This is a genomic window from Nocardioides sp. Kera G14 (assembly GCF_020715565.1).
Taxonomy (GTDB): domain Bacteria; phylum Actinomycetota; class Actinomycetes; order Propionibacteriales; family Nocardioidaceae; genus Nocardioides.
This window is the reverse complement of the sequence record NZ_CP085839.1, coordinates 2,437,452-2,492,221: the sequence shown is the minus strand read 5'-3', so window position 1 is coordinate 2,492,221 and position 54,770 is coordinate 2,437,452. Positions and strand designations below refer to the sequence as shown.

The following is a 54,770-nucleotide window of genomic DNA, read 5'->3' as shown; positions in this document are numbered from 1 at the left end:
CGCCGCCGGGCAGGACGACGTAGCCCTGCGAGTACTTCACGAACATCGTCTTGCGCACGAAGAAGTAGCGGAAGTTGAGGCCGACGTCGACGTACTCGTTCAGCCGGGCCTCCCACGGCAGCTCGATGCCGAGGCCGATCGACTGCCCGCCCGCCTCCCGCGCGCCCCGGTTCGCCGCCTCCATCGCGCCGGGTCCGCCGCCGGTGATGACGGTGAAGCCCGCCTCGGTCAGCGCCTCGCCGACACGGATGCCCAGCTCGTAGTGCGGGTGGTCGGCCGGAGTGCGCGCCGAGCCGAAGACGGAGATGGCCGGACCGAGCTCGGCGAGCTCGTCGAAGGCCTCGATGAACTCCGCCTGGATCTTCATCACCCGCCAGGCATCGGTGTGGTGCCAGCCGGCCGGCCCACGGCTCTCGAGCAGGCGCTCGTCGGCGGTCGTGCCCGGCCGGCGCTCGCTGATCCGCGGTCCGTTGAAGCTGCTCCTCATGAGCTCTCTCCCAACCACGCCACGAGGGCGCGCTCACAGTGCTCGATCTGGGCGACCGGCACCGACTCGTCAGCCTTGTGGGCGAGCATCGGGTCACCCGGCCCGAAGTTCACCGCAGGGATCCCGAGAGTCGTGAAACGGGCGACGTCGGTCCAGCCGAACTTCGGCGCGACGGTCCCGCCCACCGCCTCGATGAACGCCCTGGCGGCCGGCCGGTCGAGCCCGGGAAGGGCTCCCGGTGCCGAGTCGGTCACCACGACGTCGTACGGCGCGAAGAACTGCTCGACGAAGGCCAGGGCCTCGGCCTCGGAGCGGTCGGGGGCGAAGCGATGGTTGACCGTGACGACGCACTCGTCCGGGATGACGTTGCCCGCGACCCCGCCGCTGATGAAGACCGCGTTGAGGCCCTCGTGATAGGTCAGCCCGTCGATGACGGGCTGTCGTGCCTCGTAGCCCTCGAGCCGCGTCAGGATGTCGGCGGCGGCGTGGATCGCGTTGCTTCCCGCCCAGCTGCGGGCACTGTGGGCACGCTCACCGGTCGTGCGCACCTCGACCCGGAGCGTGCCCTGGCAACCGGCCTCGACACCGGCGTTGGACGGCTCCATCAGGATGGCGAAGTCGGCGGCCAGCAGGTCGGGATGTGACTGGGTCAGCCGGTTGAGACCGTTGAGCTCGGCCTCGATCTCCTCGCACTCGTAGAGCACGAAGGTGAGGTCACGGTTGGGCTCCGGCAGAGTCGCGGCGAGTCGGAGGATGACCGCGTCGCCACCCTTCATGTCGCAGCTGCCGAGCCCGTGCAGCACGCCGTCCTCGAGGCGGGACGGCAGGTTGTCGTTGACCGGCACGGTGTCGAGGTGGCCGGCGATGAGGACCCGCTCGTCACGGCCGAGCCCGGTCCGCGCGACGAGTGTGTTGCCCACCCGCGTGACGGTCAGGTGGGGCAGAGCCTGCAGGGCGGACTCGACCGCGTCGGTGATCGCCGCCTCGTCACGACTGACGGACTCGATGTCGACGAGCGACCGGGTGAGCGTGACGACGTCACTGGTCAGGTCGAGCGTGGGCATGGCCCTAGTCTGCCGTCCACTCCTTCTTGCCCAGCAGGAGCCCGTCGCCGATGGGGAGCAGGAGTGGGACGAGGCCCTCGTGCGCCGCGATCGTGCGGCCGAGCTCACGCACGGCGGCCGTCTCGCTGTCGCGCTGTGACGGGTCCGGGACCCGACCACCCCAGAGCGCGTTGTCGAAGGCCACCACCCCACCGGGGCGGAGGAGTCGGAGCGCCTCGGTGAGGCAGGCGTCGGCCTCCTCGATGTCGGCGTCGACGAACATCAGGTCGTAGTGGCCGTCGGTCAGTCGGGTGAGCACGTCGAGGGCGGCGCCGCTGATCGTGCGGGCGCGCTGCGCCGGGATGCCGGCGTCGGTGAACGTCTGCCGGGCCAGGCGCTGGCTCTCGGCCTCGATGTCGATCGACGTGAGTACGCCGTCGGCCCGCATGCCACGCAGCAGCCAGAGCCCGGAGACGCCGGTCCCCGTGCCGACCTCGACGACCGCGCGGGCATCGAGGACAGAGGCGAGGAAGCGCAGTGCGCCACCCACGCCGGGGCTCACCGGCGTGATGCCGACCGCCGCAGCCCGCTCGCGCGCGGCCGCGAGGACCTCGTCCTCGGGGACGAACTCGTCGGCGTAGATCCAGCTCGCAGCACTGATCGGGTCACTCACGCGGCCCAACCTAATGGTTGGGGAACGATGGGGTGAGGATCTGCGTTGGTGTCTCGTGAATGACTCTTGGGGTCTGTTCAGGAAGGCTGGCTAGCGTGGAAAGCATGGAAGCGACGTCGATCGCCGGGTCTGTCCCGAGCTGGGACGAGATCGTCGAGCTGCACTCGGACCGGGTCTTCCGCCTCGCCTATCGGCTGACCGGCAACCGGCCCGACGCCGAGGACCTCACCCAGGAGGTCTTCGTTCGGGTCTTCCGTTCGCTCGACACCTACACGCCCGGCACCTTCGAGGGCTGGCTGCACCGCATCACCACCAACCTCTTCCTCGACCAGGCCCGGCGGAAGCAGCGCATCCGGTTCGACGCGCTGAGCGACGAGCGGGCCGACAAGCTCGCCTCGACGACGCCGACGCCTGACCTGGCCTTCACGGACCAGCGCTTCGACGACGACATCGAGGCCGCCCTCCAGGCGCTGCCGCCTGACTTCCGGGCCGCCGTCGTGCTGTGTGACGTGGAGGGCCTGTCGTACGACGAGATCGCCCAGATCCTCGGCGCCAAGCTGGGCACGGTCCGGTCCCGGATCCACCGCGGCCGCTCGATGCTCCGCGATGCGCTCGCCCACCGCGCACCGAAGGCGGGACGCCTGCGCTACTCGGGCCCCAAGGTGCTCGGCTGGGGATCCAACTCATGAGCCTGCTCGGCGGCCACCTCGGCGACCGCGTCTCGGCATTGCTCGACGGCCAGCTCTCGGAGGCGGAGACCGAGCGCGCCTGGGCCCATGCCAACGAGTGCCATGCCTGCCGGGAGCTCGTCGAGCGCGAGGGCTGGATCAAGCGGCGGCTGGCGGGTCTGACCTACGACCCGGCAGCGGCCTCCGACGGGCTCAAGGGTTCGCTGATGGGTGCCGCCCACTGCGAGCCGGGCTCCTTCTTCGGTCCCGAACACCAGCGCCGCAACGTCGCCCTCGCCACCATCGGAGGCACTGCCGTCGGCGCCGCAGTGATGGGCGTCCTGGCGCTCGGTGCCGCGCCCGCCTCCGCCCCCACGATCGAGCGCCCCACCACGGCCTCCACGTGGACGAGTCCCTCGGCGACTCCCGTCGTCGACGCGCGTCGTCACTGACGCTGCGCCGAACTGTTGGCGGCCCGCGCCACAATGCTCAGGTGAGCGAGCCGACGACTGACCCGTGGGGTCAGCCCCTCCCGCAGCACCCGCACCACCCTCCACAGATGGCGGTGCCGGCTCCTGAGCCGCGGCCGAAACGGGCGCGGCCGAGCCGCTGGGTGTGGCCGGCCGTCCTGGTGCTGGGTCTTCTCGCCGGCATCGTCGGGGGAGCCGGTGGTGCAGCGCTCTGGGAGCGCTACGCGCCCGACGACTGGCGCGACGACACCTCCAGCTCGGTGACCGGCCTGAGCGGTTCCACCACGGTCAGCCAGGCCCCGATCGATCCCGACGACGCGAGTGTCGCCAACGTCGCCCAGGCGCTGCTGCCCTCCACCGTCCAGATCATCGCCGAGTACGCAGGGGAGGACGACGGGGCCACCGGCTCCGGCTTCGTCTTCGACACCGAGGGCCACATCGTCACGAACAACCACGTCGTGGCGTCGGCTGCGAAGGACAAGGGTCCCGTCTACGTCGTCGACACGGCAGGCCACAAGGAGAAGGCGACCATCGTCGGTCGTTCCTCCGTCTACGACATCGCGGTGCTCGACGTGCCGGGCGCCAAGGACCTCAAGCCCGCCTCGCTGGGCGCCGCCGCGGCGCTGCGCATCGGTGAGCCGGTCGTCGCCTTCGGGTCGCCGCTCGGGCTCTCCGCGACCGTGACGTCGGGCATCGTCTCGGCGCTCAACCGTCCGGTCACGACGGGTGAGTCGGCCGACGACCTCAGCTACATCAACGCCGTGCAGACCGACGCCGCGATCAACCCCGGCAACTCGGGCGGCCCGCTGGTCAACCTGCTCGGCCAGGTGGTGGGCGTGAACAGCGCGATCGCGACCGCGGGCGGCACTACGCAGGGTGAGGCCGGCAACATCGGCGTCGGCTTCGCGATCCCCATCGAGCAGGTGAAGATCACCGCCGAACAGCTCCTGACGACCGGCAAGGCGTCGTACCCGATCATCGGGGCCAAGGTGCAGACGGGGACCGATGATCCGGCAGGTGATGGTGCGGAGGTCATCTCGGTCGACGACGGTACGCCGGCGGCGAAGGCGGGTCTGGCCAAGGGCGACATCGTCACGGCCGTCGATGGTCAGCGGATCACCGACGGCATCGGTCTCATCGTCGCGATCCGGACTCACCAGCCGGGGGAGACGGTCGAGTTCACCGTCAACAGTGCGGGCAGGACGAAGAAGGTCAGCGTGAAACTCGCGGGGGTCTCCGACCCCGCCAGCTAGCTGACCGCGTCCTCCGTGGCGAGTGTCTCCGAGTCGGCGAACGGGTGCGCGGCCACGAACGACTGGGTCTCGTCGTAGAGACCGGCGATGAAGTCCTCGAGCTTCGAGGCCTCCACCCGCCACTGCCCGCGCCCGCCCAGTTTGATCGCAGGCAGCTCTCCGCGGCGCACCAGGGCGTAGACCTGGGCGCTGGAGGTGTTGAGGACCTCCGCAACGTCGGCGAGGGTCAGGAATCGAGGGGCTCCTGGCATGGGAACCATGTAACCATCCCAGCCCAATCCATCCCTGCGCGGACTGGTGCAGCCTGTGGATAACTCACAGGACACTGACATGTCGCCTCGGATGAGGCCATGATGAGCCGCGTGACGAGAAGAACTCTCGGGCTTGTCACGGCGTCCGGTGCTCCGCGGGCGATCCGTGCCTCACGCGCAGGATGGCGTGACCCCCGACTCTGGGTGGGAGTGGCGATCGTGGCCGTCTCGGTCATCGCCGGCGCGAGGCTGATGGCGTCGGCCGACGATACGGTGGGTGTCAGCGTGGCCCGGACGGACATCGCCGCCGGGACACGGATCGACGCCGTCGATCTCGACACCGTCCAGGTGAAGCTCTCCGACGAGGTGCTGCGCACCCTCATCGGGCCGTCGACCGACCTCGGCAAGAACACCGTGTTCACCCGCCCGGTCGGTGCGGGCGAGCTGGTTCCGCTCGCGGCGCTCGGCACGTCGCAGGGACTGGTCGAGGTGCCGCTCTCGGTCGAGCCCGAGCAGGTGCCGCCGGGTGTCCGCGCCGGAGCGGTCGTGGACGTCTACGTCCTCCAGAAGGGGGAGCGCACCTCCATCTCCGCCGAGCCGGCACTCGCCTCGGCCAGTGTCGTCGCCGCTCCGGACCCCGCGGACGCGCTCGTGGCCACCGGGAAGCGTCAGCTCGTCGTCGCCGTGCCGGAGTCGGACGCCCGCGCCTATCTCGCCACCGTGGGTGCGGCCGATCAGGCCGTCGTCACCGTCGTACGGCGGCAGTGATGGCCCGCCACACCGTGCTCGTGGTGGCTGCCGGTGCGATGTGGGAGTCCGACGCGCTGGCGCTCCTCGACAGGTCCCCGGAGCTCGTCCTGCTCAAGCGGTGCGTCGATGTCGACGACCTTCTCGGCACGATCGCCGCCGGACAGGCCGAGATCGCGCTCGTCGGGATCGACACCCCGGGGCTCGACAGCGACGCGGCGGCACGGGCCGCTGACGCGGGCGTCCGGCTCGTCGCCGTACTCCCGCAGGGGCATGAGGCCGCGGCGAGCCGTGCCTCGCAGATCGGCATCGCGCTGACGGTCGAGGACTCCGATCTCGCTCAGCTCCCGCGCCTGCTCGCCGAGCGGCCGGCGCCGATGGCACGGCACGCTCCCGTCGAGCCCGTGCCGGCGGAGGAGGTGGAGGCGGCCACACCGGGTCGAGTGATCACGGTGTGGGGGACCGGTGGGGCGCCGGGGCGTTCGACGGTCGCCGCCGGTCTCGCGGCGCTGCTGGCCCGGCGGGGCACGACCGTGACGTTGGTCGACGCCGACCCGGCAGGCGGGACACTCGGACAGCAGCTGGGGGTCCTCGACGAGGTCTCCGGTCTCCTCGCGGTGTCGCGGCTGGCGACCGCCGGGCGACTCGAGGAGCACTGGCCCTCGGCGGCACGGGCGGTCTCGGACCGGATGGTCGTCGTCACCGGTCTGCCGCGTGCGACCCGCTGGCGGGAGGTGCCCGCCGGCGTGCTGACCGCCCTGGCCTCGAGCGCAGCGCGGGAGGGCTGGGTCGTGATCGACGCGGGCGCGGGCCTCGAGGGTGACGGTGACCGGCTCACGATGGAGGCGTTGGAGGTCGCCGACGACGTGCTCGTCGTCGCCACGGCCGAGCCGATCGGTCTGGGCCGGTTGGCACGTGCCCTGGTCGACCTGGCCGACCAGGTCGCGAAGCCCGCACGGGTCCTGGTCAACCGGCAGCGCAGATCCCTCGGGGCCTCTGATGACGAGGTCGCCGGGCTCGTCCAGCAGACGTCGCATCCGCTTGCGATCCATCTCCTGCCCGAGGACCGTGTCGCCGTCGACAAGGCACTGCTGGCGGCCACGGCGGTGACCGAAGGGGCACCCGACTCCGCTCTGGCGCGGGCACTCGGCCAGGTCCTGGACGCGCTCGCCCCGGAGCTCGTCGGACGCACCCGTCCGCGAAGGGGACGTCGCCGGCTCAGCTCCTGATCACGCGGAGAAGAGCAGGTACAGCCCGCCGGCGGTGAAGCCGACCATGGCGAAGAGCAGCGGCAGCTGACCCGTGACCTGGTGCTGCTTCGGCAGCAGCTTGATCGAGCGGTCGTGGGCCGCCACGACGCCGAGGACGTGACCGATCACGACGGCGCCCACCTTGATGTTCGCGAGCAGTGTCGGGTGATAGGCGAAGTAGTAGTCGACCGACCAGTTCGCGGTGCCGAACCAGTTGGCTCCGGTGGAGAACGGGTCGCTCGCCTTGATCAGGGTGGCCTCGCCCGCCTCCAGCAGGTAGGAGAGGTAGTGGGCGATCACGTAGGCGACGATGATCGGCAGGATCGAGTGGGCGAAGGCCGCCGGCAGCGTACGTCGACGGGTGCCCGGCCCCACGCCCGTGGCCATCGTCGCACCGGTGAAGATGAGTCCGACGAGGAGGCACATCCCCAGCAGGGCAAGGAAGTTCGCCGTCGTCGGTGCCCAGCTGTGCCGGTTGAGGAAGTCGGTCCCCTGGAAGAACTTCACCCACGTGGTGGAGTCCTTGAAGGAGTCGAAGGCCGTCGATCCGAAGAGGACCGCCGCGACGGCGACGAGGCCGGGCCGCGGCACGACGGTGTCCAGGTTGGCGAGGGGGGACCGCATCCACAGCCGCCGCTCGGTCGCGCTGCGCCGGCCCCAGACGGACAGCTTCGCGGCGAGTGAGCTGTAGACCTCGAACGGATCGGCGCGCGCGTAGAAGACGTTGCCCCACAGGGCTCCGCCGACCAGCATGAGGGCGACGTACACCGCACACCAGAGGCGGACGGGTCCCAGCTCGGTGGAGTAGGGGTAGACGAGCTCCATCCACACGAAGGCGAAGAGGCCGATCGCGGCGGGCCAGTGGCCGAGCTTCTCGGGATAGGCGTAGAGGCCCCGCTCCGGGTCGTTGCCGGAGAGACGGGAGAGCAGGCCGTTGATCGTGCGGACCGGACTGATCGCCTTCCACACCGGGCCGAAGAGCACCGACAGCGGGACGAGCGCGACCCACCACCACACGTAGAAGATGCCGAACAGCGGGTTGGTGAGCAGGTCCTTGCCGAAGATCGCGACCATCGCCGTGTACAGGAAGAGCAGCATCCCGACGACCCGCCACACGACGTGCCAGGCACGGGAGTCGACGAGCGCGGCGAGCTCGATCGGGGCCGGGCGGCCGGTGCGGGCCTCGTCGTACCGCGGCGTCCGCCACGCCAGCGCGAGGACGGAGAACGAGAGCACGAGGGCGGCGACGGCTCCGGCGATCGCGAGCTCACGCGGGATCGGGAGGTCGCGTGCGCCACCGATCCCGTGCAGCGGCAGCGCGCCGACGATCTGCGGCAGGGCCGCGGCCAAGGTCACTGGACCTGGAGCTGGACGATCGTCTTGTCCAGGGCGTGCGACTCGACCTCGATGATGCCGGCGTGGTCGAAGGTGCCGACGTCGAGCGTGGTCGTGCCCTTGGTGTACTCCAGCTCCTTCTCCGGGTCGGAGTGGACGTGGATCTCGCCGGCGGAGTCGGCGGTGACGACGAACTGGACCGGCTGACCGATCTTCACGTCGACGCGGTCGCCATTGGGTGTGATGGTGGTGCCCTGCACGCTGATGGCGATCTTCTTCGTCGGCAGCGGGGTCGAGGTGGAGCTGGTGTCGGACGCCGAGCCGCAGGCCGTCAGCCCGAGAAGCGCGACGAGCGCGGTGAGAACGACGACGATCGGGCGCAACACTCTGCCAGAATCGCATGCGAGTCTGAGAGGGGACCAAGAGCCCCGGAAAGCGAGGGGTGTCATGGGGAACCGCCTCACACCTCGGGACCTCGCGTTCCTCTCCGAGGAGCGACCGACCGTGCCGCGACACAACGCGACCGTCGAGGTCTTCGAGCCCGGCCCGAACGGCCTGCAGTACGACGCCTTGCTGGCGCTCGTCGCCGACCGGCTCTCCTTCGTGCCGCGCTACCGGCAGGTCGTGCAGTTCATGCCGGGTCGAGTCGCCAACCCGATGTGGGTCGACGACCCGACGTTCGACCTCGAGTACCACGTGCGGCTCTCCGCCCTGCCGCGACCGGGTTCTGCCGAGCAGCTGCGCGACCTCGTCGGCCGCATCGTCGCGCGACCGCTCGACCGTGCGCGGCCGTTGTGGGAGATGTATGTCATCGAAGGGCTCGAGGGTGGGCGTTTCGCCATCCTCGCCAAGGCGCACCAGGCGCTCGTCGACGGGGTCGAGACGATCGACCTCGGGCAGCTCCTGCTGGACCTCAAGCCCGATGTCGAGATCGTCGACGACGACACGGCGCCGCTGCCGCCGCTGCGGCGGCCGAGCGCGCCCGGGCTGCTCATGGGCGTCGTCAAGGACGCCCTCACCGACGCCGACACGATCGTCGACACGGCCCGCTCGCGGGGCTTCGCGTTGGCTCGCATGGCACGCCGCTCAGCCCGGCGGGCCGGCAAGGTGACCGCGACGGTGACCCGCCGTCGTCCGGAGCGGCCCACGGCGATCAACGGCCGGCTCTCGCAGCAGCGTCGCTTCGTCACGGCCCAGACCAGCCTGGAGGACCTCCGTCGTGTGCGGGCCGTCCACGGCGGGACGATCAACGATGCGGTCCTCGCCATCGTGGCGGGCGGCCTCCGCGCGTGGCTGATGACTCGCGCCGAGTCCTTCTCCGGCCTGCGGCAGGTCCGCGCCGTCGTACCGGTCTCCGTGATCGACGAGAACGAGGAGGCGACCTCGCTCGGCTCCCAGATCGCCGTCCACATGGTCGACCTGCCGGTCGGCGAGCCCAGCCCGGTGGTCCGCCTGCACCAGGTCTCGTGGTCCTTCGAGTCGCACAAGGCGACGGGACGCGGTGTCTCGGCGGCACGACTCGCAGGGATCTCGGGTTTCGCGCCGACCACCTTCCACGCCGTGGGGAGCCGCGCCGCGGCCTCACGGCCCGGTGAGTCCTACAACCTCGTCGTCACCAACGTGCCGGGGCCGCAGTCCCCGCGCTACGCCGCGGGCGCGCGGATGGTGGCCACCTTCCCGGTCCCGCCGTTGACACCGGGCCATGCGTTGGCGATCGGGGTGACGTCGTACGACGGCACCGTCTTCTTCGGGATCAACACCGACCGCGACCTGATCCCGGACGCCGAGATCCTCGGCCAGTGCTTCGCCGACGCGATCGACGAGCTCGTCGACACCGCTTCCGGCACGCGGCAGCGCGCACCGCGCGGTCGCCGACCCAAGCCGACCGATCCGGAGGAGGGATGAGGCTCTATCTGCCTGCCACGCTCGAGCTGCTCCGCGAGTGGTACGCCGCCGGCTCGCTGCCCTCGTCTGCGCTGGACGAGGCCTATCAGGCGCCGGACGACAGCGAGGAGGGGGAGTACGCCGCGCTGATGTCGGCGGCCGATGCCTCGACCGCGCTCTCGGGGCGGGGTGGGCGACGTGTCGTCGTCGTGCTCGACGATGCCGTCGGGGATGTTCCCCTTCAGCGCTGGGCTGCCGTCCACGCAGACACCGAGGACCGCGGGCCCGACGACGACCCGGACGACGACCTCGGCTGGTTCGCGATCCCGGAGATCCCCGAACTACTCTGACCGCGTGTCCGCACTGCTCGTCCCGCTCGTCGCCCTCGTTCCGATGCACCTGGGCGCGCTGCACCCGTACGAGAAGGTGCTGACGTTCGGGCTGGCCTTCGGGCCGTTCCTCGTGCTGATCGTGGTGATCGCGCTGCGGCGTCGACAGGACCTGGCCGAGGCCGAGGCCACGCGGGAGGAGACGCTCAGCGCGCCAGCCACTCCCGACCGACCTGGCTCTCCTTCGTCCACGCCTTGACCAACAGGTCGCGGATCATCGCCTCGACCTTGCCCCCGACGAGAGGGACCTTCGCGACGACCTGGAGGTCGACGCTCTGCCTCGTTCCCTCACCCTCCGGCGTCAGCGTGAGCCGGCCGGCGGCGCTCCCCGGCTTGCCGGGGACGAGGATCTCGACGACCGCCTCGTCGCCCTTCCACCCCTCACGCTGACCGATCGTGATCGTCTCGCCGACCAGCTTCTTGGCGAAGCCGGGCAGCTTCGCGGTCGCCTGGGCGTAGTCGACGCGGATCGAGTCGCCGTTGATGCCGACCGTGCGGGAGACGGCATGCTGTGCGTCGCACACCGCCTCGCGGAAGGCCGGATCGAAGAGCATCGCCCGGACGTCTGCGACGGGCGCGGCGTACGTCCACGAGTGGGACAGGGAGGTCGGCATGGAGTCATCATGCCGGGTGGGTCGTGGTGTTCCGCCGGAGGTCAGCCGGCGGCGGCCTCGCCGCGTTGCGCCTTGGCGGCGGCGACGGACTTCTGCAGCGCCGCGAGCAGGTCGACGACCTCACCACTCGACTCGGCGGCGACCTCGGGCCGCGTGATCTCGCCGCCCTCGATCTTGGTCTCCACGAGTTCGCGTACGGCGGCGGCGTAGTCGTCCTCGAACTCCCCAGGCTCGAAGTCGCCCGACAGGGTCTCGACGAGGACGTGGGCCATCTTCGCCTCGGCCTCCTTCACCTCCACACCCTCGAGAGAGAGGTTGAAGTCGGGGTTGCGGACCTCGTCGGGCCAGATCAGCGTCTGCAGCACGATGACGTCGTCGACCACGCGGAGCAGTGCGATCGAGGTGCGCTGGCGCAGGGCGATCGTGACGACGGCGACCCGATCGGTGTCGCGCAGCGCCTCGCGCAGCAGGCCGTAGGACTTGAGCGCGTTGGCATCGGGCTCGAGGTAGTAGGACTTCTCGAAGAGGAGCGGGTCGACCTGGTCACGGGGCACGAACCGCTGTACGGCGATCTCGCGGCTCGACGTGGAAGGGAGCGAGGCGAGGTCGGACTCGGTGAGGATCACCATCTCGCCGTCCTCGGTCTCGTAGCCCTTCGCGATGTCGGCGTAGGCCACCTCCTCGCCGTCGAGGGCGCAGACGCGCTGGTACTTGATCCGGCCGCCGTCCTTCGCGTGGACCTGCCGGAAGGACACGTCGTGGGACTCGGTCGCCGAGTAGAGCTTCACCGGGACCGTGACCAGACCGAAGGAGACCGCGCCCTTCCAGATCGCTCGCATGCCCCCATCCTGCCCCCTCATCGGGAACGATGGGCGTCATGCGCGTCGACGTAGAGGGCCGCGCCCTCACCCTGAGCAACCTCGACAAGGTCCTCTACCCGCGCACGAGCACGACCAAGGGGGAGGTGCTCGACTACTACGCGAGGGCCGCGCCGGTGCTGCTCCCGCAGCTGCATGGGCGCGCGGTGACGCGGGTGCGGTGGCCCGACGGCGTCGGGTCGTCGAGCTTCTTCGAGAAGAACATCCCGAGCGGGGCGCCGTCGTGGATCCGTCGGGTGCGGGTGCGGAGCAACGTCTTCCCCGTCTGTGAGGACCTCGCGACCCTCACGTGGCTCGCCAACACCGCGGCGCTCGAGCTGCACGTGCACCAGTGGCGTGTGACGCCGGAGGGCGATCCGCTTCCTGCCGACCGGATCGTGATCGACCTCGACCCCGGCGAGCCGGCCGGGTTGCCGGAGGCGTGCCAGGTCGCACTGCTCGTCCGTGAGCTCGTCACCGGGCTCGGCCTCGCGCTGCACCCGGTCGCCAGTGGCAGCAAGGGTCTGCATCTCTACATCCCGCTGCCGGCACCCGTCCCGGATCCGTCGGGGGTCGCCCGGCAGATCGCGGAGCAGTTGCAGTCGGCGTACCCGAATCGGGTGATCTCCTCGATGACGAAGGAGAAGCGCGGCGGCAAGGTCTTCCTGGACTGGTCACAGAACAACCCGGCGAAGACCACTGTGGCGCCGTGGTCGCTCCGCGGCCGTGACCGTCCGACGGTTGCCGCGCCGCTGACCTGGGACGAGGTCGAGGAGGGGGCCGAGGACCCGCTGGCCATCGAGCAACCCACGATCAGCACGGCGTTGTCGCGCCTGGACGACCACCTGTCCGACTTCTGACCTCCCCACCGGACGCGCGGGTCGGGGCGCCGGTTCGCCTACGATTCCGTCCATGGCTCACACGGTCCTCATCGTCGAGGACGAGGAAGACATCGCCTTCCCGCTCGTCCGCACCTTGGAGCGTGAGGGCTATGCCGTCCGCTGGGTCGACACCGGCGGCAGCGCTCTCGAGGAGCTCACCTCGCGCCCGACCGACGTGCTCATCCTCGACCTCGGCCTCCCCGACATGGACGGGCTCGACGTCTGCCGGAGTGCACGCGAGAGCGGGTACGACGGCGCCATCATGATCGTCACCGCCAGGGCCGGTGAGCTCGACCGGGTCGTGGGCCTGGACTACGGCGCGGACGACTACCTCTCCAAGCCGTTCGGCCTCGCCGAGCTGCAGGCACGCGTCCGAGCGCTGCTGCGTCGCACCGCCTCCCATGCCTCCGGCGCCGGCCTCCCCGAGGGCGCACTGCGGATCGACGTGCCCGCGCGCAGGGTCCATGCCGGCGACCTCGAGGTCTCACTGACGGGCAAGGAGTTCGACGTCCTGGCCGTGCTCGCCGGACAGCGCGACAAGGTGGTCTCGCGCGACCGGTTGATGGCCGAGGCCTGGGACAAGAACTGGTACGGCTCGACGAAGACGCTCGACGTGACGATCGGCCGTCTGCGACAGAAGCTCGAGGCAGCCGGTGTGACCGACAAGGTCGTCGCCGTCCGCGGTGTGGGGTTCCGCCTGGAGGGCGGCCCCCAGGATGCGTAATCGCCTCACCGCCACCTTCATCCTGCTGACGGTCCTCCTCTGCGCGGCCGCGTTCGCGATCAGCTCGCTCACGGATCGCCTCTCGACGATCGGGCTCTTCTTCCTCTGCCTGGTCGTCGTGGCAGGCCTCGCCGGCTACGTGCTGTCCCTGGCCCTCGTGTCGCCCTTCCTCCAGCTGGCGCGCGCCGCCCGGGCTCTCGGACGTGGCCGCTTCGACCTCGACCTTCCGACCTCGCACATCCCGGAGGTGCAGGCGATCGGTGACGCCCTGCGGATCTCCGCGTCCCAGCTCCAGGATCGGATCAGCCAGGAGCAGTCGTTCGCGGAGCACGCCTCGCACGTGCTGCGCACGCCGCTGACCTCACTGCGACTGGAGCTCGAGGACCTCGCCCTGAGTGACGGAGTCCCCGACGACGTACGGGCGGCGGTGGATCGCTGCGTGCAGCGGATCGAGTCGCTGGACGTCGTCGCAGGCGAGCTCGTCCAGCTGGCGCGGCACTCCTCGCTCGTCGCCGGTTCCGGCATCCCGTTGCGCGACCTCGCGGGTACCTGCGCACGGCGGTGGGCCAGCGAGCTCGCCCATCACGACCGCCGGCTGCTCTCGGAGGTGGGCGGTGATGAGGAGATCACCTTCACGCCCGGTCCGCTCGAGCACATCCACGAGCTGCTGCTGGTGGACGTCCTCCATCGCTCCCGCGGCGACGTCGAGCTGCGCTACGAGACCACCCGCGAGGGGGCGCTGCGGATCCACGTCACCACGGCCCGCTCCGCCAGCACCGGAGGCCGTCTGCGCGGCCCGGGATCGACCTTCCTGCGCGCACGCGCCGTCGTGGCGGCTCTCGGCGGACGGCTCGAAGGGGACCAGTTCGACACCGGTATCGCCCTGGTCATCCCACGACGCTGAGCCGCCTCTCGGTCCTCGCAGGAGTCGGCTTCCTCCACAGCCCGACGAGAGGGTCTGGTCACCGTCGCACGGCGGGCTTAGCCTTCCCGGCAGGAACTCCACTCGGGAAGGGGTCCGGTCATGGGGACTGACCTCGGAATCGGTCTCGTCGAACGACTCGACGCGTCCGTCCGCGAGCGTGTGCGCCGCGAGGGCGTCGATCCACAGGTCGATCCCGCCTTCGTACGTCGGATCGCCGAGACCGTCGTCCGCGAGCACGATGAGCGCGCACTGACCGGCGCGGTCGAGACGCTGGACGACTCCGCCGGGGTCGTGGGTGAGCTCGTCGCCCGGGTGGCGGGATTCGGGCCGCTGCAGGCGCTGCTGGAGGATCCGCAGATCGAGGAGATCTGGATCAACTCACCGGACCGCGTCTTCATCGCTCGTGCCGGGCGGCACGAGTTGACCAACCTGATGCTCACCCGCGAGCAGGTCGACGAGCTCGTCGAGCGGATGCTCAAGACCTCCGGTCGCCGGATCGACCTCTCCCGTCCCTTCGTCGACGCGATGCTGCCCGGCGGCCATCGACTGCACGTCGTACTCGACGGGATCAGCCGCGGTTTCGCCGCGGTCAACATTCGCAAATTCGTGATGCGCGCTGCTCGGCTGGGCGATCTGGTCGACCTCGGCAGCCTGACCCCGACCGCCGCGGCCTTCCTCGAGGCGAGTGTGCGTGCCGGGCTCAACATCCTGATCGCCGGGGCGACCCAGGCGGGCAAGACCACGATGCTCAACTGCCTCGCAGCCGCGATCCCGGGTGGTGACCGGGTGATCAGTGCCGAGGAGGTGTGGGAGCTGCGCTTCCCCCATCCGGACTGGGTCGCCCTGCAGTGCCGCCAGGCGGGGCTGGAGGGCACGGGTGAGGTGACTCTCCGCGACCTCGTCAAGGAGTCGCTCCGCATGCGTCCCAGCCGGATCATCGTGGGCGAGGTCCGCGCCGAGGAGGCACTCGATCTCCTGCTGGCGTTGAACTCCGGCGTTCCCGGCATGTGCACCGTCCATGCGAACTCCGGTCGTGAGGCCCTCGGCAAGCTCGCTCTCCTGCCGCTGTTGGCCGGCGAGAACATCTCGTCGAAGTTCGTCGTCCCGACGATCGCCGCGTCGGTCGACCTGGTCGTCCACCTGGGCCTCGACCCGAGCGGCGCGCGGCGGGTGAACGAGATCATCGCGGTGCCCGGCCGGGTCGAGGGCGACACGATCGAGACGGCCACCCTCTTCGAGAGGCACGATGGTGAGCTACGACGCGCCGGCGGCATGCCTCCACGGGTCGAGCGCTACGCCCATCTCGGCATCGACATCCACCGCCTGCTCAACGAGGTCGTCTGATGGGCGCCCTGGTCGGACTCGGCGTCGGAGTGGGGCTGATGCTCTGCTGGTCCGCCTTCGCCCTCCCTTCGGTCCCGCGTACGTCGACCCGCCGGCCCTCAGGCCTCGCCCAGCTTCTGGCGCGTGCCGGGCTCGGTCAGGTGTCGGTGAGCGGCTTCGTCCTGCTCTGCAGTGCGTGCGGCCTCATCGCAGGTCTGGTCGTCGAGCTCGTCTCCAGCACGCCACCGGTCGCGCTGGCCTTTGCGATCATGGCGGGCTACCTCCCCGTGGTGATCGTCCGCGGCCGAGCGCTTCGGCGCCAGCGCGAGTTCGCCGAGGTCTGGCCGGAGGCGGTGGACAACCTCGCCTCCGGCGTCCGGGCGGGGCTGTCGCTGCCCGAAGCCCTTGCCGGCCTGGCCGACCGGGGGCCTGAGGCACTGCGTCCGGCGTTCGCCGCCTTCGCCCTCGACTACCAGGTGTCCGGGCGCTTCGGTGACTCACTCGACCGCCTCAAGGAGCGACTCGCGGATCCCGTCGGCGACCGCGTCGTGGAGGGCCTGCGGATCGCACGCGAGGTCGGCGGCGGCGAGCTCGGGCGGATCCTGCGCACCCTCTCCGGCTATCTGCGCGAGGACGCCCGGACCCGGTCCGAGCTCGAGGCGCGACAGGCGTGGACGGTCAACGGGGCACGCCTTGCAGTGGCGGCTCCGTGGATCGTGCTGCTCCTGATGGCGTTCCAGTCCGACGTCATCACCCGCTACGCCACCGCTGGCGGCACGATCGTGCTCATCGTCGGCGGGATCCTCTGCGTCGTCGCCTACCGGGCGATGATGCGGATCGGCCGACTCCCCGTCGAGCGGCGGATCCTGTCGTGACGGCCTGGGGAGCGCTCCTCGGAGCGCTGGCGGGGGCCGGGTTGGTGCTTGTCGGCGTACGGGTGCGGGCGATCGTGCGTCCGCCACTCTCGGACCGCGTGCTGCCGTGGCTCCGTGACCTCCCCGCCCTCAGCAGTACGTCGTCGCCCGAGCCGGTCTCCGCCGCCGCCGGCGTCTTCGGGCCGGTCCTGAGATCGGCCGCGGAGATGGTCGAGCGCACGCTCGGCGGAGCCGCCTCGGTCCGACGCAGACTCGAGCGTGCCGGGATCGATCGCACGGTGCACGAGTTCCGGATCGAGCAGGTGGTGTGGGGGCTCGGAGCGTTCGCGGTCGCCGCGGTGTGGGCTCTGCTGCGGGCCTTCGCAGATCCGAGTTCGATCGTCGCATCCGTGGTGCTGTGCGTGACGGCACTGGTCGTCGGCGTACTCGCTCGGGACAATCGCCTGAGTTCCCAGGTCAAGGCGCGCGAGCGCAGGATGCTCGAGGAGTTCCCGACTCTGGCCGAACTCCTGGCCCTTGCCGTCAGCGCCGGTGAGTCTCCGGTGGTGGCCCTCGAACGCGTCGTTCGTCGCAGTGGCGGCGAGTTCTCCCGTGAACTCGCCCGGGTGCTGGCCGACATCCGCACCGGCACCCCCATCGGCACCGCCTTCGACGCCTTGGCCAGCCGGACCGGACTGCCCATGGTCGCCCGCTTCGCGGCCGGACTGGCGGTGGCGATCGAGCGCGGCACGCCGCTCGCCGACGTGCTCCACGCACAGGCCGCCGACGTCCGCGAAGCCGGCCGCCGCGAGCTCATCGAGGTCGCCGCACGCAAGGAGATCCTGATGATGGTCCCGGTGGTCTTCCTCGTCCTCCCCACGACCGTCCTCTTCGCCTTCTACCCCGGCCTGCTCGGCCTCCACCTGGTCACCTCGTGACCCTCTCGGGAAGGAACCACCTCATGAATCGACTCCGGGCCTACCTGCTCCGCCTGATGCACACCGGCCCGCAGCGAGGCGACGTGCCGGGGTGGGTGCTGGTGACCGTCATGACCGCCGGCCTCGTGGCGGCGCTCTACACGATCGCGGACGACCAGCTCCGTGCCCTGCTGACGAGCGCGCTCAACAAGGTCTCGTGAACCGACGGCGGCGCCAGCGCGGCGCTGCGGTGGTCGACTTCGTCCTCATCCTGCTCCTCCTGGTGCCGCTGTTCCTCGGCATCCTCCAGGTCTCGCTGGTCCTCTTCGTGAGGAACACTCTCGCCAGCGCGGCAGCGGAGGGAGCACGGTTCGCGGCCACCGCTGACCACGCGCTGCCCGACGGCGTCAACCGGACGCGCCAACAGCTGCAGGGCGTCGTGTCGGAACGCTTCGCCGACGACATCCGGGTGACCACTGTCATGATCGACGGTGCACCCGCCGTGGAGGTTACCGTGCACGCCACCGTGCCGGCGCTGGGGATCGGTGGTCCCGGCGTCGCCCTGACGGTGACCGGCCACGCCATCAAGGAGACGCCGTGAGGCGGGGCCAGCGGGGGAGTGCGCTGGTCGAGTTCAGCTGGCTCGCGATCCTTCTCATGATCCCGGCCCTCTGGCTCGTCCTGGCGGTCTTCGACGTCCAACGTGCCTCCTTCGCCCTCGCGACCGCCGCCCGCTCGGCCGGCCGTGCCTATGCCCTCGCGGACACCGACGCCGCAGGCCGCGCACGGGCGACGGAGGCGATCCGGATCGCGCTCCTCGACCAGCACGCCGAGGACGCGGCCATCGACCTGGAGGTCAGCTGCACGCCGTACCCCCACGACTGCCATGCCGGCACCTCGATCGTCACGGTCCGCCTCTCGACGGCGGTGGCGCTGCCCTGGCTGCCCGCCTCGTTCGGCCTTGGGACACCCAGCTTCGCCCTCGACGCCAGCCACACCGTCCCGATCGGGCAGTTCCAGGAGATCGCCGATGCGAGCGAGTGAGCAGCGTGCCCAGCGAGGCTCGACGATTCCGCTCATCGTCGGCTTCACCGTCGTCCTCCTGATCGCCGCTGCGGTCGTCATCGACGCGACGGCGGCCTGGCTCCAGCGCCAGTCGCTCGACAACATCGCCGACGGCGCCGCTCTGCACGCCGCCGACCTCGGGGCACAGGGCACCGAGGTGTACGCCGACGGACTGGACACCCGGCTTCACCTCGATCCGTCGACGGCGCGGTCGGCCGTCGACGAGTTCCTTGACGCCACCGGTGCCCGCGGCCGCTATCCCGGCCTGACCTTCGCGGTCACGGTGGATGCTGACCGTCTCCGGGTGACGGTCCGAGCCCCGCTCGATCTGCCGATCGCCTTCCCCGGAGCACCCACCTCGCCTCCGGTCAGCGGTAGCGGGGGAGCCTTCGTCACGGTGGATGACAGCTGATCCACAGCCGATCGGCAACGGATGGACTTCTCATCCAGGACGGCGTTGACCTTCGACGCGTCTTCAGGATCCGTTCACCGTGGGTTCGGTTCACCTCGCGAGGTTGAGCGGTGCTCGTCCCCGCCCGCGGGGGCCCGACCCGAGGAAGACCGTGACAATTCGAAATCGCTCCATCGCCGCGCTGGCCGCCGGCGCTCTCAGCCTCTCCGGGCTGGCGCTGGGCTTCAGCACCCCCGCCCACGCCGACGACCCGTCGGGTGCCTTGGGGAACGTCGTGATCAACGAGGTGAGCTCCAACGGGTTCACCTACCAGGGCGCCGCCGACACCGACTTCGTCGAGCTCTACAACACGGGCACGAGCGTCGTCGACCTCACGGGCTACAAGCTGATCGACAACGGCGCCATCTCGGGGGCGACCGTCCTCGACGGCACGATCGCCCCCGGTGGCTATGCAGCTTTCGTCCCGCCCGCCTTCGGCCTCGGCAAGAACGACCAGGGGCGCCTCTTCGCGCCCGACGGGACGACGCTCATCGACTCCGTCCTCCCTGACGGCACGGACTGGGCCGCCCACCAGGCCCCCAGCGCGGCCCGCACGCCTGACGGCACCGGCGCGTTCACGGCCACCACGAACCCGACGCCCGGCGGACCGAACTCGCTCGGCGCCAACGCGACGACGGCGGCCTACGCCTCGATCAAGATCAACGAGTTCGACACCGATCCCACCGACTTCATCGAGCTCTACAACGCGGGCTCGACCACGGTGAACCTGAGCGGCTTCGCGATCAGCGACGGCACCGTCCCGAACGCGAGCACGGCCGACAAGCTCACCCTCGGCGACGTCGACCTCGCGCCCGGCGCCTATCTCTCGATCAGCCCCGACACGCCGGCCGCCAACGCCGCCGGCGTCGTCGACAGCTACCTGCCCGCAGGCGGATTCGGTCTCAACAAGACCGACGCCCTCTGGCTCTACGCGCCCGACAACACCGTGCTCGACATCGCCGACGACGGTGACGCCACCAACCACGCCGGCGGCGCCAGTGCCACCGGGTACGGGCGTACGACGCCCGGCTTCGGTCTCTGGAAGAGCGAGCCCGCCCCGACCTCGGGTGTGGTGAACACCTTCGCGGCGACGCCCCCGTCGGGCACGCCGGCCCTGGACCCCAACTGGGACGACGTCGAGATCAACGAGATCTCCTCGCTCAACGCCGACGACCCCGGCAATGCCGGTCTCGGCGACGCGATCGAGCTCTACAACAAGGGCGCCAGTGGCGTCAGCATCGACGGTTGGTACCAGGTCGACAGCGGTGCGGCCTCCGGTGCCGTCGCGCTGACCCTCGCCGACCTCAAGGTCTGGGACGACACGACGTCCTCTCTCAAGCCGGCGACCTCCATGACCATCCCGAGCCACGGTCACGTCGTCTTCACCTCGAAGAAGGGCCTGTCCGGCGAGGGCGACGCGGTCAAGATCTACGGCCCGAGCGCCACGCCGGGTACCGGCCAGCTCGTCGACGAGCAGGCCTACGGCGACGGTGACGCCGGCGTCTCGGACAACTACGACTCCGACTCGCAGGCCTTCGCGGCCCTGCCGAACGGCTCCGACGAGTTCTGGCGTGTCACACAGAGCACGTTCGGTCGGGACAACACGGCCGCCGAAGCGACGAAGTCCCGCCGCCTCGACACCCCGGTCGTCCTCAACGAGGTCTCCAACGTCGCGGGCAAGGCGGAGTTGCTCAACACCGGCACGGCGACTGTCGACATCTCGGGCTGGGAACTGCTCGACAACACCGGCACGGTCGTCCACACCGTCCCGGCCGGTACCAACCTCGCCGCCGGCGCCTTCTACGTCGCCGACAGCGTCACCGGCCTCGACAGCGCGGACTCGCTGAGCATCCGTCGTGCGAGCGACCAGGCGACGATCGTCGCTCACACCTGGTACGACGACGGCATCGCGTCCTACAGCCGCTGCGACCTCTTCGGCTCGACGTCGTACGTCGAGACCCCCACCGCCACGTGGGGTGCGGCCAACGCGTGTCCGTCGATCACGACCGAGACCTGGCCGGGCTCCAGCGCGGTGACGACCGTCGACGACGGCGCGACCATCGGTGACGCCGACGGCAACGGTGACGGCGACGCTTCCGGGGCCGTCTTCGACCCGACCGACCCGAACATCCTCTGGGTGATCCAGAACAAGAGCACCCTGCACAAGACCCAGAAGGTTGACGGCAAGTACGTCGACGCGCCCGGCTGGGAGGAGGGCAAGAAGCTCGTCTTCAAGGACGGCACCGGTGCTCCCGACACCGAGGGCCTGACCTTCGGTCCCGACGGATCGCTCTACGTCACCTCGGAGCGGGACAACGACAACAGCGGTGTCTCCTACAACAAGGTGCTGCGCTTCGACCTCACCGGAGTGACGGGTACCACCACGACGCTCACGCCGGTGGACGAGTGGGACGTCAACTCCCAGGTCACCACAGGAGCCAACCTCGGCCTCGAGGGCATCACCTACGTGCCCGACAGTTTCCTGGCCGGCGCAGGCTGGAAGGTCGGCGGCGCGGCGTACACCGCTGCGGCCTACCCGACCGACGGCCTCTTCGTCACTGCCGTCGAGGCGACCGGTGACCTGCACTTCTTCTCGCTCGTGAACAGTGCGGCACCCGTCGAGGTCAAGGTCGAGAAGTCCGGCCTGCCCTGGTCGATGGACGTCGCCTTCGACGCCGACCGCAAGGCGATCTGGGCGCTGTGCGACGACGGCTGCGGTGGCGTCTACAACCTGCTCACCGTCGACAGCCAAGGCGATCTCGCCGTGGCCCACAGCCTCGCTCGTCCGGCGGGCATGCCCAACCTGAACAACGAGGGCATGGCCATCAAACCGCGCAGCACGGCGGTGGACAACCAGGTGGAGGTCGTCTGGACCGACGACGGAGACACCGACGGTTACTCCCTGCGGGAGGGCCTGCTCCGGTCCTCCTTCCCCGAGCAGGCATCGGAACCGGGTGACGGCACCACGTCCGGCGGTGGCACGACCACACCTCCGGACGGTGGCACCACGACGCCTCCCGACGGCGGCACCACGACGCCTCCGGGCGGTGGCACGACCACGGCTCCGGGTGGTGGCACCACGACCGGTGGTGACACCACGCCGCCGATCGGCCACCCGGGCAACCCGGCTCCGGTCGCGGGCGCCCACATCCCGAGCAGGATCAAGGCGCGGACGAAGAGGATCAGGGTCTCCTTCGCCGCCCTCGGTGCCAGCTCGACGGTGGTCAACGGCCGCGTCACGATCTTCGACGGCAAGCGGCGGATCGGGAGATTCACCGTCAAGAACGGCGTCGTCGTGATCAAGCTCAAGAAGAGGCTCAGGAAGGGCAAGCACCACCTCAGGCTCGTCCTCAGGGCCTCCTCCACGTCGAAGGCCGCGACGATCCGGAAGACCCTCCGGGTGCGCTGATCAGGGATTCAGGGCTACCGGCTCGGGCCGGTAGCCTTGACCCTCGTGGCCATCGACTTCGACGCGGAGCTCAAGCAGCTCGTCGCGACCATGCAGACCATCGAGCAGGTCCTTGACCTGCCGTCGATGAAGCGCGAGATCGCCGAGCTCAGCGAACAGACCGCCAACCCCGAGTTCTGGAACGACCAGGCCAACGCGCAGAAGGTCAACAGCCGCCTCTCGGGCCTCAACGGTGACGTCGAGCGCTTCGAGCAGCTCAACGGTCGTCTCGAGGACCTGGGTGTACTCGTCGAGATGGGCCAGGAGGAGGGCGACGCCGAGACGCTGGCCGAGGCCGAGGCCGAACTCGTCCGGGTCAAGCGGGACGTCGAGGGCCTCGAGGTCCGCACGCTCCTCAACGGCGAGTACGACGCCCGCGAGGCGATCGTGACGATCCGCTCCGGCGCGGGCGGTGTCGACGCCGCCGACTTCGCCGAGCAGCTCATGCGGATGTACACGCGCTGGGCCGAGCGTCACAAGTACCCTGTCGAGGTCTTCGACGTCGCCTACGCCGAAGAGGCCGGCATCAAGTCCGCCGAGTTCGCGATCCATGCGCCCTACGCCTACGGCACGCTCAGTGTCGAGGCCGGGACCCACCGCCTCGTCCGCATCTCGCCGTTCGACAACCAGGGTCGTCGCCAGACCTCCTTCGCCGCGGTCGAGGTCGTACCGCAGCTCGAGCAGACCGACGAGATCGAGATCGACGAGAACGACATCCGCACCGACGTCTTCCGCTCCGGCGGCCCGGGCGGCCAGTCGGTCAACACGACAGACTCCGCGGTCCGCCTCACCCACATCCCGTCCGGCATCGTGGTCTCGTGCCAGAACGAGAAGTCCCAGCTCCAGAACAAGGCGAGCGCGATGGTCGTCCTCAAGGCGAAGCTCCTCGCGAAGAAGAAGGCCGAGGAGGCCGCGCTCAAGAAGGACCTCAAGGGTGACGTGGCGGCCAGCTGGGGTGACCAGATGCGCAACTACGTGCTCAACCCCTACCAGCTGGTGAAGGACCTCCGCACCGGCCAGGAGACGGGCAACCCGGCCGCGGTGCTCGACGGCGAGATCGACGACTTCATCGAGGCCGGCATCCGCTGGCGGCGCAGCGCCATCGCGGAGTAGCCGGCGGTCCTCAGCCGGCAGCCGGAGCCGACGCCGCGCCCAGTACGGCGGCACACCACCGGTCCGCGAGATCGGTCCGTCCGTTCGACATGCCCGTGAGCGTGCATGTGAGCCACGTGTCTCCGAAGAGCCCGGCGTAGACGAAGTCGGACCAACCGCTGCCCTCGGTGCTTCGCACGCACTCGAGGGCCACCGACGGGGCACCGAAGGGCGCCGCGCCAGGAATGGACGTGCATCCGCTCTGCTTCGTTGCCTCCGTCGCGAGCGCGGTCGCACGGGCACCCGTGATCGGGGGTGCGAAGACCCATGCGGCGACGGCATCGTCGCCACCGGCCCACCGGCAGCCGAACTCATGGACGACGTCGGAATCCTTCGTCGACGCGTCGTTGTCCAGGTCCGTCTGATCCCCGTTGCCCCAGGTGTCCGTCGTCAGGAGCGGCTCTTCGAGCGCCGCTTCGACATCCGCCTGCCGAAGCGCGGAGCAGAAGGGCGCCCGGCGTACGGTCACGACGGAGGTGTCGAGGGAGGCGAGGCTGGTCGACAGCGGTGGCGTGGCGGGCTTGTCCGGCCGCTCCTTCCACACGCCGACCGCGACGACCGCGGCCGAGAGCAGGGTCGCCACCGCCAGGGTCCGGCCGACGCCTCTCCACGCTCCCACCAGGCAGACACTAGTGACCCGCCCGCAGTTTCCCGGATCCGGAGGATCGTCCAACCCTCACCTATGCTCGATCAGCGTGATTCGCTTCGAGAAGGTGACCAAGGCCTATCCAGGCTCCGGACGTCCAGCGCTGGAGTCGGTATCCATGGACATCGAGAAGGGCGAATTCGTCTTCCTCGTCGGCCAGTCCGGTTCGGGGAAGTCCACCGCACTGCGACTCATCCTCCGCGAGGCCCGGCCCACGAACGGACGCGTCTACGTCGCCGGCAAGGAGATCAACCGCCTCGCCGGGTGGAAGGTTCCGCGGCTGCGCCGCCAGATCGGCACCGTCTTCCAGGACTTCCGCCTGCTGCAGAACAAGACGGTCAGCGAGAACGTCGCCTTCGCGATGCAGGTCACGGGCCACAGCCGCAGCGAGATCACCAAGCGCGTGCCCGAGACGCTCGAGCTCGTCGGCCTCGACGGCAAGGGCGACCGGCTCCCCGACGAGCTGTCGGGTGGTGAGCAGCAGCGCGTCGCCGTCGCCCGCGCCTTCGTCAACCGGCCCATGATCCTCATCGCCGACGAGCCGACCGGAAACCTCGACCCCGGTACCAGCGTCGGGATCATGAAGCTCCTCGACCGGATCAACCGCACCGGCACCACCGTCGTCATGGCCACCCATGACGCCGGCATCGTCGACCAGATGCGCAAGCGCGTCATCGAGCTGCGGGACGGTCGCGTCGAGCGCGACCAGGCCCAGGGCGGGTACGGGGTCTGATCATGCAGCTTCGCTATGTCTTCACCGAGCTCGGCCAAGGGCTGCGCCGCAACCTGTCGATGCACATCGCCGTCGTCCTCACGCTCTTCGTCTCCCTGACCCTCGTCGGGTTCGGGGCGATGCTCAACCAGCAGGCCACCAAGGCCTCACACCAGTGGGGCAACGCGCTCCAGATCACCGTGTACCTCTGCCGCGTCAAGGACGACAACCCCGCCTGTACGGCGCCCGCCACCGAGGCGCAGAAGGCGGCGATCACCAAGGTCCTCGACGACAACCAGAACATCGAGTCCTACTACCTCGAGTCGCGCGAGACCGCCTTCAACAAGATCAAGGAGCTCTACGGAGCCTCCCGCTTCGAGGGCCCGAACGCCGTCGCGACCGTCGACATGATGGCCGAGTCCTACTGGATCACGCTCAAGGATCCCCATCAGGCCGACCTCGTGAAGGAGGCGGTCGTCGGCCTCGACGGCGTCTCCCACGTGCAGGACCTGCGTGGTGTGGTCGGGCCCATCCTCAACACCATCGACGCGATGAAGTACGCCGCCCTGGCGATCGCCGCATTCCTCGTGATCGCCGCGCTCCTGCTCGTGGCGAACACCATCCGGCTTGCGGCCTTCGCCCGACGGCGGGAGATCGCGATCATGCGCCTCGTCGGTGCCTCGACGCTCTACATCGCGCTGCCGTTCCTCCTCGAGGCGCTGGTCACCGCGGTCATCGGTGTGGTGCTGACCGGCGGTGCGATGGCGGCGTTCATGGAGTTCGGGATCCGGCGCACGCTGTCCCAGAAGCTCGACTTCATCCTCTGGGTCGGTTGGCACGAGTTCGGGGTGGCGCTGCTCATCGTCGCGATCCTCGGCCCGCTGCTCACGCTCATCCCGACGCTGCTGCTCACGCGGAAGTACCTCAAGGTCTGACCTGGAGTCATAGGGATCGCACAGGTCCCGACTTCGCGACACGGCGGGTCAAATACCCCGACAGCGCGAGGCGCCGACTTACGGTCAGGGAGTTCACTTCCCCGAACGAAGGCATCAACAACCGTGCGCTCCTTCCCCCGCGCGGGTCGCCGACGCCTGGCCGCAGCATCCGTAGCCGCGCTCACCGTCAGTGCCCTGGCCGTTCCCATGCTCGACCCTGCGGCGATGCCGTGGGCCTCCGCCGACGACCACAGCAACAAGCTGAAGAAGAAGGGCCAGGCGGTCCGGCAGAAGATCGCGACGGCGGGCGCCGACCTCGACGAGTCGAGCACCGAGCTGGCCGCCGCGTCCGCGAAGCTGGCGAAGGCCAACGCCACGCTCGCCACCGCACAGGGGAAGCTGGCCGTGGCCAAGACCGCGCTGGCGAAGGCGGAGACCGCACTGGCGACCGCTCAGGCCGAGGACGCGAAGATGCAAGCGGCCCTGGCCGCGGCCCAGGCACAGCTCGCCCAGGCCAAGACCGACCTGACGACCGGCCGCGCCGCCGCGACCGAGCAGCGCCGCAAGGTGGAGTCGACGATGATCAGCCAGGCACAGGGCGGCGACCCGCGTGTCCTCGCCCTCGCCGCGCTGCTCAACGCCCACAGTCCCGAGGACATCGCGCGCCAGGAGGAGTTCAACTCGACCGTCGTCTCCTCGCAGGCGGCGGCGTACGACGACCTCAAGGCCTCCGAGGTCGTCCTGACCGTGCGTGAGCAGCAGGTGAAGGAGGCCACCGCGGCCGTGGCGGTGCAGCGCAAGGCCGCAGCCGACCACCTCGTGGTGGTCAAGGGCCTCGAGACGCAGGCCGTGGCCGCCCGCGACGAGGTCGCCTCCTGGGTCACACAGGCCGCAACGGCCCAAGGCGCGGCCAACTCCGCGCGAGCGGTCGCGGCGCGCCAGAAGGCCCACGACGTGAAGGTGCTCAAGGCGCTCAAGGCCGAGCAGGAGCGGATCAAGCTGGCGATCCTCGCGGCGAAGTCCAAGGACCGCAACCGCAACGTCGGCAGCGTCGACGGCCTCTTCCTCACGCCTGTGCGTGACACCTACGTGACGTCGCCGTACGGCTGGCGCAAGCACCCGATCTACGGTTACTGGGGCCTGCACGACGGCGACGACTTCCACGCGCCGTGTGGCGTGCCCGAGATCGCGGTCGACTCCGGCCGGGTGACGGACGAGTACTACTCCGACGTGTGGGGCAACCGGCTCTTCCTGGACCTCGGCAACGTCAACGGTCACAACTACACCGCCATCTACAACCACCTGAGCAAGTACGTCGCCCACAAGGGGCAGGTCGTCGCTCGCGGTGAGACGGTCGGCCTGGCCGGCACCACCGGCTGGTCGACCGCCTGCCACCTGCACTTCACGATCCTCAAGGACGGCGTCGCGATCGATCCGCAGACCGTGCTGTGAGTCTCGCAACCGGGCGGCCATCACCGGGACTGCCCCGTCAGGCGGCGGGTTGGAGTGGTCGGCTGCCTGGTGGGAGCCAGGTGTAGCGGTCTCGGTCGTCGACCTTTGGTGGCGGTTGCCAGGCCGCTCGGCCTCCCGGAACCGACCGCCGCACCCTGCTCCCGCGAGGCGGCGTCGGGAGAGCGGCCGGTCGCGAGGTGCCGAGTGGCACCGCCCATCTGAGAGAATGTCCGAATGGCACGCGAAGAGGGGCAGAAGATGGTTGCCCAGAACAAGAAGGCGCGCCACGACTACCTCATCGAGGACACCTTCGAGGCTGGGCTCGTCCTGACCGGCACCGAGGTGAAATCGCTGCGTCAGGGACGCGCCTCGCTGGTCGACGGCTTCGTCGACATCGACGGGGGAGAGGCGTGGCTGCACGCCGTGCACATCCCGGAGTACTCCCAGGGCACGTGGACGAACCACTCCGCCCGTCGCAAGCGGAAGCTGCTGCTGCACCGTATGGAGATCGCGAAGATCCAGCGCCAGACCTCCGAGAAGGGCATGACGGTCGTCCCGCTCAGCCTCTACTTCAAGGACGGCCGGGCCAAGATCGAGATCGCCCTCGCCAAGGGCAAGAAGTCGTGGGACAAGCGCCAGTCGATCGCCGAGCGCACCGCGAAGCGCGAGGTCGAGGTCGAGGTGGGGCGCCGGCTCAAGGGCATGCGCGACTGAGGCTTCGGCCCGGATGCGCAGGCGCCCCGGTCACACATCCCCCACAGAGATGACCAGGGCGCCATGGCAGGCAGAAGTCTGCCCTGCCGCGGCGACGAAATCGGCCGCCTGACGCCCGTCCGGCCGAACCCGGACAAGCCCGGACGCGTGTCCGGCGTCCGACTGGCATGCTCGGACCATGACCCGCACGCTTCTCGGAGCCCTCCTCGTGGCCCTCATCCTGGCGTTGGTGGCGCCGGCAGGGGCGCAGGCCAAGGATCCGCGCTGGCACTTCTACACCAGTGACCATCACCGCTACCGCTCGCCGTGGTTCGCGGGCGCCCACCGGATCATGATCGGCTTCGGGTGCAATCGCTCTCCGTGGTACGCCCACGACTCGCGCTGCCCCGGCTCGCAGGGCTACCACCACGGCATCGACATCGCGATGGACTGCGGCACGCCGCTCTACGCCGGTCTGTCCGGTCGGGTGTTGTCGCCCTCGGCGCCGGGCAGGCCCGGGTCGGCGTACGGCGTCCACCCGTTCAGACTCCGGGTGAAGGCGTACGGGCGCTCGGTCGACATCCTCATCGGACATGCTCGGACGGTCTTCGTGAAGTCGGGGGAGCGGGTCAAGGCCGGGCAGCGCATCGCCCTGGCCTCGGACTCAGGCGCGCCGGACGGATGCCACCTCCACTTCGAGGTCCGCCCCGTCGACGGCGGTTATCACAGCGCGATCCGGCCGAGGAAGTGGCTTCAGCTTCGCGCCGTGGTGTGAGTCAGCCGCCCGATGGCATCGGCGAGCGGGAAGCGCTGCCGGAACATCCTGGGCAGCGCTGAGACGATGACCAGCGCCACGAGGCTGACCAGCACCTTGTCGCAGGTCGAGGCCCACAGGTTGCCGGAGAAGATCGAGAACAGCTCGCTGTGGCCGTCATGCTGGATGGCGGTGAAGAGAGCGTCCGTCTTGTGCCCGGCCCTGCCATTGATCAGCACGAGGATCGGTGCCGCGACGGCAGTGGCGGTCACGGCGACGAGGAGGCTCAGGACGGCATAGCGGACGACAGAACGTCCCAGTCGGCCGCGCACGCCGTACCCCCAGGCCAGCGCGCAGGCGATCTCCACCAGGCCGAAGGCGAACGAGACGTTCATGTAGCCCATCACGAGGACGGAGAACGTGCTGTAGGCGTAGCCGACCACCGCGCCTCGCCACGGGCCGAGGGCGACCGCGACGACGGCGGTGCCGATGGTGTCGAGGAAGAGGTCGATCGGAATGAGGTCGACGAGCTTGGCGCCCACGACGTTGAGGGCGACACCGACGACCATGAGCAGGAGGGCTGCCTTCCACGAGGGCGGCTCGACCGCCTCTTCGGCCGACTGCTCCGGTCCGTCGGTGGGCTCCGCCTCCCGGTGGCAGGCGCTGACCCAGTCCTCGAACTGCTCGTCGGCTGCGCCGAGCGCCGCCGCGATCTCGCGCAGGAGGGGCAGGTTGACCCGCTTCTGACCGGTCTTGAACGCGTCGAAGACGGTGGTTCGGGCGATGCGTGCGGCATGAGGATCAATGCCACGCTCCTCTCGCGCCGCGGCCACCCGCTCGGCGATCAGGGCGTAGGAGGGGCCGCCCACTCGCTGCCGGTAAGCCTGCAGCGCCTCCTTGAGGGGGTCCCAGCGGCTGGTCCCAGCCTTCGTCGCAGAAGGCTGTGATGCGTCCATGGTCGTGCCCCCCGCGTTCCGGTGCCTCCCCCATGGAGGACTGTGCGGAGCCTAGTAAAAACAGACGACCCGGACCCCAATCAGGGTCCGGGCCGTCCGGTATCTCGGGTGAGATCACACAGGTGGAGCTGCGGGGAATCGAACCCCGGTCCTCGAGCGTCGATCCAGGTCTTCTCCGGGTGCAGTCTGTGGTTGGCGTTCTACTTGGCCCCGGTGCTCGACGCAGACACGTCACCGACAGGCCCAGCTAGCTAGATGTCCCTGGCCGCTCCACTAGCGAGAGCTGGCAGGTGATTCTCCTGAATGACGCCCAGGTCCGAGTCGGAGACGGATACTCGGTTGGACGCTTCGATCACCGCGTCAGGCGGCGAGAGCGAAGGAACTGCGCTTAGCGTTGGCAGTTATTGGTTTCCAGCGATCGTTTACGAGATGACGCTGGCTCCTCGACCCGCTTCCCCTGGAACTAACGTCCCAAGTCGAAACCGATCAGCCCCTATGGATTTTTCAAGCCTACGTAGTCTACCGGCCATGCGGCGGCTCGTCTCCTTCTTAACCTCGCTCGCCTCGGTCGCATTCCTCACCGCCTTCCCCGCGTACGCCGACACCGGCTCGCCCACGACGACGATCACGCTCAGCACGTCGGCCCCGGCCTATGCGGGAGCGACTGCCACGGTCACCGCGACGGTCCTCGATCCGTCGCAGCAGCCGATCGTCGGGGCGACCGTCTCGTTCGAGCGCAACCACGGTGGCCAGTGGGCCGCAATGGGCGAGGCTGCGACGGGTGCAGACGGCACCGCGACGGTCAGCGTCGTCCTGGCGAAGAGCGCCGCCGACAACCAGGTCCGCGCGACCCTCGTCGGTGACGGCACGACGGCGGCGATCCAGGTGCCGCTGCTGAGGCGCCGGAGCACGGTGACCGTCACAGGCCCCGGCAAGGTCGTCGACGAGAAGGCCACCTCGATGCAGATCCGGTGGGTGGCGGCGAACGGGGAGCCCGTGAGTGGACCCGTCACCCTCCTCACCCGCAGCGGAACCGGCGCATGGCGTGGAGCAGCCACACTCGCGACCAACGCCCAGGGCATCGCCACCTTCACAACCACACCGCGCGTAGACACGTATTGGTTCGCGCGCACCGGCACCCTCGACTGGGTCGGAGCGGCCGGCAGCGCGGCGTACGCACTCGACAACCTGCCGCCGGGGCGGCCGGCGAAGCTGCCGAGGAAGGCGCCGCGGCCCAAGCGGAAGCTGCCGACCCAGCCGCGAGCCGCCGGAGCGGGGGCCAATCCGGTGATCCGCACGATCCCCGACGCGGTCTGGTCGGAGATGGTCGGACGCACCTGGCACTCGGGGTGCCCCGTCGGCCGCACGTACCTGCGGCTCGTCGAGGTCAACTACTGGGACTTCACCGGCTATCGGCGGCGTGGTCAGATCGCGGTCAACGTCGACGTCGCCAACCAGGTCGCCGCGGCCTTCGTGGATCTCTACCGCTATCAGATCCCGCTCCGGAGTCTCGTCCGCGAGGACCGCTTCGGCTGGTCGGCCAAGCTGCACGGCGCCAACGACTACAAGTCGATGCAGGCCGGGAACTCCAGCGGCTTCAACTGCCGCGGCGTGGTGGGCAACCCGCGGACCCGCTCGCCGCACGCCTGGGGCCGGGCCATCGATCTGGACACCTGGGAGAACCCGTACCGGTCCGCTCGGGGGACCGTGCCGAACACGTGGTGGCAGCACCACTCCAACAAGCGGTACGCGTGGCGCTCACGTAAGCACCTCGTCGTCCGGCTGATGGCGAAGCACGGCCTGCGCTGGACCTACGGGCTCGGCGACACCCAGCACTTCGACGCCGTGCCCTCGGGCTCCCGTCGCGCCGACCCGGCAAACCCGGCGACACCGGTCATCCGCTGCGGCGTGGCGGTCTGCGACTGATCCCCACGCGCGAGGGAGACTGGGCGCCGTGTCTGCACAGCTCTTCAGCGGTCCCGCTGCCCGCCCCGCCCGAATCGTCCGCCTCGCCACGCCCCTGATCGCGGCGTCGCTGGCGCTCACCGCCTGCGGCGGGGGGTCCTCCGACGACACGTCCGACAAGGGCGCCGGATCCACGTCGGCCAGCGCGCCGGCGAAGCCGGAGTCCTGGCCGCTGACCGGTGTCCAGGCGCCGCTGGGCACCACGACGAAGCTCGACCACCCGGCGATCGTGGTGAAGATGGACAACACCGAGGCGAGTGCCCCGCAGCTGGGCCTCTCCAAGGCCGACCTCGTCACCGAGGAGCTCGTCGAGGGCGGTCTCACCCGACTCGCGGCGTTCTTCTACTCCACGATCCCCGGCACGGTCGGCCCGGTCCGCTCCATGCGCGCCAGCGACATCGGCATCGTCACGCCGGTCAAGGCCGACGTGGTCACCTCGGGTGCCGCGCCGGTGACCATCAGCCGGATCAAGAAGGCGGGCATCACCTTCTACGGCGAGGGCTCGAAGGGGTTCTTCCGCGACAACAGCCGGCACGCGCCGTACAACCTGTTCAGTCAGCTCACGAAGACGATCACGCTGGCCAAGCAGGAGCCCCAGACGGTGCCCGACTACCTCTCCTGGGGCACGGAGAGCGACTTCGTCGGCGTCGAGCCGGTCACCCAGTTGGCCGTCCCGTTCTCCTACTCCCACACGACCCAGTGGAAGTACGACGGCTCGAAGTACGTCAACCTCAACTCGAACGCCAAGAAGGGCGATGAGTTCACGCCCGACACGATCCTCGTGCTCCGTGTGAAGATCGGCGACGCCGGCTACCTCGACCCGGCCGGCAACCCGGTGCCCGAGACGAAGCTCGTCGGCACGGGCAAGGCGCTGGTCTTCCACAAGGGCCAGCTCGAGCGGGCGACGTGGACCAAGAGCGATCTCGGCTCCCCGATCCAGCTCAGCACGGAGGCCGGTGCCCTCAAGATTCCCGCTGGCCACACCTGGATCGAGCTCGTCCCGGACAACGGGGCTGCCCTCACGATGAAGCCCTGAGGGCAGCGACCTAGGAGGACATCAGTCGCCGAGGCTGAGCCCGTCCTGCCCCGCCAGCGACTGCATCGCGGCGAGGATGAGGCCCACGACCGCCTCGACACGTGCGGCGGCGGCCTCGGGGTCGGCCGCCGTGGCGACGGACTCACCGGCCGACTGCAGGCCGCCGAAGAAGATCTGGGCGAAGGTCGTCACCATCTCCGGGTCGTCGGTGAGTCCCACGCTGCTGACGACTCCGGCGACGAGGTCCTCGACGACGGCGTACGACGACCTCTCCTCGTGCTCCCGGTAGCGCTCGTACCCGAGGACCGCCGGGCCCTCCTGGATCACGATGCGCCGATAGGCGGGATCGCGGACGACGTCGAGAAAGGCCGTCAGGCCGGCCGCGGACTTCGCCCACGGGTCCTTCGTGCCCTTCATCGCGTCCTTGATCAGCTTGGTGCCCGCGGCCTCGACCGTGGTGAAGACGGCCTCGAAGAGCGCCTGCTTGCCGCTGAAGTGGTGGTACAGCGCGCCCTTGGTGACCTCCGCGCCGGCGACGATCGCGTCCAGCGAGGTGTTCGCGTAACCCTGCTCGGCGAAGAGCGCTCCGGCCACGTCGAGCAGGGCCTTGCGGGTGGAGGCGGAGAACTGCTGGCGGCGGTTGACCCCGGGAACAGGCGGGAGGCCCGGCACCTTGGGGACGAGTTTGCTCACGGACTTCACCACCCCGCGAGTCTAGGTGTGACGCGCGTCTCGGGTGGTCAGGATCACTTGTGTCACATTGGCGTACCGGGAGTATGGAACGTACTGTCGGTACGTACTCACGGTATGTGAGTACTTCACCACAAGGAGCACGACCATGACCTGGACGTCCTTTCACAGCCGCGGCGAGATCCTCCGCGACGTCATTGACACGGCCGACCGTCGCCTCGACGGCCGCCTGCCGATGGACCTCGACGGCGTCGTCGAGAAGTTCGACGGGGAGCTCGACCTCCTCTGCACACTTCAGCTGAAGTGGCACACCCGACTCGCCGGCCGCATCGAGCGTGTCCTCATGGAACAGCCGATGGATCTCGAGGCGGGCGTCATCGCCGCCTGGCACGAGGTCGCCGACGAGATGCCCGGTGTGCGTGCGATCCTCGACCAGCACCTCGCTGCGCCGCTCGACGACACCATGCGAGCAGCAATGACCAAGGCCGTCAGCAAGGAGCACATCCTGCTGGCCGTCATGGCGGGACACGCGGCCGTCGCCGACGACCTCGCCGCCACGGTGGGCGCTCGCATTGCCGAGCGTGCCCGCGCCACCTATTCACCGCTCACCACGGCCGACCTCGAGCCCGACGTCCGACAGCCCACGCTGTTCGAGCGCCTCAAGTCGGTCCTCGCTGCCTGAGCAGCGACTCAGCGGCGTGAGCCGCGTCAGCACCGTCAGGGGATGCCCATGGCCGTATCATTGCGGCCATGGGCATCCTCGGATTTGGGAGCAAGGGCGGCACTGCGCTCGATGAGCGGGTCAAGGAGCGCGAGCAGACCCTGCCGACCGAGGAGGGCGATCACGACCGCTTCTCGCACTACGTCCCCAAGGACGACCTGACTGAGGCGATGGTGATGGGCTATCCCGTCATCGCGCTGTGCGGGAAGGTGTGGGTCCCGAGCCGCGACGGCACGAAGTTCCCCGTCTGCCCGGAGTGCAAGGAGATCTTCGAAGGTCTCGGCGACGACGACAACGACGAGTGATCCGCAGATCTTGAACGAGCCGCACTCCGCGGCCCTCCCTCCTGCGTGGCCCGAGCGGGCCGCCTGGGGGACGGCCACGTCCCTCCGCGCCTGGCAGCGGGCCGCGATGACCACGTACTTCGACGAGCTCCCTCGCGACTTCCTCGCGGTCGCGACGCCGGGCGCCGGGAAGACGACCTTCGCCCTGACGGTCGCCTCCGAGCTCCTCGGGCGCCGCATGGTGGACCGGATCATCGTGGTCGCCCCCACGGAGCACCTCAAGGTGCAGTGGGCCCAAGCGGCCGAGCGCGCCGGGATCCCGATCGACCCGACCTACTCCGCCGGGCAGGGGAAGACCAGCGGCGACTACCTCGGCATCGCGGTGACGTACGCCGGCGTGGCGGTCAATCCGCTCGCGATGCGGATCCGCACCGAGCGCACGAAGACCCTCGTCATCCTGGACGAGATCCACCACGCCGGCGACGCGCTGAGCTGGGGGGAGGGCGTGCGCGAGGCGTTCGAGCCCGCCGCCCGGCGCCTGGCCCTCACCGGTACGCCGTTCCGCTCGGACATCAACCCGATCCCGTTCGTCACCTATGCCCCCGGGGACGACGGCATCCCGCGGTCGGTCGCCGACTACACCTACGGCTACGCCGAGGCGCTGCGCGACCACGTCGTGCGCCCGGTGCTCTTCATGGCCTACAGCGGCCAGATGTCGTGGCGGACCAGCGCCGGGGACGAGATCGCCGCCCAGCTCGGTGAGCCGCTGACCAAGGACATGACCTCGCAGGCGCTGCGGACCGCACTGGATCCCAAGGGCTCCTGGATGCCGGCGGTGCTGGCCGCTGCCGACAAGCGGCTCGACGAGGTGCGCCGCCACGTCCCCGACGCCGGTGGCCTCGTGATCGCCACCGACCAGGACTCCGCGCGCGCCTACGCCAAGACGCTGAAGCAGATCACCGGCGAGTCGGCCACCGTCGTGCTCTCGGACGAGAAGACCGCATCGAAGAAGATCGGCGCCTTCGCAGCCGACACGTCCAAGTGGATGGTCGCAGTGCGGATGGTCTCCGAGGGTGTCGACGTACCGCGGCTGGCCGTGGGTGTCTACGCCACCACCACCTCGACACCGCTCTTCTTCGCCCAGGCCGTCGGTCGCTTCGTCCGGTCCCGCTCGCGCGGTGAGACCGCCAGCGTCTTCCTCCCCAGCGTGCCCAACCTGCTCACCTTCGCCAATGAGATGGAGGTCGCGCGCGACCACGTCCTGGGAAAGAAGGTCACCGACGACGGCGACATGTTCTCTCCCGAGGATGCCCTGATCGCGCAGGCCAACGCAGCGGAGTCCGCCAGCGACGACGAGGCCCTCGGGCCGTGGGAGGCGCTCGGCTCGGAGGCGCGCTTCGACCGGGTCCTCTTCGACGGCGGCGAGTTCGGCCACGCGGGCGAGGTCCAGGTCGGCTCCGACGAGGAGATGGACTTCCTCGGCATCCCCGGGCTGCTCGACGCCGACCAGGTCAAGGGACTCCTGCAGCAGCGCCAGAGCGACCGCGCGAAGAAGCAGAGGAAAGACACGTCGGACCGCGCCCAGAAGGCCGCCGAGGTTGCCCGGGCCGCCGACGCCCTCACCGACATGGCGACGCACGAGCAGCTCGGCGTACTCCGGAGGGAGCTCAACGGGCTCGTGGCGTCGTGGTACCACCGGACCGGCCAGCCGCACGGCGTCACGCATGCGGCACTGCGCAAGGAGTGCGGCGGGCCGGCAGCAGCGGTCGCCAACGCGGACCAGCTCCGCGCGAGGATCAATGTGTTACGTGACTGGGCTGTGCGAAAGACCTCATAAGCGGCACCGGATCGGGTAACAAGGCGTGGGTACGGCCTGACGCATGCTGTCAGCCCTCCTGCTCGCTGCGATCGTCGGAGCCATCCTCTCCACGATCCTGCTGCTGATCCCGCTGCCGACCCGTTTCGGCGGCGGGGCTTGGCTGTGGACCAAGCGGTTCATGCTCGCCGTGATCGGCACCGTGCTGCTGGCCGCCATCGGGGCCGCGGCGGTCTGGTTGGAGAACTACCGCGTCCGGACCGTGGAGATCACCGCCGTCGTGCTCCTCGGGGCGAGCGCGCTCTGGCTGCCCCTGACCCGGCGGTGGAACGCGCGCGCCCACCTCTGCTGGGCGACCAACGTGGCGCTCTTCGTCGTCTACCTCGCCTTCATGCTCGAGTGGACCATCGAGAGTCCGCTCGGCTGGGCCGGCCGGGTCGGCGCCTTCGTGCTGCTCGGCCTGGAGGCCTTCGCCGCAGTGCTGAGCTGTGCCTATCTCTGGGAGCTGTGCGACGCGCTGGGTCGTGAGCACTGGGCCCGCAGGAGCGGTGAGGGGCTTGCGGACCACGAGGTCGACGGCGACCACGCCCACCCGTTCGTGAGCCTGCACGTGCCGTCGTACGAGGAACCGCCGGAGATGGTGATCGCGACCCTCACCTCGCTCAAGGCACTGGACTACGACAACTACGAGATCGTCGCGATCGACGACAACACCAAGGACGAGGCGCTCTGGCGACCTGTCGAGGCGTGGTGCCGCGAGAACGGCGTGAAGTTCGCCCACCTCCAGGACTGGCCCGGCTACAAGTCCGGCGCACTGAACTACGCGCTCCAGGAGATGACGGACGAGCGCGCCGAGGTGATCGGCATCATCGACTCCGACTACCAGATCGAGCCCGACTTCCTCCGCCGCACGGCGCCGCTGTTCAACGACCCGGCGGTCGGGTTCCTGCAGACGCCGCAGGACTACCGCGAGTGGAAGGACGCGCCGTTCTTCCGGCAGCTCTACTACTCGTACAAGTACTTCTTCACCGTCTCCCAGCCCTCGCGCAACGAGCGTGACGGTGCGATCTTCGCCGGCACGATGGGGCTGATCCGCCGTGAGGCGCTCGAGAGCCTCGGCGGCTGGAACGAGTGGTGCATCACCGAGGACGCCGAGCTCTCACTGCGACTGCTGCGCGCCGGGTGGTCGGGCATGCACGTCGACGCGTCGTACGGCCACGGGCTGATGCCGTTGTCGTTCGAGGCGCTCAAGGGGCAGCGCTTCCGCTGGTGCTTCGGCGGGATCCAGATCCTGCGGATGCACTGGCGCTCGATGCTGCCCGGCGCCCGCACCAGGGCCAATGCGCTCACCAACGCGCAGCGGTGGTCCTATCTCTCGGGCGCGTTGCAGTGGTACGGCGACCTGATCGCCCTGGTCTTCTACTTCTTCCTACTCGGCGGTGCGATCAACATCGCGCTCGGCGGAGGACTGCTCTTCCGCAAGCTCACGCCGTTCCTCCTCGCCGCCATCCCCGTGCTGATGCTGCTCGGCTTCGTCCGTGCAGTCGCGCTCGTACGTCGTGGCACGGGAGCCACGTGGCGTGACGCCATCGGGGCGTTCTTCATCTGGCAGTCGACCTCGCTCGTCGTGGCACGGGCTTCGGTGCAGGCGCTCTTCGCCAAGAAGGCCGAGTTCCTCCGCACGCCCAAGACCAGCGAGGACGCGAGCGTGCTCGACGCCTTCCGTGGCAACCGCATAGAGACCTCGCTCGCGCTGCTCGGGGTCCTGGGCATCGTCGCAGCCCTGTTCCACCCGACCTCGCTGAGCGGACCGCTCCTGGCGGCCCTGCTGCTGCTGCCGACCATCGGATACGCCATGGCGCCGATCAACAGCATCGCGGCCCAACGCCAGCAGCTCTCGCCGGAGCTCGAGGCACGACGCAGCAGCGAGATCCGTCGCGGCCAGGCCGTGCGTCGCAGCGCCGCCGCGGTCGGGGTGGTCCTCGTGGCCGGCGCGGCCGCGGCTGTGGTCATCGGGCTGCTCTCGCCGGCGGGGGACAACGAGATCAACCCGCCGGGGCTGTCTCCGGGTGAGGCCCAGCGCCGCGGTGGGCCGAGCGACAAGCCATCGCCCTCCGACAACCCGAGCGACGTCGGGGCCACCACCGGAGCCACCACGTCCAGCCCGACCGCAAGCGGCTCGGCGGCCCCGAGCAGCTCGGCGTCGCCGAGTGGCGGCGGATCCAGCTCCGCATCCACTCCGTCGGCCTCGACCACGCGCTCCACGAGTCCGACGCCGGCTCGGACGAGCGCGACGCCGACCGCCTCGGCGGCGGCCACCTCGAGTGCGGCCGCGACCACCTCGACGAGCACTGCCCCCACGCCGTCGGCGACGCCGTCGTCCTCCAGCGCGACGCCGTCACCGACCTCGAGCAGCGCGACGCCGTAGCGTCACGCTGCGCGGGTGAGTGCTGTCAGCTCTCGTCAGCGAACTCCAGGACCTCGGCCTCCTGCTCGGAGCCGTGGGCCGGCGCGGCCGAGACCGGGACGAAGCGGCGGAAGCCGAGCAGGACGACGACGCCCAGGAAGGTCGCGCCCGCACCCATCCAGAAGGGCGCGTGGAGGTTGTGCTCGAGCAGCTTGCCTGCGAGGTAGGGGCCGATCGACCCACCGGCGAAGCGCACGAAGGAGTACGCCGCCGAGGCGACCGGCCGCGGCACGGGGGCCGAGCCCATGACGAGTGTCGTGATGACCGTGTTGTTGATGCCCAGGAAGGCGCCGGCCAGGATCACGCAGACGACGATGACGGGCTTGTGCTCGGTCCAGATCGCCATGATCGCGAGCAGGGCGGCGAAGCCGATCAGTGCGAAGACGATCGAGGCGATGGTGCCGATCCTGGACTCCAGCCACGGTGCACCCCAGATGGAGTTGATCGCGAGCAGCAGACCCCAGCCGAAGAAGATCCAGCCGACGTTGGAGGCGCTGGTCTGGAGCGGGAACGGTGCGGCGAGCATGAGCGTGAAGAAGCCGAAGTTGTAGAGCAGCGAGGTCACGGCGACGACGAGCAGGCCGGGGTGGCGCAGCGCCTTGATCGGGTCAGCGATCGACACCTTCTCCGCAGGCGGGGGAGTGGCGGGGGTGAAGATCGACGTGGCGACGAGGGCGATCAGCATGAGGACCGCGACGCCGAAGAACGGCGCGCGCCAGGAGATCTCGCCCAGCTGCCCTCCGACGATGGGGCCGAGGCCGATGCCGATGCCGAGGGCGGACTCGTAGAGCAGGATCGCGCCCTTGAGGCCTCCGGTGGCGAACTGCACGATCGTGGCCAGGGAGGTCGCGATGAAGAGCGCGTTGCCCAAGCCCCAGAAGGCGCGGGCGGCGACGATGCCGCCGACGGAGTCCATCGTGCCTGCGAGGCCCGCGAAGACGACGATGAGGACGAGCCCTACGAGGAGCGTGCGCTTGGCGCCGATCCGGCTCGAGACGAAGCCGGTGATCAGCATCGCCACGCCGGTCACGGCCATGTAGGACGTGAAGAGGAGCGAGACCTGCCCGGGCGTGGCGTCGAGCTCCTTCGCGATGGAGGTCAGGATCGGGTCGACGAGGCCGAGGCCCATGAAGGAGATGACGGCCGCGAAGGCGACCGCAAGGACGGCGCGGGGTTGCTTCAGCAGATTCACGCCTCCAACTTTACATAGGATTACTATGTAAATCAATGTCGGAACGTCAACTGATGAGGAACGGATCGCTACGATGCAGCGCATGACCACCGGTGTCCCGCTCAACCACTCGCTCGCTCTGAGCGCGGACCTGGCGATCTATGCCGCCCGGCTGGTGCGATCGCTCCGCCGGCGCCACGACGCGCCTGCAGGGATGCGGGTGCTCTCGGTCCTGGAGGAGCACGGCCCTCTCGGTGTGACCGAGCTGTCGCGGATCGACGGCTGCTCGCAGCCGACGATGTCGACGGCGGTCGCTCAGCTCGTCGACGGCGGCTTCGTCTCGAAGGAGCCGCATCCCACCGACGCGCGCGGGGCCGTCGTGAGCCTCACCGAGGCGGGACGCACCGAGCTGGAACACTTCCGGAGCGCGTACGCCGGCTCCATCATGAAACGCCTCCGCGCCGCCGGACGCACCGAGGCCGAGCTGGCCACTGCGGTGTCGGTCCTTCGTGACATCCTTGACGAGTGAGCGCGCCGAGTCCTATCGAGCTTGACGAGCCGGTCGCCGACGACCTGACGGTTCCGTCGACGCCGTGGGTGACGATCGTCTGGAACGACCCCGTCAATCTGATGAGCTATGTGAGTTTCGTCTTCCAGAAGCACTTCGGCTACTCGAAGAAGAAGGCGGAGAAGCTGATGCTCGAGGTCCACGAGGACGGTAAGTCCGCGGTGTCGTCGGGCACCCGCGAGGAGATGGAGCGCGACGTGCAGGCGATGCACGAGTACGGGCTGTGGGCGACGCTCGAGAAGCAGGAGTAAGACACCCTCCGGCTGCGACCCTGGACGCCTAGACGAACAGGGTCTCGATCACCGGCTCACCCCGGGCCATCGAGAGGGCCTCGACCGGGAGCTCGGCGCGAGCCGTCGCGTGACGCTCCCGGGCTGCGGCGAGCGGCTCGCGGCCCACGATCTCGCCGTCCCGGACCAGCGGCACCAGCAGTGGGCGGTCGTCGCCGTCGCCGACCGGAGCGGTGCCGATCCCGATCACCTCGGCCTCGGCGACCCCGTCGGCGGAGCGACGCCGGAGCGCGTACTTCCGCCCGCCGATCGAGACCTTGTCCACGGACCGCTTCGCCACGGAGACCATCTCTCCCTCGCTGCCCTCGCGGGCGACGAGCTTGTACACGAAGCCGCTGGTCGGATGGCCGCTGCCGGTCACGAGCTCGGTGCCGACCCCATAGCCGTCGACCGGCGCCGCGGCGAGGGCCGCGATCGCGTACTCGTCGAGGTCGCTGGTCACGATGATCCGCGTCTCCGTCGCCCCGAGCGCATCCAGCTGGGTCCGCACCTGCTCGGCGAGCACGCCGAGATCGCCGGAGTCGAGCCGCACCGAGCCGAGCTCCGGACCCGCCACCTCGACGCCGACCCGGACCGCCTCGGCGATGTCGTAGGTGTCGACCAGGAGGGTGGTGCCCGTTCCGAGGGAGGCGACCTGGGCACGGAAGGCCTGCTCCTCGGTGTCGTGCAGGAGGGTGAAGGAGTGCGCACTGGTGCCGGTCGACGGGATCCCGTACCGCTGTCGAGCGGCCAGGTTGGAGGTGGCGTCGAAGCCGGCGATGTAGGCCGCTCGAGCGGCGGCGACCGCCGCCTCCTCGTGCGTGCGGCGCGATCCCATCTCGACGCAGCTCCTCGCTCCTGCCGCCAGCGTCATCCGGGAGGCCGCCGAGGCGACCGCCGAGTCGTGGTTGTAGATCGAGAGCAGGAGCGTCTCCAGCAGCACGGCCTCCGCGAAGCTCGACTCCACGACGAGGAGAGGGGAGTGCGGGAAGTAGAGCTCGCCCTCCGGGTATCCCCAGGCGCTTCCGGTGAAGCGGTAGTCCGCGAGCCAGCCGAGGGTCGGCTCATCGACGACCCCGTCGAGCGCGGCGAGCACCGCGTCGTCGAACCGGAAGGCCTCGAGGGCGTCCAGCGCTCGTCCGACCCCGGCCACGACGCCGTACCGACGTCCCTCCGGCAGGCGGCGGGGGAAGAGCTCGAAGACCGCGCGCCGCTCCGCAGTCCCGGCGGCCAGGGCGGCCTGGAGCATGGTGAGCTCATAGTGGTCGGTGAGGAGTGCTGTCGAGTCCACGGTGGTCATCGTGGCACCTCGTGGAAGGATGTCGTCAGTGACCGGCTTCTCCCGGCACCGGCGCTCCGGTGCGATCTTCGCGACCTTCAGCGGCTTCGAGGCCGACCTGCTGCGCTCGCTCGCCGGCCAGCTCGTCGAGCTGCTCCGCAACGAGCACGCCGCCCAGATCGAGGTCGACCCCTTCGAGGCCCTGATGGACTTCAGCGGCCCCACCCGCGAGCCGGAGGACCCGGTCCTGGCCCGCCTCTTCCCGACGGCCTACCGGGGGGACGAGGAGGCCGCCTCGGACTTCCGCCGCTTCACCGAGCAGGGCCTGCGCGACGGCAAGGCAGACGCCGCCTCGCTGATCATCGACACTCTCGAGGAGGCCGGCCTGCCTCCGGAGCTCACCGAGGACGGCCTCATGATCGACGTCGAGCTCGACGAGCCCGCGGCGCTCACCTGGATGCGCTCCTTCACCGACATCCGACTCGCTCTCGCGACCAGGCTCGGCGTCGAGGAGGGTGATGACGACTACTGGGCCTCGCTCCCGGACGACGACCCCACCGCGCAGGCGCACGACATCTACGACTGGGTCGGGTATCTCCAGGAGACGCTCGTCCAATCATTGGGCGGCTGAGCTCCGGGCCTCACCCACCCCCTAGGCTTGTCCATATGCTGACCATCGACCGGGCGACGTATGACGCCCTCGTCGCGCATGCGAAGCGGGATCATCCCGACGAGGCGTGCGGCATGGTCGTCGGGCCCGAGGGCTCCGACCGGCCCGAGCGCGTGGTCGAGATGATCAACGCCGCCGGCAGTCCCACCTTCTACGAGTACGACAGCACCGAGCTGCTCGAGCTCTACAAGGAGATGTGGGACCGGGACGAGGAGCCGGTGGTGATCTACCACTCACACACCGCGACCGAGGCCTACCCGAGCGTCACCGACGTGAAGCTGGCCAGCGAGCCCGGCGCGCACTACGTCCTGATCAGCACTCGCGAGCACGGGAATAACGATGGTCCCGTCGAGTTTCGTTCTTATCGGATCGTGGACGGTGTGGTGACCGAAGAAGAGGTCACCATCGTCGCGAACATCAACTAGGAGATTGTCATGGCCATCGAGGTCCGTATCCCCACCATCCTGCGCACCTACACCGGCGGCGAGAAGGCTGTCACCGCCTCCGGAGACACGCTTGCCGCGCTGATCGACGACCTCGAGGCCAACCACGCCGGCATCAAGGACCGCCTGCTCGACGGCGGCGAGCTTCGTCGTTTCGTGAACATCTACATCAACGACGAGGACGTCCGCTTCCTCGGCTCGCTCGAGGCGCCGCTCAAGGACGGCGACAACGTCGTCGTGCTGCCCGCCGTTGCGGGCGGAGCCCGCTGAGCTCATGCGTTACGACAGCCTCATCGCGTCGGTGGGGAACACCCCACTGGTGGGGCTGCGCCGGCTCTCCAGCACGTTCAACGTGCCGGGCCGGCCGGAGGTCCGGCTGTGGGCCAAGCTCGAGGACCGCAACCCGACCGGCTCGATCAAGGACCGCCCGGCGCTCCGGATGATCGAGGAGGCGGAGAAGGACGGCACCCTCCGCGCCGGTTGCACCATCCTCGAGCCGACGTCGGGCAACACCGGCATCTCGATCGCGATGGCGGCCAAGCTCAAGGGCTACCGCACCGTCTTCGTGATGCCGGAGAACACGTCGGAGGAGCGGCGCCAGCTGCTCCGGATGTGGGGCGCCGAGATCGTCTCCTCGCCGGCCGCAGGCGGCTCCAACGAGGCCGTCCGTGTCGCCAAGCGGCTCGCCGCCGAGCACCCCGACTGGGTGATGCTCTACCAGTACGGCAACGCCGCCAACGCCCTCGCGCACGAAGAGGGCACCGGCCCGGAGCTGCTCGCCGACCTTCCGTCGATCACGCACTTCGTCGCCGGACTGGGGACGACGGGAACCCTGATGGGTGTCTCGCGCTTCTTCCGTGCCGCCAAGCCGGACGTGCGCATCGTCGCCGCCGAGCCGCGCTACGGGGAGCTCGTCTACGGCCTGCGCAACCTCGACGAGGGCTTCGTGCCCGAGTTGTACGACGCCAGCCTGATCGACACGCGCTTCTCGGTCGGCCCGCGCGATGCCGTCCGCCGTGTCCGCGAGCTGCTCGAGCTCGAGGGCATCTTCGCCGGCATCTCGACCGGCGCCATCCTGCACGCCGCGCTCGGCCAGGCCGCGAAGGCGTTCGCCGCCGAGCAGGCGGCCGACATCGCCTTCGTCGTCGCCGACGGTGGCTGGAAGTACCTCTCGACCGGCGCCTATGAAGGCACGGTCGACGACGCCGAGGAAGCCTTGGAAGGCCAGCTCTGGGCGTGAGCGCCGGTAGAGTCGAAGCCGTGGTCGACGTGGATGCTCCGATCGGGATCTTCGACTCCGGGTTCGGCGGGCTGACCGTCGCGCGGAGCGTCATCGACCAGTTGCCGCATGAGTCGATCACCTATGTCGGTGACACCGCGCGGGCGCCGTACGGGCCCAAGCCGATCGCGGAGGTGCGGGAGTACGCACTGGAGTGCCTCGACCACCTGGTCGACCTCGGGGTCAAGGCGCTGGTGATCGCGTGCAACTCGGCGAGTGCGGCGATGCTGCGCGACGCCCGAGAGCGCTACACCGTGCCGGTCGTCGAGGTGATCCTGCCGGCGACGCGCCGTGCGGTCCGCGCGACGAAGTCCGGACGGATCGGGGTCATCGGGACACGCGCCACGATCGACTCCCAGGCCTACGACGACGCCTTCGCGGCCGCGCCGCAGGTCGAGCTGACGACGCAGGCGTGCCCGCGCTTCGTGGAGTTCGTCGAGGCCGGTGTGACGGGCGGTGACGAGCTCTTCGCCGCCGCGCACGATTACTTGGATCCGCTCATCGCGGCCAACGTCGACACCGTCGTCCTCGGCTGCACGCACTACCCGCTGCTCACCGGAGTCATCTCCTCCATCATGGGCGACGACGTGACGTTGGTCTCGAGCGCGGAGGAGTGCGCGAAGGACGTCTACAAGATGCTGGCGAACACCGGCCTGATGCGGCAGGGTGGCGAGCCGGCGTACCACTTCCTCACCACCGGTGCGCCGAACGAGTTCGAGACGATCGGGCGGCGGTTCCTCGGACCTGAGATGGCGGCCGCTTCGCAGTTCGCAGGAGGCCTGGCGTGAAGCTCACCATCGTCGGCTGTGCGGGTTCCTACCCCGGGCCCGAGTCGCCTGCCAGCAGCTACCTGCTGGAGGCTGAGGCGCCGGACCCGAAGCTCGGCGGGGTGATGAGGATCTGGCGGATCCTGCTCGACATGGGCAACGGCTCGCTCGGCGCGCTGCACAACTACACCGACCCGCTGGCGATGGACGCCGTCTTCCTGTCGCACCTGCATGCCGACCACTGCCTCGACATGACGTCGTACTACGTCCTGCGGAAGTACCACCCGAGCGGCCAGCAGCCGCGGATCCCCGTCTACGGGCCCAAGGGCACCGGCTGGCGGCTCGCGCGCGCCTATGACCTCCCGCGCACCCCGGGGATGCGCGAGGAGTTCAAGTTCAACCGGCACCACCACGGTGAGCCGGTCAGGATCGGGCCGTTCGCCCTCACCCCCTACGAGGTCGACCACCCGGTCCCGGCGTACGGCTTCCGGATCGAGTGCGAGGGCAAGGTGCTCGCCTACACCGGCGACACCGGCCCCACGGACACGCTGCTCGACGTGGCCGTGGAGGCCGACCTGCTGCTCGCCGAGGCGAGCTTCCGCGAGGTCGACGAGAACCCGCCCGGCCTGCACCTCACCGGTCGCGAGGCCGGTGAGGTCGCCGCGAAGGCCCGCGTCGGGCAGCTCGTGCTCACGCACATCCCGGCGTGGCACGAGCGTGAGGGGATGCTGGCCGAGGCCAGGGCCGTCTTCGACGGGCCGATCGACCTCGCGGACGCCGGCGCGGTGTACACCTTCTGAGCTTCGTTCCCTGACATTCGTCAGGGCCAGATGAGGGTGTTTCCGGATGTGACCTCGAGGCCGCACCTGACAGGGTGGGGTCATGATCGAAGTCCAAGGAGTGACCAGGACGTACGGCGGCTTCACCGCCGTCGACGACGTCACGTTCAGATGCGAGCCAGGCCGGGTGACCGGCTTCCTCGGTCCCAACGGCGCCGGCAAGTCCACCACGATGCGGATCATGGTCGGCCTGACCGCGCCGACGAAGGGCCGCGTGACGATCGACGGCCGTGCCTTCCACGACATCCCCAACCCCGCTCGCCACGTGGGTGTCCTGCTCGACGCCTCGGCTCAGCACGGCGGCCGCACCGGCCGTGAGGTGCTGACCCTCGGCGCGCGGATGATGGGCCTCCCGGACTCGCGTGTCGACGAGATGCTCGCGGCGGTGTCGCTGACACCGTCCGAGGCGAAGCGCCGGATCCGCAACTACTCCCTCGGCATGAAGCAGCGCCTCGGCATCGCGCACGCTCTCCTCGGTGACCCGAAGGTGCTCATCCTCGACGAGCCGGCCAACGGGCTCGACCCCGCCGGCATCCGCTGGATGCGCGGCCTGCTGAAGGAGTACGCCGACCGGGGCGGCACCGTCCTCCTGTCGTCGCACCTGCTCCACGAGGTCGAGCAGATCGCCGACGAGATGATCCTGATCGGGCGCGGTCGCATCGTCGCCCAAGGTGACCGAGCGACCCTGCTCGCCCAGGCCGGCCCGGCGCAGACACTCGTGACCTCGCTCGACAACGCCGCTCTCGCCTCCGCGCTCTCCGCCGCCGGTCACCGGGCCGAGGCCGCGGGTCAGGGGCTGCGGGTCGACACCGCCCCCGAGGCCGTCGGCCGGGTGGCACTCTCCGCCGGGGTCGTGCTCACCGACCTCCGGTCCGGCGGCGCCGGCCTCGAGGACCTCTTCCTCGAACTCACCGCCGACACCCAGCGCGAAGGGAACGCCTCATGAATCAGACGCAGACCCTTGCTCCCCAGCTTCCCGACGCCGACGAGACCCCGGTGCCCTTCAGCCGCCTGCTCGGCGTGGAGTTCCGCAAGGCGTGGGACACCAAGGCCGGCTTCTGGCTGATCGCCGTCATCGGGTTGCTCGTCGCGATCGCCGAGGTGATCGTCCTCATCGTCTCCATCGTCAACAACGACTCGGACGCCAGTTGGGGCAACTTCACCGCCGTCGCGGCATTCATCACCTCGGTGCTGCTGCCGGTCCTCGGCATCATGCTCGTCACGACGGAGTGGACGCAGCGCACGGCGATGGTCACCTTCACGCTCGAGTCACGACGCAGCCGGGTGGTCCTGGCGAAGCTGCTGGTCGGCGTACTGCTCACGGTGGCGACCATCGTGCTGGCGCTCGTCGTCGGTGCGGTCTGCAACCTCATCTTCACCGCCAGCGGCGGCGAGGCGGTCTGGTGGGACCAGGAGTTCACCGACGGGTTGATCGGCTTCGCGATCACGCAGACGCTGGCGATGTTCACCGGCTTCGCACTGGCCGCCCTGCTGCTCAACACGGCGGCGTCGATCGTCGTCTTCTTCGCCTACCGGTACGTCGTCCCCGGGCTGATCGCGCTCGGCGCGGCGAACATCGGGTGGATCGACAAGCTCGCGCCCTGGATCAACTTCCTCGACGCCCAGCAGTACCTCTACGAGCTGTCGGAGATGACCGGCAAGCAGTGGGCGCACTTCGTGGTGTCCGCGCTGATCTGGGTCGGCATCCCGCTCGCGCTCGGGCTGCGCCGGATCCTCAAGGCGGAGGTTAAGTGAGACACGCCCTAGGCTCGGCGCCATGACTGACTCTTCCGTGAGCCTGCGTGCCGACGGCCGTGCCGACGACCAGCTGCGCGACATCAAGATCACCCGCAACTGGCTGGACCACCCGGCCGGATCGGTCCTCGTGGAGTTCGGCAAGACGCGCGTGCTGTGCGTCGCGTCGGCCTCCGAGGGGGTCCCGCGGTGGCGCAAGGGCTCGGGCCTGGGCTGGGTGACGGCGGAGTACTCGATGCTCCCCGGCTCCACGCACGAGCGGTCGGACCGTGAGTCGATGAAGGGCCGCGTCGGCGGTCGCACGCACGAGATCTCGCGCCTGATCGGCCGCTCGCTGCGCGCCGTGATCGACTACGAGAAGCTCGGTGAGAACACGATCAACCTCGACTGCGACGTGCTCCAGGCCGACGGTGGGACCCGCACGGCCTCGATCACCGGTGCCTGGGTCGCACTGATGGATGCGGCGGAGAAGCTCGGTGTCAGCGATGCGATCACGGGCTCCGTGGCCGCGGTCTCGGTCGGCATCATCGACGGCGTTCCGCGGCTCGACCTCCCCTACGAGGAGGACGCCCGTGCCGAGACGGACATGAACATCGTGATGACCGGCGAGGGCAAGTTCATCGAGGTCCAGGGCACCGCCGAGGGCGCCGCCTTCGACATGGACGAGCTGCAGGCACTCCTCGCGCTGGGCACGAAGGGCTGTGCCGATCTCACCGCCCTCCAGCTCGCCTCCCGCCAGTCCTGACCGCCGACCCCGTCACCCCGAAAGGGCAGTTCGTGTCACGCATCTTCGTCGCCTCGCGCAACGCCAAGAAGATCGCCGAGATGGAGCGGATCCTCGCGCCGCTCATCGCGGACGTCGAGGTCCTCGGCCTCGACGACGTCGACTTCTATGAGGAGCCCGTCGAGGACGCGCCGACGTTCGAGGGCAATGCGCTGATCAAGGCCCGCGCCGGCTTCGAGGCCACCGGAATCCCTTCTGTGGCTGATGATTCCGGCCTCTGCGTCGACGCGCTCAACGGTATGCCCGGCGTGCTGTCGGCACGCTGGGGCGGCAAGCCGAAGAGTGATGACCGGAACAACCAGCTGCTGCTCGACCAGCTCGACGACGTACCGGACGAGCGGAGGGGCGCACACTTCACCTGTGCCGTCGCGTTCGTCCACGCCGGTGGCGAGCTCGTGGTCGAGGGGCGGATGACCGGCCGCGTGCTGCGGGCGCCCGCGGGGGAGGGCGGCTTCGGCTACGACCCGCTCTTCGTCGCCGACGACACCGCGGACGGCCGTACCTCGGCCGAGCTGAGCGTCGACGAGAAGGACGCCATCTCCCACCGGGGCAAGGCGATGCGCGAAATCGCGTCGCGCATCGCTGAGGCGCTCTGAGAGGCTGCGCGCCATGAGCACGCGCCCCGACGGACGGTCCGTTCCGTCCCACGTCGACGCCGACGACTACCAGCAGACCCTCGAGGACCGTGAGGCCGGACGCCGCGAGATCGAGCGGGAGGTCAAGGAGGAGGTCGCGTGGGTCGAGGACCTCGACGCCTCCGGAGTGCTCGCCCGGCTGTACGTGCCGGCGGGGATGGACGACCGGACGCCCTATGAACGCGGCCTGATCGTCCACTTCCACGGCGGCGGCTTCGTCTTCAATGACGTCGAGATCCACGACGCGCCCGCGCGCCGGCTCGCCAACCGCACCGGCCGCTCGGTGCTCTCGGTCGACTACCGGCTCGCACCCGAGCATCCGTTCCCCGCCGCAGTGGAGGACACCGATCACGCACTCGCCTGGGCGGCGAGCAGGACCACGCAGGTCTTCGCCCACGGCGACAGCGCCGGCGGCAACCTCGCACTGGTCGGCGCCCTCCGTAATCCCGGTCTCGTCACCGCGGTGGTGCTGGTCTATCCCTTCCTCGACCCAGCGAGCGCCTTCCCGTCGTACGACGCCGCCGACTGGACCTGGGATCGCGACGAGGCGCAGTGGTACTGGTCGCAGTACCTCGCCGATCCGTCGCTGGCCATGCATCCCGACGTCGCGCCGCTGCGGTCCGAGCGGCTCGCCGATCTCCCGCCGACGCTCGTGATCACCGCCGCCGAGGACATCGCCCGCGACGAGGGGGAGCACCTGGTCGGCGTACTCCAGGAGAAGGGGGTCGACGCGGTCGGCACGCGCTACCTGAACGTGCCGCATGGCTTCTGGCGCGGCTCCGACCACGCGCAGGCCAACGACCTGGCGATGCGGCAGACCGGTGCCTTCCTGGACCGCATCGTCCACCTATCATCGAAGGCATGACGACGAGCGCCCTCCCTGCCCTGCCGTCCGCCGAGGGTGCCGAGATCGTCATCCCTGCACCGGGTGAGGGGCCGGGGAACTGGGCGGGCGCCGCCTCGGCAGTGCTCGTCGACGGCGTCTTCTGGCTGACCTGGCGCAACCGCCGACCACTGGCGGAGGGTCGCGGTGTCACAGTCGACGTGGCGCGCTCCACGGACGGGGTGAACTTCGAGACGGTCGCCGAGGTCTCGCGCGACCGGTTCCACTGCGAGTCGCTGGAGCGACCGGTGCTCGTGCCCCTTCCCGCCGACCAGGGTGGCGGCTGGCGGCTCTACCTCTCCTGCGCGACGTGGGGCTCCAAGCACTGGTGGGTCGACAGCCTCACGGCCGCGACGCCCGAGGAGCTACCGCACGGTGACCGCCAGGTCGTCCTGCCCGGTGACGACGAGCTCGCGGTGAAGGACCCGGTCATCACCGTGTCACCCGAGCGGGGCTGGGAGATGTGGCTCTGCTGCCACCCCCTCACCGACCCGGGTCACGAGGACCGCATGACCACGCGCTACCTCACCAGTGCCGATGGGCTCGCCTGGATCGACGGCGGTGAGGTGCTCGCCGGCCGCCCCGGCGAGTGGGACGAGCGCGGTGCGCGCGTCACGACGGTGCTCAGCCACGAGCCCCTCACCGTGCTGTACGACGGTCGGGCCGATGCGGCCTCCAACTGGTATGAGACCACCGGGCTTGCGACGTGGGACGGGACCCGGCTGGCGCCCGACGCGGGCGTCCCGCCGATCGCCTCGCCGGTCAGTGACGGCGCCTTCCGCTACGCCAGCGCCGTGCCGCTGCCCGACGGGCGCATCCGGTTCTACGTCGAGGCCGCCCGCGAGGACGGCGCACACGACCTGGTCACCGTCGTCCGCTGAGCTACTTCCGTCGCTCGGAGAAGGAGCCGCGGGCCTCGGCGGAGAGCCAGGCGGAGTAGTCGTCGCCCGTGAGCTTCGCGAGCAGCTCGATGTCCTCGGCGAAGGCGGGGAGCAACGCTGCCCGCTGCTCCGGGGTGAGCCTCGGCCGTTTGGCATCATCGCTGCTGCGCAGCAGCGGACGCAGCCGCGGCTCTGCGGATCGCCACACCTCCGGAGGGGCGAACTGGCCGAGCCAGGCGCCGGCACGGATCACCGGCCCGAAGACGTTCGGGCGCCAGCCGGGCTCCACGAAGGAGCGCGAGTTGTCAGCCGGCACCTCGCCCAGATGGCCCGTCGCTATGCCGAGGAACTCGCAGGCACGGTCGACGGTGCCGCACGGGTCGTCGATCAACTGGCGATAACGAAGGACGAGGATCTGCTCGGGGTCGATCAACCGCTGGAGGTGCTCGAGCTGTCGGCCGTAGAGGCCGAGGCCCTCGTAACGCCAGAAGGGCGCCCAGCCGCGCGCCGCGCGCTCCTCCTGGAGCTGGAAGGCCGTGACGAAGTCCCCGACGGGCTCGAGGCCGTCACACCAGAGGTGCATCCAGTTGGAGTAGGCCCGGTCGATGGGGTCGCGCACCACCGCGATCAGTTTCACGTCGGGCAGTGCCGTGGCGATCGCCTCGCGTGCCTGCCGGCTCCAGAGGTAGAACGGTGTCGACTCGCCGCGGACCCTGTCCTCGGGCATGCCGGAGAAGAGCGCGTCGTACTCGCGGCGGCGCCAGATCCACTCCTGCTGGGAGTGGGCGTCACCCGGCCCGTTGTACGCCGGCGGGGGAGCGTCGTCGCAGAGCCAGTACTTCGGCTCCTTGGGGACGCTCATCGCGACCTCGGGGTGGCGCGCCAGCGCCGCGTGGAGCGCCGTCGTCCCGGCCTTGGGGGCGCCGATGATCATGAAGTCCGGGCGAGCCGTGCGCACCTCGGAAGCCTAACCTCACAAAGTCGAGCGGAACAGTAGATCGAGCGGTACGGCGCCGTGGTTGAGCGCCTCGGTGTGGAAGGCCTTGAGGTCGAAGGCGCCACCCTCGCGGGCACGTGCGGCATCGCGTGCCTCGAGCCAGATCCGCTCTCCGACCTTGTACGACGGCGCCTGTCCGGGCCACCCGAGGTAGCGGTTGACCTCGTGCCGGACCTGGCCCTCCTCGGAGCGGGAGTGCAGCAGCATGAACTCGAGCACCCGGTCGGCGTCCCAGGTCTCGCCGACGCGCCAGTTCCACGGGTTGGGCGGGATCGTCAGCCCCAGGTGGACACCGATGTCGACGATCACCCTCGCGGCGCGGAAGCCCTGCATGTCGAGGAAGCCGAGTCGGTCACCGGCATCGGCGAAGAAGCCGAGGTCGTCCATCAGCCGCTCCGCGTACAGCGCCCAACCCTCGCCGTGACCGCTGACCCAGCACATCAGCCGCTGCCAGCGGTTGAGCAGTTCGGCCTGGTGGACGGCCTGGCCGCACTGGAGATGGTGGCCGGGCACGCCCTCGTGGAAGACGGTCGTCGTCTCCCGCCAGGTGGAGAAGGTGGTCTGGTCGTCGGTGAAGGAGAACCACATCGTCCCCGGACGGCTGAAGTCCTCGCTCGGTGGCGTGTACCAGGCGCCGCCGTCGTTGATCGGCGCGACGGTGCAGGCCAGGGTGCGGATGGGCTCCGGGATGTCGAAGTGGACGCCGTCGAACTCGCGCACGATGCGGTCCGAAAGGGTCTGCATCCACTCCTGGAAGGCCTCCCGGCTCGTGAGGTTGCGGTGCGGGTCGGCATCGAGGAGCTTCACCGCGTCGTCGAGCGTGCCGCCCGGGACGATCCGCTGGGCGGTGACTGCGCCGTCGTCCTCGATCCGCGCGAGCTCCTCCCAGCCCCACGCATAGGTCTGCTCGAGGTCGACGGCGGTGCCGAGGAAGTAGCGCGACGCCAGCGCGTAGTGCTCGCGCCCGACGCCGTCCCGCTCGCGACCCAACGGTGTGAGCTCCGCGTCGATCCAGTCACCGAGGTCGGCGTACGCGGCCGAGGCGGTGGCGGCGGCCTGCTCGGCGCGCGTCTTCACCTCGGCCGGCGCCTCGGCGACGAGGTTGGTGAAGTAGGAGCCGGCCCAGTCACGAAGCTGGTGGGCGTGCTCGACGTACTGCCGGCGCGCCACGACGCGCCCGGCTGCGGCCTCCTCGGCCAGGGTTGTGCGGTACTGGTCGAGCGCCCGTGGCGTGGCGGTCATGCGCGCGGTGAGGTTCTCCCAGTCCTCCGACGTGGCGGTCGGCATGAGGTCGAACGCCCCTCGGATCCAGTGCGCCGCGCCGTCGATGACCGACAGCTCACAGCGCTCGAGACCGGCGTCGATGCTCTCCACCAGCACGCCGAGCCGCTCGGTGAAGGCCGCCTGAGCCAGGGCCTCCCGCTCGTCGACCGGCTTGAGCGCGTGTACGTCGGCCAGCGCCCGTCTCGCCACCTCCTCGCGTGCCGCGAAGCCGTCGGGAGAGAGGTCCGGCAACTCGTGGTCGTGCCCGGGGATCCCGAGCTCCGTCGCCGTCAGGGGATCGAGCGCGACCACCTCGCCGACGTAGGCCTCGCTGCGGGAATCGATCTCGCGAACCATGCCCGCGACTCTAGGCGAACCGCCCTGACGCCCCCCTTCAGACCCGGCCGGCCCGCTCGACCGTGGCGTAGGCACCGAAGACCGGCTTCGGGCCGGGGAGCTGCGCGAGAAGCCTGGCGTCGCGGACGCCGGTCTCGGGATGGTGGTCGATCACCGCGCAGCGGGGGACCGGGTCGCCCACCCGTAGCAGCGCGGAGCCCACGGTGAGCTCACGGCCCTGCCAGTGGAGCTCCTCGTCGGGCGTGGTGGTGTGGAGCAGCAGGGTGGGGCGGAAGCGGGTCCACTCCTGGGCGAGGTCGGCCAGACCGCTCCGGCTGGCAAGCGCCTCCAAGGACGCGGTCGTCACCAGGGTGATCGGTGCTCCGTAGACCACGGCGCCGGGCGCTGCCGCGGCGAGGCGGACCGGACGGCCCAGGTGGCGACTCAGCCACGCCGAGTGCGGTCCGGAGCAGAGTCGGAGCTCGGTCGCGCGGCCCCAGTAGTCGCACGTCAGAGTCTCGTCGGACGCCGGCGCGGCTGCACTGAGGGGCGGCTGCCCGTCGGTGCTGAGACTGAGGAGCCCGTCCTCGAGCCGCGCGACCACCCGGAGCAGTTCGGGGTTCTGGACCGTACGCAGGACGACGCGCCGTTCCACGTCCACGACGCACCAACGACGGTCGACCGTGGGCCCGTCGGCACGCAGGTCGAGATGCGAGACCTCCAGGTGCCGGGTCCCCTTGACCGGACTGACCCCGCGGGCGGCCAGCCTCAGCGGGGCAGGCTGCTCGCTCGCCACGAGGAGGGAAGGCTCGTGCGCATCTGACGGGCCGGGTTCGCCCATTCCGAGCGCTTCGGCTTCTCCGCCGGAGCGGTGCCGCCGCCGAGCGCGGAGAAGACCGCCACAATGGCGGCGACCTCCTCCGGCGTCGCGTCGGAGTTGATCACCTTGAGCAGCGGCTTGGCCGGCTCGGCCTCCGGCTGTGCAGTCTCGTCAACCATCTCTGAGCCTGATCGTTCGCTGCCGCTCACAGTGGGATGTTCCCGTGCTTCTTGGGCGGCAGGCTGTCGCGCTTCGTCGTGAGCAGTCGGAGTGCCTTGATGACCTCGGCGCGGGTCTTGTGCGGCTTGATCACGGCGTCGACGTACCCACGCTCGGCGGCGAT

The 54,770-nt window shown here is 69.8% G+C and carries 63 protein-coding genes and 1 other RNA gene (2 of these 64 cut by a window edge); 45 read left to right on the top strand and 19 right to left on the bottom strand.

Going from position 1 to position 54,770, the window contains the following annotated elements; genetic code table 11:
- The 3 genes in view from LH076_RS12235 to LH076_RS12225 are tightly spaced (at most 4 nt apart) and all read right to left on the bottom strand, a layout consistent with a single transcriptional unit that may run on beyond the window.
- Positions 1 to 487, bottom strand: the 5' portion of a protein-coding gene (locus LH076_RS12235; protein ID WP_227781004.1) for a TIGR00730 family Rossman fold protein. Its footprint begins 236 nt before the window's first position; the window shows 487 of its 723 coding nt (coding positions 1-487); its start codon is at positions 485 to 487; its stop codon lies off the left edge, out of view.
- Positions 484 to 1,551, bottom strand: a complete 1,068-nt coding sequence (gene dapE, locus LH076_RS12230) for a succinyl-diaminopimelate desuccinylase (protein WP_227781003.1) — start codon at positions 1,549 to 1,551, stop codon at positions 484 to 486. The genes LH076_RS12235 and dapE overlap by 4 nt, the downstream gene beginning before the upstream one ends.
- Before the next feature lie 4 nt (positions 1,552 to 1,555).
- Positions 1,556 to 2,203 carry an O-methyltransferase gene (locus LH076_RS12225; protein ID WP_227781002.1) on the bottom strand — a complete coding sequence of 216 codons (648 nt, stop codon included), beginning with the start codon at positions 2,201 to 2,203 and terminating at the stop codon, positions 1,556 to 1,558.
- Positions 2,204 to 2,307: 104 nt separating this feature from the next.
- Between LH076_RS12225 and sigE the strand changes: the two genes are divergently transcribed.
- From sigE to LH076_RS12210, 3 genes are read left to right on the top strand one after another with little or no spacing between them, the layout of a single operon-like run.
- Positions 2,308 to 2,892 carry an RNA polymerase sigma factor SigE gene (gene sigE / locus LH076_RS12220; RefSeq protein ID WP_227781000.1) on the top strand — a complete coding sequence of 195 codons (585 nt, stop codon included), beginning with the start codon at positions 2,308 to 2,310 and terminating at the stop codon, positions 2,890 to 2,892.
- Positions 2,889 to 3,323, top strand: a complete 435-nt coding sequence (locus LH076_RS12215) for an anti-sigma factor family protein (protein WP_227780999.1) — start codon at positions 2,889 to 2,891, stop codon at positions 3,321 to 3,323. The genes sigE and LH076_RS12215 overlap by 4 nt, the downstream gene beginning before the upstream one ends.
- Positions 3,324 to 3,364: 41 nt before the next feature.
- Positions 3,365 to 4,594: a S1C family serine protease gene (locus LH076_RS12210; protein ID WP_227780998.1), complete on the top strand. Its 1,230-nt coding sequence runs from the start codon at positions 3,365 to 3,367 to the stop codon at positions 4,592 to 4,594.
- Here LH076_RS12210 and LH076_RS12205 read toward each other — a convergent pair.
- The gene (locus tag LH076_RS12205; protein ID WP_227780997.1) at positions 4,591 to 4,845 is read right to left on the bottom strand and encodes a helix-turn-helix domain-containing protein; all 255 of its coding nucleotides are present in this window, start codon (positions 4,843 to 4,845) and stop codon (positions 4,591 to 4,593) included. The two genes, LH076_RS12210 and LH076_RS12205, sit on opposite strands and share 4 nt — an antisense overlap.
- A gap of 111 nt (positions 4,846 to 4,956) precedes the next feature.
- Here LH076_RS12205 and LH076_RS12200 point away from each other — a divergent pair, with 111 nt between their 5' ends.
- Positions 4,957 to 5,613: a hypothetical protein gene (locus LH076_RS12200; protein WP_227780996.1), complete on the top strand. Its 657-nt coding sequence runs from the start codon at positions 4,957 to 4,959 to the stop codon at positions 5,611 to 5,613.
- Positions 5,613 to 6,821 (top strand): hypothetical protein, encoded by a 1,209-nt coding sequence (locus LH076_RS12195; RefSeq protein WP_227780995.1) that lies wholly within the window; start codon positions 5,613 to 5,615, stop codon positions 6,819 to 6,821. Before LH076_RS12200 ends, LH076_RS12195 begins: the two co-directional genes overlap by 1 nt.
- On the opposite strand, the gene LH076_RS12190 is transcribed toward LH076_RS12195, so the two are convergent.
- Both LH076_RS12190 and LH076_RS12185 read right to left on the bottom strand, forming a co-directional pair.
- Positions 6,822 to 8,198 (bottom strand): hypothetical protein, encoded by a 1,377-nt coding sequence (locus tag LH076_RS12190; RefSeq protein ID WP_227780994.1) that lies wholly within the window; start codon positions 8,196 to 8,198, stop codon positions 6,822 to 6,824.
- A complete protein-coding gene (locus LH076_RS12185) occupies positions 8,195 to 8,563 on the bottom strand; it encodes a hypothetical protein (RefSeq protein ID WP_227780993.1) in 369 nt (122 codons plus the stop codon). Before LH076_RS12185 ends, LH076_RS12190 begins: the two co-directional genes overlap by 4 nt.
- 61 nt (positions 8,564 to 8,624) lie before the next feature.
- Here LH076_RS12185 and LH076_RS12180 point away from each other — a divergent pair, with 61 nt between their 5' ends.
- The 3 genes from LH076_RS12180 to LH076_RS12170 are packed head-to-tail and all read left to right on the top strand — an operon-like array spanning position 8,625 to position 10,649.
- Positions 8,625 to 10,082 (top strand): WS/DGAT/MGAT family O-acyltransferase, encoded by a 1,458-nt coding sequence (locus LH076_RS12180; RefSeq protein ID WP_227780992.1) that lies wholly within the window; start codon positions 8,625 to 8,627, stop codon positions 10,080 to 10,082.
- Positions 10,079 to 10,411 carry a DUF6912 family protein gene (locus LH076_RS12175; protein ID WP_227780991.1) on the top strand — a complete coding sequence of 111 codons (333 nt, stop codon included), beginning with the start codon at positions 10,079 to 10,081 and terminating at the stop codon, positions 10,409 to 10,411. Before LH076_RS12180 ends, LH076_RS12175 begins: the two co-directional genes overlap by 4 nt.
- 4 nt (positions 10,412 to 10,415) lie before the next feature.
- Positions 10,416 to 10,649: a hypothetical protein gene (locus LH076_RS12170; RefSeq protein ID WP_227780989.1), complete on the top strand. Its 234-nt coding sequence runs from the start codon at positions 10,416 to 10,418 to the stop codon at positions 10,647 to 10,649.
- Here LH076_RS12170 and LH076_RS12165 read toward each other — a convergent pair.
- The gene (locus LH076_RS12165) at positions 10,597 to 11,064 is read right to left on the bottom strand and encodes a DUF2505 domain-containing protein (protein ID WP_227780988.1); all 468 of its coding nucleotides are present in this window, start codon (positions 11,062 to 11,064) and stop codon (positions 10,597 to 10,599) included. The two genes, LH076_RS12170 and LH076_RS12165, sit on opposite strands and share 53 nt — an antisense overlap.
- 41 nt (positions 11,065 to 11,105) lie before the next feature.
- Complete coding sequence (locus LH076_RS12160; protein ID WP_227780987.1) at positions 11,106 to 11,903, bottom strand: Ku protein; 798 nt, start codon at positions 11,901 to 11,903, stop codon at positions 11,106 to 11,108.
- Between the two features lie 38 nt (positions 11,904 to 11,941).
- On the opposite strand from LH076_RS12160, the gene ligD reads away from it, so the two are divergent.
- From ligD to prfB, 12 genes are all read left to right on the top strand, one after another.
- On the top strand, positions 11,942 to 12,781 hold the full coding sequence (gene ligD / locus LH076_RS12155) for a non-homologous end-joining DNA ligase (protein WP_227780986.1): 840 nt from the start codon (positions 11,942 to 11,944) through the stop codon (positions 12,779 to 12,781).
- 52 nt (positions 12,782 to 12,833) lie between these two features.
- Positions 12,834 to 13,526: a response regulator transcription factor gene (locus tag LH076_RS12150; RefSeq protein ID WP_227780985.1), complete on the top strand. Its 693-nt coding sequence runs from the start codon at positions 12,834 to 12,836 to the stop codon at positions 13,524 to 13,526.
- A complete protein-coding gene (locus LH076_RS12145) occupies positions 13,519 to 14,430 on the top strand; it encodes a histidine kinase dimerization/phospho-acceptor domain-containing protein (RefSeq protein WP_227780984.1) in 912 nt (303 codons plus the stop codon). Before LH076_RS12150 ends, LH076_RS12145 begins: the two co-directional genes overlap by 8 nt.
- Before the next feature lie 120 nt (positions 14,431 to 14,550).
- Positions 14,551 to 15,795: a CpaF family protein gene (locus tag LH076_RS12140; RefSeq protein WP_227780983.1), complete on the top strand. Its 1,245-nt coding sequence runs from the start codon at positions 14,551 to 14,553 to the stop codon at positions 15,793 to 15,795.
- Complete coding sequence (locus LH076_RS12135) at positions 15,795 to 16,649, top strand: type II secretion system F family protein (RefSeq protein ID WP_227780982.1); 855 nt, start codon at positions 15,795 to 15,797, stop codon at positions 16,647 to 16,649. The genes LH076_RS12140 and LH076_RS12135 overlap by 1 nt, the downstream gene beginning before the upstream one ends.
- On the top strand, positions 16,646 to 17,566 hold the full coding sequence (locus tag LH076_RS12130; protein ID WP_227780980.1) for a type II secretion system F family protein: 921 nt from the start codon (positions 16,646 to 16,648) through the stop codon (positions 17,564 to 17,566). Before LH076_RS12135 ends, LH076_RS12130 begins: the two co-directional genes overlap by 4 nt.
- A gap of 23 nt (positions 17,567 to 17,589) precedes the next feature.
- A complete protein-coding gene (locus tag LH076_RS12125; RefSeq protein ID WP_227780979.1) occupies positions 17,590 to 17,766 on the top strand; it encodes a hypothetical protein in 177 nt (58 codons plus the stop codon).
- Positions 17,763 to 18,146, top strand: coding sequence for a TadE/TadG family type IV pilus assembly protein (locus LH076_RS12120; protein WP_227780978.1), 384 nt, complete (start codon positions 17,763 to 17,765; stop codon positions 18,144 to 18,146). The genes LH076_RS12125 and LH076_RS12120 overlap by 4 nt, the downstream gene beginning before the upstream one ends.
- Entirely contained in the window at positions 18,143 to 18,589 is a 447-nt protein-coding gene (locus LH076_RS12115; protein ID WP_227780977.1) for a TadE/TadG family type IV pilus assembly protein, read from the top strand. The genes LH076_RS12120 and LH076_RS12115 overlap by 4 nt, the downstream gene beginning before the upstream one ends.
- A complete protein-coding gene (locus LH076_RS12110) occupies positions 18,576 to 19,022 on the top strand; it encodes a pilus assembly protein TadG-related protein (RefSeq protein ID WP_227780976.1) in 447 nt (148 codons plus the stop codon). The genes LH076_RS12115 and LH076_RS12110 overlap by 14 nt, the downstream gene beginning before the upstream one ends.
- 151 nt (positions 19,023 to 19,173) lie before the next feature.
- Positions 19,174 to 22,470: a lamin tail domain-containing protein gene (locus tag LH076_RS12105; RefSeq protein ID WP_227780974.1), complete on the top strand. Its 3,297-nt coding sequence runs from the start codon at positions 19,174 to 19,176 to the stop codon at positions 22,468 to 22,470.
- Positions 22,471 to 22,506: 36 nt separating this feature from the next.
- Positions 22,507 to 23,622, top strand: coding sequence for a peptide chain release factor 2 (gene prfB, locus LH076_RS12100; protein ID WP_227780973.1), 1,116 nt, complete (start codon positions 22,507 to 22,509; stop codon positions 23,620 to 23,622).
- 10 nt (positions 23,623 to 23,632) lie between these two features.
- Here prfB and LH076_RS12095 read toward each other — a convergent pair whose 3' ends face one another.
- Positions 23,633 to 24,280: a hypothetical protein gene (locus LH076_RS12095; RefSeq protein WP_227780972.1), complete on the bottom strand. Its 648-nt coding sequence runs from the start codon at positions 24,278 to 24,280 to the stop codon at positions 23,633 to 23,635.
- A gap of 76 nt (positions 24,281 to 24,356) precedes the next feature.
- Here LH076_RS12095 and ftsE point away from each other — a divergent pair, with 76 nt between their 5' ends.
- The 5 genes from ftsE (at position 24,357) to LH076_RS12070 (ending at position 28,874) form a co-directional block, all read left to right on the top strand.
- Positions 24,357 to 25,040, top strand: a complete 684-nt coding sequence (gene ftsE / locus LH076_RS12090; RefSeq protein ID WP_227780971.1) for a cell division ATP-binding protein FtsE — start codon at positions 24,357 to 24,359, stop codon at positions 25,038 to 25,040.
- Between the two features lie 2 nt (positions 25,041 to 25,042).
- The gene (gene ftsX, locus LH076_RS12085; RefSeq protein WP_227780970.1) at positions 25,043 to 25,954 is read left to right on the top strand and encodes a permease-like cell division protein FtsX; all 912 of its coding nucleotides are present in this window, start codon (positions 25,043 to 25,045) and stop codon (positions 25,952 to 25,954) included.
- Between the two features lie 123 nt (positions 25,955 to 26,077).
- Positions 26,078 to 27,406 (top strand): M23 family metallopeptidase, encoded by a 1,329-nt coding sequence (locus tag LH076_RS12080; RefSeq protein ID WP_227780969.1) that lies wholly within the window; start codon positions 26,078 to 26,080, stop codon positions 27,404 to 27,406.
- A gap of 234 nt (positions 27,407 to 27,640) precedes the next feature.
- The gene (gene smpB / locus LH076_RS12075; protein WP_227780968.1) at positions 27,641 to 28,120 is read left to right on the top strand and encodes an SsrA-binding protein SmpB; all 480 of its coding nucleotides are present in this window, start codon (positions 27,641 to 27,643) and stop codon (positions 28,118 to 28,120) included.
- 178 nt (positions 28,121 to 28,298) lie between these two features.
- Positions 28,299 to 28,874, top strand: a complete 576-nt coding sequence (locus tag LH076_RS12070) for a M23 family metallopeptidase (protein ID WP_227780967.1) — start codon at positions 28,299 to 28,301, stop codon at positions 28,872 to 28,874.
- On the opposite strand, the gene LH076_RS12065 is transcribed toward LH076_RS12070, so the two are convergent.
- Complete coding sequence (locus tag LH076_RS12065) at positions 28,853 to 29,809, bottom strand: hypothetical protein (protein WP_227780966.1); 957 nt, start codon at positions 29,807 to 29,809, stop codon at positions 28,853 to 28,855. The genes LH076_RS12070 and LH076_RS12065 overlap by 22 nt on opposite strands.
- Before the next feature lie 120 nt (positions 29,810 to 29,929).
- Positions 29,930 to 30,303: a transfer-messenger RNA gene (gene ssrA / locus LH076_RS12060) on the bottom strand.
- Positions 30,304 to 30,337: 34 nt separating this feature from the next.
- On the opposite strand from ssrA, the gene LH076_RS12055 reads away from it, so the two are divergent.
- Together LH076_RS12055 and LH076_RS12050 are read left to right on the top strand one after the other, a co-directional pair.
- A complete protein-coding gene (locus LH076_RS12055) occupies positions 30,338 to 31,735 on the top strand; it encodes a M15 family metallopeptidase (RefSeq protein WP_227780964.1) in 1,398 nt (465 codons plus the stop codon).
- Positions 31,736 to 31,763: 28 nt separating this feature from the next.
- Positions 31,764 to 32,810 (top strand): DUF3048 domain-containing protein, encoded by a 1,047-nt coding sequence (locus tag LH076_RS12050; protein ID WP_227780963.1) that lies wholly within the window; start codon positions 31,764 to 31,766, stop codon positions 32,808 to 32,810.
- Positions 32,811 to 32,831: 21 nt separating this feature from the next.
- On the opposite strand, the gene LH076_RS12045 is transcribed toward LH076_RS12050, so the two are convergent.
- A complete protein-coding gene (locus tag LH076_RS12045) occupies positions 32,832 to 33,503 on the bottom strand; it encodes a TetR/AcrR family transcriptional regulator (protein WP_227780962.1) in 672 nt (223 codons plus the stop codon).
- A gap of 145 nt (positions 33,504 to 33,648) precedes the next feature.
- Between LH076_RS12045 and LH076_RS12040 the strand changes: the two genes are divergently transcribed.
- The 4 genes from LH076_RS12040 to LH076_RS12025 all read left to right on the top strand — a co-directional run bounded on the left by LH076_RS12040 (position 33,649) and on the right by LH076_RS12025 (position 38,749).
- Positions 33,649 to 34,182, top strand: coding sequence for a hypothetical protein (locus LH076_RS12040; RefSeq protein ID WP_227780961.1), 534 nt, complete (start codon positions 33,649 to 33,651; stop codon positions 34,180 to 34,182).
- A gap of 68 nt (positions 34,183 to 34,250) precedes the next feature.
- Positions 34,251 to 34,526, top strand: coding sequence for a DUF3039 domain-containing protein (locus tag LH076_RS12035; protein WP_227780960.1), 276 nt, complete (start codon positions 34,251 to 34,253; stop codon positions 34,524 to 34,526).
- A gap of 106 nt (positions 34,527 to 34,632) precedes the next feature.
- A complete protein-coding gene (locus tag LH076_RS12030; RefSeq protein ID WP_415753130.1) occupies positions 34,633 to 36,342 on the top strand; it encodes a DEAD/DEAH box helicase in 1,710 nt (569 codons plus the stop codon).
- Positions 36,343 to 36,385: 43 nt separating this feature from the next.
- Positions 36,386 to 38,749 (top strand): glycosyltransferase, encoded by a 2,364-nt coding sequence (locus tag LH076_RS12025; protein WP_227780958.1) that lies wholly within the window; start codon positions 36,386 to 36,388, stop codon positions 38,747 to 38,749.
- Between the two features lie 25 nt (positions 38,750 to 38,774).
- On the opposite strand, the gene LH076_RS12020 is transcribed toward LH076_RS12025, so the two are convergent.
- Complete coding sequence (locus tag LH076_RS12020) at positions 38,775 to 39,980, bottom strand: MFS transporter (protein WP_227780956.1); 1,206 nt, start codon at positions 39,978 to 39,980, stop codon at positions 38,775 to 38,777.
- 82 nt (positions 39,981 to 40,062) lie between these two features.
- Between LH076_RS12020 and LH076_RS12015 the strand changes: the two genes are divergently transcribed.
- Both LH076_RS12015 and clpS read left to right on the top strand, forming a co-directional pair.
- Positions 40,063 to 40,488, top strand: a complete 426-nt coding sequence (locus LH076_RS12015; RefSeq protein ID WP_227780954.1) for a MarR family winged helix-turn-helix transcriptional regulator — start codon at positions 40,063 to 40,065, stop codon at positions 40,486 to 40,488.
- The gene (gene clpS, locus LH076_RS12010) at positions 40,485 to 40,778 is read left to right on the top strand and encodes an ATP-dependent Clp protease adapter ClpS (RefSeq protein ID WP_415753129.1); all 294 of its coding nucleotides are present in this window, start codon (positions 40,485 to 40,487) and stop codon (positions 40,776 to 40,778) included. The genes LH076_RS12015 and clpS overlap by 4 nt, the downstream gene beginning before the upstream one ends.
- A 28-nt stretch (positions 40,779 to 40,806) precedes the next feature.
- On the opposite strand, the gene LH076_RS12005 is transcribed toward clpS, so the two are convergent.
- Complete coding sequence (locus LH076_RS12005; RefSeq protein ID WP_227780953.1) at positions 40,807 to 42,096, bottom strand: nicotinate phosphoribosyltransferase; 1,290 nt, start codon at positions 42,094 to 42,096, stop codon at positions 40,807 to 40,809.
- A 28-nt stretch (positions 42,097 to 42,124) separates the two neighbouring features.
- On the opposite strand from LH076_RS12005, the gene LH076_RS12000 reads away from it, so the two are divergent.
- The 12 genes from LH076_RS12000 (at position 42,125) to LH076_RS11945 (ending at position 51,011) form a co-directional block, all read left to right on the top strand.
- Positions 42,125 to 42,706, top strand: coding sequence for a DUF2017 domain-containing protein (locus tag LH076_RS12000; protein WP_227780952.1), 582 nt, complete (start codon positions 42,125 to 42,127; stop codon positions 42,704 to 42,706).
- A 35-nt stretch (positions 42,707 to 42,741) separates the two neighbouring features.
- Entirely contained in the window at positions 42,742 to 43,170 is a 429-nt protein-coding gene (locus tag LH076_RS11995) for a Mov34/MPN/PAD-1 family protein (RefSeq protein WP_227780951.1), read from the top strand.
- Positions 43,171 to 43,179: 9 nt separating this feature from the next.
- Positions 43,180 to 43,458 carry a MoaD/ThiS family protein gene (locus tag LH076_RS11990; protein ID WP_227780950.1) on the top strand — a complete coding sequence of 93 codons (279 nt, stop codon included), beginning with the start codon at positions 43,180 to 43,182 and terminating at the stop codon, positions 43,456 to 43,458.
- Between the two features lie 4 nt (positions 43,459 to 43,462).
- Positions 43,463 to 44,428 (top strand): PLP-dependent cysteine synthase family protein, encoded by a 966-nt coding sequence (locus LH076_RS11985; protein WP_227780949.1) that lies wholly within the window; start codon positions 43,463 to 43,465, stop codon positions 44,426 to 44,428.
- A 20-nt stretch (positions 44,429 to 44,448) separates the two neighbouring features.
- On the top strand, positions 44,449 to 45,255 hold the full coding sequence (gene murI, locus LH076_RS11980) for a glutamate racemase (RefSeq protein ID WP_227780948.1): 807 nt from the start codon (positions 44,449 to 44,451) through the stop codon (positions 45,253 to 45,255).
- Positions 45,252 to 46,034 (top strand): MBL fold metallo-hydrolase, encoded by a 783-nt coding sequence (locus LH076_RS11975; protein ID WP_227780947.1) that lies wholly within the window; start codon positions 45,252 to 45,254, stop codon positions 46,032 to 46,034. The genes murI and LH076_RS11975 overlap by 4 nt, the downstream gene beginning before the upstream one ends.
- 82 nt (positions 46,035 to 46,116) lie before the next feature.
- On the top strand, positions 46,117 to 47,019 hold the full coding sequence (locus LH076_RS11970) for an ABC transporter ATP-binding protein (RefSeq protein ID WP_227780946.1): 903 nt from the start codon (positions 46,117 to 46,119) through the stop codon (positions 47,017 to 47,019).
- Positions 47,016 to 47,828, top strand: coding sequence for an ABC transporter permease subunit (locus LH076_RS11965; protein ID WP_227780945.1), 813 nt, complete (start codon positions 47,016 to 47,018; stop codon positions 47,826 to 47,828). Before LH076_RS11970 ends, LH076_RS11965 begins: the two co-directional genes overlap by 4 nt.
- Before the next feature lie 22 nt (positions 47,829 to 47,850).
- Positions 47,851 to 48,573, top strand: coding sequence for a ribonuclease PH (gene rph / locus LH076_RS11960; RefSeq protein WP_321573701.1), 723 nt, complete (start codon positions 47,851 to 47,853; stop codon positions 48,571 to 48,573).
- A gap of 32 nt (positions 48,574 to 48,605) precedes the next feature.
- The gene (gene rdgB, locus LH076_RS11955) at positions 48,606 to 49,208 is read left to right on the top strand and encodes an RdgB/HAM1 family non-canonical purine NTP pyrophosphatase (protein WP_227780944.1); all 603 of its coding nucleotides are present in this window, start codon (positions 48,606 to 48,608) and stop codon (positions 49,206 to 49,208) included.
- Between the two features lie 13 nt (positions 49,209 to 49,221).
- Positions 49,222 to 50,112, top strand: a complete 891-nt coding sequence (locus LH076_RS11950; RefSeq protein ID WP_227780943.1) for an alpha/beta hydrolase — start codon at positions 49,222 to 49,224, stop codon at positions 50,110 to 50,112.
- On the top strand, positions 50,109 to 51,011 hold the full coding sequence (locus LH076_RS11945; protein ID WP_227780941.1) for a hypothetical protein: 903 nt from the start codon (positions 50,109 to 50,111) through the stop codon (positions 51,009 to 51,011). The genes LH076_RS11950 and LH076_RS11945 overlap by 4 nt, the downstream gene beginning before the upstream one ends.
- A gap of 1 nt (position 51,012) precedes the next feature.
- Here LH076_RS11945 and LH076_RS11940 read toward each other — a convergent pair whose 3' ends face one another.
- The 5 genes in view from LH076_RS11940 to LH076_RS11920 are tightly spaced (at most 37 nt apart) and all read right to left on the bottom strand, a layout consistent with a single transcriptional unit that may run on beyond the window.
- On the bottom strand, positions 51,013 to 51,969 hold the full coding sequence (locus tag LH076_RS11940) for a sulfotransferase family protein (RefSeq protein ID WP_227780940.1): 957 nt from the start codon (positions 51,967 to 51,969) through the stop codon (positions 51,013 to 51,015).
- A 15-nt stretch (positions 51,970 to 51,984) separates the two neighbouring features.
- Positions 51,985 to 53,628 carry a DUF885 domain-containing protein gene (locus LH076_RS11935; protein WP_227780939.1) on the bottom strand — a complete coding sequence of 548 codons (1,644 nt, stop codon included), beginning with the start codon at positions 53,626 to 53,628 and terminating at the stop codon, positions 51,985 to 51,987.
- Positions 53,629 to 53,665: 37 nt separating this feature from the next.
- A complete protein-coding gene (locus LH076_RS11930) occupies positions 53,666 to 54,403 on the bottom strand; it encodes an MOSC domain-containing protein (protein WP_227780937.1) in 738 nt (245 codons plus the stop codon).
- Positions 54,376 to 54,606, bottom strand: a complete 231-nt coding sequence (locus LH076_RS11925) for an acyl-CoA carboxylase subunit epsilon (RefSeq protein WP_227780936.1) — start codon at positions 54,604 to 54,606, stop codon at positions 54,376 to 54,378. Before LH076_RS11925 ends, LH076_RS11930 begins: the two co-directional genes overlap by 28 nt.
- A 26-nt stretch (positions 54,607 to 54,632) precedes the next feature.
- A protein-coding gene (locus tag LH076_RS11920) for an acyl-CoA carboxylase subunit beta (protein ID WP_321573700.1) crosses the window boundary here: on the bottom strand, positions 54,633 to 54,770 show its 3' portion. It continues 1,476 nt past the right edge of the window; 138 of the gene's 1,614 nt are visible here — the last part of the coding sequence; its start codon lies beyond the right edge, outside the window; the stop codon is at positions 54,633 to 54,635.

Bases quoted from the DNA above. Each gene is read 5' to 3' on its own strand.
- LH076_RS12005 (WP_227780953.1), bottom strand. From the start codon at position 42,096: ATGACCACCGTGGACTCGACAGCACTCCTCACCGACCACTATGAGCTC.
- LH076_RS12180 (WP_227780992.1), top strand. From the start codon at position 8,625: ATGGGGAACCGCCTCACACCTCGGGACCTCGCGTTCCTCTCCGAGGAG.
- LH076_RS12035 (WP_227780960.1), top strand. From the start codon at position 34,251: ATGGGCATCCTCGGATTTGGGAGCAAGGGCGGCACTGCGCTCGATGAG.
- LH076_RS11985 (WP_227780949.1), top strand. From the start codon at position 43,463: ATGCGTTACGACAGCCTCATCGCGTCGGTGGGGAACACCCCACTGGTG.
- LH076_RS12215 (WP_227780999.1), top strand. From the start codon at position 2,889: ATGAGCCTGCTCGGCGGCCACCTCGGCGACCGCGTCTCGGCATTGCTC.
- LH076_RS11950 (WP_227780943.1), top strand. From the start codon at position 49,222: ATGAGCACGCGCCCCGACGGACGGTCCGTTCCGTCCCACGTCGACGCC.
- LH076_RS11970 (WP_227780946.1), top strand. From the start codon at position 46,117: ATGATCGAAGTCCAAGGAGTGACCAGGACGTACGGCGGCTTCACCGCC.
- LH076_RS12150 (WP_227780985.1), top strand. From the start codon at position 12,834: ATGGCTCACACGGTCCTCATCGTCGAGGACGAGGAAGACATCGCCTTC.
- LH076_RS12065 (WP_227780966.1), bottom strand. From the start codon at position 29,809: ATGGACGCATCACAGCCTTCTGCGACGAAGGCTGGGACCAGCCGCTGG.
- ftsX (WP_227780970.1), top strand. From the start codon at position 25,043: ATGCAGCTTCGCTATGTCTTCACCGAGCTCGGCCAAGGGCTGCGCCGC.
- smpB (WP_227780968.1), top strand. From the start codon at position 27,641: ATGGCACGCGAAGAGGGGCAGAAGATGGTTGCCCAGAACAAGAAGGCG.
- sigE (WP_227781000.1), top strand. From the start codon at position 2,308: ATGGAAGCGACGTCGATCGCCGGGTCTGTCCCGAGCTGGGACGAGATC.
- LH076_RS12135 (WP_227780982.1), top strand. From the start codon at position 15,795: ATGGGCGCCCTGGTCGGACTCGGCGTCGGAGTGGGGCTGATGCTCTGC.
- rph (WP_321573701.1), top strand. From the start codon at position 47,851: ATGACTGACTCTTCCGTGAGCCTGCGTGCCGACGGCCGTGCCGACGAC.
- LH076_RS12025 (WP_227780958.1), top strand. From the start codon at position 36,386: ATGCTGTCAGCCCTCCTGCTCGCTGCGATCGTCGGAGCCATCCTCTCC.
- LH076_RS11945 (WP_227780941.1), top strand. From the start codon at position 50,109: ATGACGACGAGCGCCCTCCCTGCCCTGCCGTCCGCCGAGGGTGCCGAG.
- LH076_RS12125 (WP_227780979.1), top strand. From the start codon at position 17,590: ATGAATCGACTCCGGGCCTACCTGCTCCGCCTGATGCACACCGGCCCG.
- LH076_RS11965 (WP_227780945.1), top strand. From the start codon at position 47,016: ATGAATCAGACGCAGACCCTTGCTCCCCAGCTTCCCGACGCCGACGAG.
- ligD (WP_227780986.1), top strand. From the start codon at position 11,942: ATGCGCGTCGACGTAGAGGGCCGCGCCCTCACCCTGAGCAACCTCGAC.
- LH076_RS12195 (WP_227780995.1), top strand. From the start codon at position 5,613: ATGGCCCGCCACACCGTGCTCGTGGTGGCTGCCGGTGCGATGTGGGAG.
- LH076_RS12175 (WP_227780991.1), top strand. From the start codon at position 10,079: ATGAGGCTCTATCTGCCTGCCACGCTCGAGCTGCTCCGCGAGTGGTAC.
- LH076_RS12015 (WP_227780954.1), top strand. From the start codon at position 40,063: ATGACCACCGGTGTCCCGCTCAACCACTCGCTCGCTCTGAGCGCGGAC.
- LH076_RS12110 (WP_227780976.1), top strand. From the start codon at position 18,576: ATGCGAGCGAGTGAGCAGCGTGCCCAGCGAGGCTCGACGATTCCGCTC.
- LH076_RS11925 (WP_227780936.1), bottom strand. From the start codon at position 54,606: ATGGTTGACGAGACTGCACAGCCGGAGGCCGAGCCGGCCAAGCCGCTG.
- LH076_RS12055 (WP_227780964.1), top strand. From the start codon at position 30,338: ATGCGGCGGCTCGTCTCCTTCTTAACCTCGCTCGCCTCGGTCGCATTC.
- LH076_RS11990 (WP_227780950.1), top strand. From the start codon at position 43,180: ATGGCCATCGAGGTCCGTATCCCCACCATCCTGCGCACCTACACCGGC.
- LH076_RS12140 (WP_227780983.1), top strand. From the start codon at position 14,551: ATGGGGACTGACCTCGGAATCGGTCTCGTCGAACGACTCGACGCGTCC.
- LH076_RS12070 (WP_227780967.1), top strand. From the start codon at position 28,299: ATGACCCGCACGCTTCTCGGAGCCCTCCTCGTGGCCCTCATCCTGGCG.
- LH076_RS11995 (WP_227780951.1), top strand. From the start codon at position 42,742: ATGCTGACCATCGACCGGGCGACGTATGACGCCCTCGTCGCGCATGCG.
- dapE (WP_227781003.1), bottom strand. From the start codon at position 1,551: ATGCCCACGCTCGACCTGACCAGTGACGTCGTCACGCTCACCCGGTCG.
- LH076_RS12030 (WP_415753130.1), top strand. From the start codon at position 34,633: ATGACCACGTACTTCGACGAGCTCCCTCGCGACTTCCTCGCGGTCGCG.
- LH076_RS11935 (WP_227780939.1), bottom strand. From the start codon at position 53,628: ATGGTTCGCGAGATCGATTCCCGCAGCGAGGCCTACGTCGGCGAGGTG.
- LH076_RS12205 (WP_227780997.1), bottom strand. From the start codon at position 4,845: ATGCCAGGAGCCCCTCGATTCCTGACCCTCGCCGACGTTGCGGAGGTC.
- LH076_RS12040 (WP_227780961.1), top strand. From the start codon at position 33,649: ATGACCTGGACGTCCTTTCACAGCCGCGGCGAGATCCTCCGCGACGTC.
- LH076_RS12160 (WP_227780987.1), bottom strand. From the start codon at position 11,903: ATGCGAGCGATCTGGAAGGGCGCGGTCTCCTTCGGTCTGGTCACGGTC.
- LH076_RS12165 (WP_227780988.1), bottom strand. From the start codon at position 11,064: ATGCCGACCTCCCTGTCCCACTCGTGGACGTACGCCGCGCCCGTCGCA.
- LH076_RS12145 (WP_227780984.1), top strand. From the start codon at position 13,519: ATGCGTAATCGCCTCACCGCCACCTTCATCCTGCTGACGGTCCTCCTC.